This window comes from Mycobacterium pinniadriaticum (assembly GCF_026242045.1).
Lineage (GTDB): Bacteria > Actinomycetota > Actinomycetes > Mycobacteriales > Mycobacteriaceae > Mycobacterium > Mycobacterium pinniadriaticum.
The window spans coordinates 57672-112917 of sequence record NZ_JAPJDO010000001.1; the positions used below are offsets into that span (position 1 = coordinate 57672).

61 protein-coding genes (1 of these 61 running past the window's edge) are annotated in these 55246 nt (G+C 67.1%); 29 read left to right on the forward strand and 32 right to left on the reverse strand.

The genetic code is table 11. The annotated features are described in order from the left end of the window. The first annotated feature begins 240 nt into the window (after positions 1 to 240). The 6 genes from clpC1 to ORI27_RS00300 all read left to right on the forward strand — a co-directional run bounded on the left by clpC1 (position 241) and on the right by ORI27_RS00300 (position 5369). Positions 241 to 2769, forward strand: coding sequence for an ATP-dependent protease ATP-binding subunit ClpC (gene clpC1, locus ORI27_RS00275; RefSeq protein WP_265994787.1), 2529 nt, complete (start codon positions 241 to 243; stop codon positions 2767 to 2769). Between the two features lie 109 nt (positions 2770 to 2878). After that, entirely contained in the window at positions 2879 to 3247 is a 369-nt protein-coding gene (locus ORI27_RS00280) for a YbjQ family protein (RefSeq protein WP_265994786.1), read from the forward strand. A gap of 144 nt (positions 3248 to 3391) precedes the next feature. Continuing rightward, positions 3392 to 3607 carry a CbtB domain-containing protein gene (locus ORI27_RS00285; protein ID WP_265994785.1) on the forward strand — a complete coding sequence of 72 codons (216 nt, stop codon included), beginning with the start codon at positions 3392 to 3394 and terminating at the stop codon, positions 3605 to 3607. A 22-nt stretch (positions 3608 to 3629) separates the two neighbouring features. Next, a complete protein-coding gene (locus ORI27_RS00290) occupies positions 3630 to 4430 on the forward strand; it encodes a CbtA family protein (protein WP_265994784.1) in 801 nt (266 codons plus the stop codon). Beyond that, positions 4427 to 4984 (forward strand): histidine phosphatase family protein, encoded by a 558-nt coding sequence (locus ORI27_RS00295; RefSeq protein WP_265994783.1) that lies wholly within the window; start codon positions 4427 to 4429, stop codon positions 4982 to 4984. Before ORI27_RS00290 ends, ORI27_RS00295 begins: the two co-directional genes overlap by 4 nt. 79 nt (positions 4985 to 5063) lie before the next feature. Next, entirely contained in the window at positions 5064 to 5369 is a 306-nt protein-coding gene (locus ORI27_RS00300) for a DUF2218 domain-containing protein (protein ID WP_265994782.1), read from the forward strand. Here the strand turns inward: ORI27_RS00300 and ORI27_RS00305 are convergent. Then, a complete protein-coding gene (locus tag ORI27_RS00305) occupies positions 5360 to 6736 on the reverse strand; it encodes a serine hydrolase (protein ID WP_407666197.1) in 1377 nt (458 codons plus the stop codon). The genes ORI27_RS00300 and ORI27_RS00305 overlap by 10 nt on opposite strands. Further along, positions 6702 to 7016, reverse strand: a complete 315-nt coding sequence (gene mhuD / locus ORI27_RS00310; RefSeq protein ID WP_265994781.1) for a mycobilin-forming heme oxygenase MhuD — start codon at positions 7014 to 7016, stop codon at positions 6702 to 6704. Before mhuD ends, ORI27_RS00305 begins: the two co-directional genes overlap by 35 nt. Before the next feature lie 55 nt (positions 7017 to 7071). On the opposite strand from mhuD, the gene ORI27_RS00315 reads away from it, so the two are divergent. Continuing rightward, positions 7072 to 7839 (forward strand): alpha/beta fold hydrolase, encoded by a 768-nt coding sequence (locus ORI27_RS00315; protein ID WP_265994780.1) that lies wholly within the window; start codon positions 7072 to 7074, stop codon positions 7837 to 7839. Here the strand turns inward: ORI27_RS00315 and ORI27_RS00320 are convergent. Next, the gene (locus ORI27_RS00320) at positions 7813 to 8010 is read right to left on the reverse strand and encodes a hypothetical protein (RefSeq protein WP_265994779.1); all 198 of its coding nucleotides are present in this window, start codon (positions 8008 to 8010) and stop codon (positions 7813 to 7815) included. The two genes, ORI27_RS00315 and ORI27_RS00320, sit on opposite strands and share 27 nt — an antisense overlap. A 71-nt stretch (positions 8011 to 8081) precedes the next feature. Here ORI27_RS00320 and ORI27_RS00325 point away from each other — a divergent pair, with 71 nt between their 5' ends. Further along, positions 8082 to 9041 (forward strand): helix-turn-helix domain-containing protein, encoded by a 960-nt coding sequence (locus ORI27_RS00325; protein WP_265994778.1) that lies wholly within the window; start codon positions 8082 to 8084, stop codon positions 9039 to 9041. Positions 9042 to 9082: 41 nt separating this feature from the next. Here ORI27_RS00325 and ORI27_RS00330 read toward each other — a convergent pair whose 3' ends face one another. Further along, on the reverse strand, positions 9083 to 10009 hold the full coding sequence (locus ORI27_RS00330; RefSeq protein WP_407666196.1) for an HhH-GPD family protein: 927 nt from the start codon (positions 10007 to 10009) through the stop codon (positions 9083 to 9085). Between ORI27_RS00330 and ORI27_RS00335 the strand changes: the two genes are divergently transcribed. Continuing rightward, positions 10008 to 10625: a carbonic anhydrase gene (locus tag ORI27_RS00335; protein WP_265994776.1), complete on the forward strand. Its 618-nt coding sequence runs from the start codon at positions 10008 to 10010 to the stop codon at positions 10623 to 10625. The genes ORI27_RS00330 and ORI27_RS00335 overlap by 2 nt on opposite strands. Positions 10626 to 10705: 80 nt before the next feature. Beyond that, on the forward strand, positions 10706 to 11491 hold the full coding sequence (locus ORI27_RS00340; RefSeq protein ID WP_265994775.1) for a hypothetical protein: 786 nt from the start codon (positions 10706 to 10708) through the stop codon (positions 11489 to 11491). Positions 11492 to 11611: 120 nt separating this feature from the next. Here ORI27_RS00340 and disA read toward each other — a convergent pair whose 3' ends face one another. Both disA and radA read right to left on the reverse strand, forming a co-directional pair. Beyond that, on the reverse strand, positions 11612 to 12724 hold the full coding sequence (gene disA / locus ORI27_RS00345) for a DNA integrity scanning diadenylate cyclase DisA (RefSeq protein WP_265994774.1): 1113 nt from the start codon (positions 12722 to 12724) through the stop codon (positions 11612 to 11614). Continuing rightward, complete coding sequence (radA, locus tag ORI27_RS00350; RefSeq protein ID WP_265994773.1) at positions 12721 to 14169, reverse strand: DNA repair protein RadA; 1449 nt, start codon at positions 14167 to 14169, stop codon at positions 12721 to 12723. Before radA ends, disA begins: the two co-directional genes overlap by 4 nt. 78 nt (positions 14170 to 14247) lie before the next feature. Here radA and trxA point away from each other — a divergent pair, with 78 nt between their 5' ends. Next, positions 14248 to 14679, forward strand: a complete 432-nt coding sequence (gene trxA, locus ORI27_RS00355) for a thioredoxin (protein ID WP_265994772.1) — start codon at positions 14248 to 14250, stop codon at positions 14677 to 14679. 27 nt (positions 14680 to 14706) lie between these two features. On the opposite strand, the gene ORI27_RS00360 is transcribed toward trxA, so the two are convergent. Beyond that, on the reverse strand, positions 14707 to 15249 hold the full coding sequence (locus tag ORI27_RS00360) for a hypothetical protein (RefSeq protein WP_265994771.1): 543 nt from the start codon (positions 15247 to 15249) through the stop codon (positions 14707 to 14709). Between the two features lie 294 nt (positions 15250 to 15543). Between ORI27_RS00360 and carD the strand changes: the two genes are divergently transcribed. Genes carD through rlmB form a run of 5 tightly spaced genes read left to right on the forward strand, consistent with a single transcriptional unit; the run spans position 15544 to position 19568 of the window. Beyond that, positions 15544 to 16032 carry an RNA polymerase-binding transcription factor CarD gene (gene carD / locus ORI27_RS00365; protein WP_003921720.1) on the forward strand — a complete coding sequence of 163 codons (489 nt, stop codon included), beginning with the start codon at positions 15544 to 15546 and terminating at the stop codon, positions 16030 to 16032. After that, a complete protein-coding gene (ispD, locus tag ORI27_RS00370; RefSeq protein WP_407666203.1) occupies positions 16029 to 16712 on the forward strand; it encodes a 2-C-methyl-D-erythritol 4-phosphate cytidylyltransferase in 684 nt (227 codons plus the stop codon). The genes carD and ispD overlap by 4 nt, the downstream gene beginning before the upstream one ends. After that, a complete protein-coding gene (gene ispF, locus ORI27_RS00375; protein WP_265994769.1) occupies positions 16709 to 17209 on the forward strand; it encodes a 2-C-methyl-D-erythritol 2,4-cyclodiphosphate synthase in 501 nt (166 codons plus the stop codon). The genes ispD and ispF overlap by 4 nt, the downstream gene beginning before the upstream one ends. Before the next feature lie 19 nt (positions 17210 to 17228). Further along, positions 17229 to 18635 (forward strand): cysteine--tRNA ligase, encoded by a 1407-nt coding sequence (gene cysS, locus ORI27_RS00380; protein ID WP_265994768.1) that lies wholly within the window; start codon positions 17229 to 17231, stop codon positions 18633 to 18635. After that, positions 18636 to 19568 (forward strand): 23S rRNA (guanosine(2251)-2'-O)-methyltransferase RlmB, encoded by a 933-nt coding sequence (gene rlmB / locus ORI27_RS00385; protein ID WP_265994767.1) that lies wholly within the window; start codon positions 18636 to 18638, stop codon positions 19566 to 19568. An 18-nt stretch (positions 19569 to 19586) separates the two neighbouring features. Here the strand turns inward: rlmB and ORI27_RS00390 are convergent, their stop codons facing one another. The 5 genes from ORI27_RS00390 to ORI27_RS00410 form a co-directional block, all read right to left on the reverse strand. Next, the gene (locus ORI27_RS00390; protein WP_265994766.1) at positions 19587 to 20507 is read right to left on the reverse strand and encodes an MBL fold metallo-hydrolase; all 921 of its coding nucleotides are present in this window, start codon (positions 20505 to 20507) and stop codon (positions 19587 to 19589) included. Then, positions 20507 to 21265 carry a LamB/YcsF family protein gene (locus tag ORI27_RS00395; RefSeq protein WP_265994765.1) on the reverse strand — a complete coding sequence of 253 codons (759 nt, stop codon included), beginning with the start codon at positions 21263 to 21265 and terminating at the stop codon, positions 20507 to 20509. Before ORI27_RS00395 ends, ORI27_RS00390 begins: the two co-directional genes overlap by 1 nt. A gap of 105 nt (positions 21266 to 21370) precedes the next feature. Then, on the reverse strand, positions 21371 to 22237 hold the full coding sequence (locus ORI27_RS00400; protein WP_265994764.1) for a metal ABC transporter permease: 867 nt from the start codon (positions 22235 to 22237) through the stop codon (positions 21371 to 21373). Further along, on the reverse strand, positions 22230 to 23042 hold the full coding sequence (locus ORI27_RS00405) for a metal ABC transporter ATP-binding protein (RefSeq protein ID WP_265994763.1): 813 nt from the start codon (positions 23040 to 23042) through the stop codon (positions 22230 to 22232). Before ORI27_RS00405 ends, ORI27_RS00400 begins: the two co-directional genes overlap by 8 nt. A gap of 9 nt (positions 23043 to 23051) precedes the next feature. Next, positions 23052 to 23969 (reverse strand): metal ABC transporter solute-binding protein, Zn/Mn family, encoded by a 918-nt coding sequence (locus ORI27_RS00410; protein WP_407666195.1) that lies wholly within the window; start codon positions 23967 to 23969, stop codon positions 23052 to 23054. A gap of 110 nt (positions 23970 to 24079) precedes the next feature. Between ORI27_RS00410 and ORI27_RS00415 the strand changes: the two genes are divergently transcribed. Further along, complete coding sequence (locus ORI27_RS00415) at positions 24080 to 25180, forward strand: LacI family DNA-binding transcriptional regulator (RefSeq protein WP_265994762.1); 1101 nt, start codon at positions 24080 to 24082, stop codon at positions 25178 to 25180. Positions 25181 to 25196: 16 nt separating this feature from the next. On the opposite strand, the gene otsB is transcribed toward ORI27_RS00415, so the two are convergent. Both otsB and kstR read right to left on the reverse strand, forming a co-directional pair. Next, positions 25197 to 25955, reverse strand: coding sequence for a trehalose-phosphatase (otsB, locus tag ORI27_RS00420; RefSeq protein ID WP_265994761.1), 759 nt, complete (start codon positions 25953 to 25955; stop codon positions 25197 to 25199). Positions 25956 to 25961: 6 nt separating this feature from the next. Further along, positions 25962 to 26561, reverse strand: coding sequence for a cholesterol catabolism transcriptional regulator KstR (gene kstR / locus ORI27_RS00425; protein ID WP_265994760.1), 600 nt, complete (start codon positions 26559 to 26561; stop codon positions 25962 to 25964). Positions 26562 to 26838: 277 nt separating this feature from the next. On the opposite strand from kstR, the gene ORI27_RS00430 reads away from it, so the two are divergent. Next, complete coding sequence (locus ORI27_RS00430) at positions 26839 to 28965, forward strand: acyl-CoA dehydrogenase (RefSeq protein WP_265994759.1); 2127 nt, start codon at positions 26839 to 26841, stop codon at positions 28963 to 28965. A gap of 86 nt (positions 28966 to 29051) precedes the next feature. Here ORI27_RS00430 and ORI27_RS00435 read toward each other — a convergent pair whose 3' ends face one another. Beyond that, positions 29052 to 30119 (reverse strand): ferredoxin--NADP reductase, encoded by a 1068-nt coding sequence (locus ORI27_RS00435; protein WP_265994758.1) that lies wholly within the window; start codon positions 30117 to 30119, stop codon positions 29052 to 29054. Positions 30120 to 30265: 146 nt separating this feature from the next. On the opposite strand from ORI27_RS00435, the gene hsaA reads away from it, so the two are divergent. The 4 genes from hsaA to hsaB are packed head-to-tail and all read left to right on the forward strand — an operon-like array spanning position 30266 to position 33818. Continuing rightward, positions 30266 to 31450: a 3-hydroxy-9,10-secoandrosta-1,3,5(10)-triene-9,17-dione monooxygenase oxygenase subunit gene (hsaA, locus tag ORI27_RS00440; RefSeq protein ID WP_265994757.1), complete on the forward strand. Its 1185-nt coding sequence runs from the start codon at positions 30266 to 30268 to the stop codon at positions 31448 to 31450. An 11-nt stretch (positions 31451 to 31461) separates the two neighbouring features. Continuing rightward, the gene (gene hsaD, locus ORI27_RS00445; protein WP_265994756.1) at positions 31462 to 32352 is read left to right on the forward strand and encodes a 4,5:9,10-diseco-3-hydroxy-5,9,17-trioxoandrosta-1(10),2-diene-4-oate hydrolase; all 891 of its coding nucleotides are present in this window, start codon (positions 31462 to 31464) and stop codon (positions 32350 to 32352) included. After that, positions 32349 to 33248: an iron-dependent extradiol dioxygenase HsaC gene (gene hsaC, locus ORI27_RS00450; RefSeq protein WP_265994755.1), complete on the forward strand. Its 900-nt coding sequence runs from the start codon at positions 32349 to 32351 to the stop codon at positions 33246 to 33248. The genes hsaD and hsaC overlap by 4 nt, the downstream gene beginning before the upstream one ends. A 3-nt stretch (positions 33249 to 33251) precedes the next feature. Then, complete coding sequence (gene hsaB / locus ORI27_RS00455) at positions 33252 to 33818, forward strand: 3-hydroxy-9,10-secoandrosta-1,3,5(10)-triene-9,17-dione monooxygenase reductase subunit (protein ID WP_265994754.1); 567 nt, start codon at positions 33252 to 33254, stop codon at positions 33816 to 33818. Here the strand turns inward: hsaB and ORI27_RS00460 are convergent. The 6 genes from ORI27_RS00460 to fadD3 are packed head-to-tail and all read right to left on the reverse strand — an operon-like array spanning position 33815 to position 40392. After that, positions 33815 to 34582, reverse strand: a complete 768-nt coding sequence (locus ORI27_RS00460; RefSeq protein ID WP_265994753.1) for an alpha/beta fold hydrolase — start codon at positions 34580 to 34582, stop codon at positions 33815 to 33817. The two genes, hsaB and ORI27_RS00460, sit on opposite strands and share 4 nt — an antisense overlap. Before the next feature lie 52 nt (positions 34583 to 34634). Beyond that, complete coding sequence (locus tag ORI27_RS00465) at positions 34635 to 35798, reverse strand: pyridoxal phosphate-dependent aminotransferase (RefSeq protein ID WP_265994752.1); 1164 nt, start codon at positions 35796 to 35798, stop codon at positions 34635 to 34637. Positions 35799 to 35808: 10 nt separating this feature from the next. Then, on the reverse strand, positions 35809 to 36756 hold the full coding sequence (gene ipdE2 / locus ORI27_RS00470; protein ID WP_265994751.1) for an acyl-CoA dehydrogenase IpdE2: 948 nt from the start codon (positions 36754 to 36756) through the stop codon (positions 35809 to 35811). Further along, positions 36753 to 37709, reverse strand: a complete 957-nt coding sequence (locus ORI27_RS00475; protein ID WP_265994750.1) for an acyl-CoA dehydrogenase family protein — start codon at positions 37707 to 37709, stop codon at positions 36753 to 36755. Before ORI27_RS00475 ends, ipdE2 begins: the two co-directional genes overlap by 4 nt. Then, the gene (locus tag ORI27_RS00480; RefSeq protein WP_265994749.1) at positions 37706 to 38860 is read right to left on the reverse strand and encodes an acyl-CoA dehydrogenase family protein; all 1155 of its coding nucleotides are present in this window, start codon (positions 38858 to 38860) and stop codon (positions 37706 to 37708) included. Before ORI27_RS00480 ends, ORI27_RS00475 begins: the two co-directional genes overlap by 4 nt. After that, on the reverse strand, positions 38860 to 40392 hold the full coding sequence (gene fadD3, locus ORI27_RS00485) for a 3-((3aS,4S,7aS)-7a-methyl-1,5-dioxo-octahydro-1H-inden-4-yl)propanoate--CoA ligase FadD3 (RefSeq protein ID WP_265994864.1): 1533 nt from the start codon (positions 40390 to 40392) through the stop codon (positions 38860 to 38862). Before fadD3 ends, ORI27_RS00480 begins: the two co-directional genes overlap by 1 nt. A gap of 127 nt (positions 40393 to 40519) precedes the next feature. Here fadD3 and ipdE1 point away from each other — a divergent pair, with 127 nt between their 5' ends. Genes ipdE1 through fadA6 form a run of 4 tightly spaced genes read left to right on the forward strand, consistent with a single transcriptional unit; the run spans position 40520 to position 44277 of the window. Beyond that, positions 40520 to 41728, forward strand: a complete 1209-nt coding sequence (ipdE1, locus tag ORI27_RS00490; protein ID WP_265994748.1) for an acyl-CoA dehydrogenase IpdE1 — start codon at positions 40520 to 40522, stop codon at positions 41726 to 41728. Then, positions 41728 to 42516, forward strand: a complete 789-nt coding sequence (gene ipdF / locus ORI27_RS00495; protein ID WP_265994747.1) for a (5R,7aS)-5-hydroxy-7a-methyl-1-oxo-2,3,5,6,7,7a-hexahydro-1H-indene-carboxyl-CoA reductase — start codon at positions 41728 to 41730, stop codon at positions 42514 to 42516. The genes ipdE1 and ipdF overlap by 1 nt, the downstream gene beginning before the upstream one ends. Continuing rightward, entirely contained in the window at positions 42513 to 43106 is a 594-nt protein-coding gene (gene kstR2, locus ORI27_RS00500) for a TetR family transcriptional regulator KstR2 (RefSeq protein WP_265994746.1), read from the forward strand. Before ipdF ends, kstR2 begins: the two co-directional genes overlap by 4 nt. A 13-nt stretch (positions 43107 to 43119) precedes the next feature. Then, on the forward strand, positions 43120 to 44277 hold the full coding sequence (fadA6, locus tag ORI27_RS00505) for a steroid 3-ketoacyl-CoA thiolase FadA6 (protein ID WP_265994745.1): 1158 nt from the start codon (positions 43120 to 43122) through the stop codon (positions 44275 to 44277). 102 nt (positions 44278 to 44379) lie between these two features. Here fadA6 and ORI27_RS00510 read toward each other — a convergent pair whose 3' ends face one another. The 8 genes from ORI27_RS00510 to echA20 are packed head-to-tail and all read right to left on the reverse strand — an operon-like array spanning position 44380 to position 50453. Beyond that, positions 44380 to 45492 (reverse strand): NDMA-dependent alcohol dehydrogenase, encoded by a 1113-nt coding sequence (locus ORI27_RS00510; RefSeq protein ID WP_265994744.1) that lies wholly within the window; start codon positions 45490 to 45492, stop codon positions 44380 to 44382. Beyond that, on the reverse strand, positions 45489 to 45761 hold the full coding sequence (locus ORI27_RS00515; protein WP_265994743.1) for a hypothetical protein: 273 nt from the start codon (positions 45759 to 45761) through the stop codon (positions 45489 to 45491). The genes ORI27_RS00510 and ORI27_RS00515 overlap by 4 nt, the downstream gene beginning before the upstream one ends. A gap of 31 nt (positions 45762 to 45792) precedes the next feature. Beyond that, the gene (locus tag ORI27_RS00520; RefSeq protein WP_265994742.1) at positions 45793 to 46434 is read right to left on the reverse strand and encodes a SatD family protein; all 642 of its coding nucleotides are present in this window, start codon (positions 46432 to 46434) and stop codon (positions 45793 to 45795) included. 42 nt (positions 46435 to 46476) lie between these two features. Further along, positions 46477 to 46890, reverse strand: coding sequence for a nitroreductase/quinone reductase family protein (locus ORI27_RS00525; protein WP_265994741.1), 414 nt, complete (start codon positions 46888 to 46890; stop codon positions 46477 to 46479). Between the two features lie 43 nt (positions 46891 to 46933). Then, positions 46934 to 47998 (reverse strand): (3aS,4S,5R,7aS)-5-hydroxy-7a-methyl-1-oxo-octahydro-1H-indene-4-carboxyl-CoA dehydrogenase, encoded by a 1065-nt coding sequence (ipdC, locus tag ORI27_RS00530; RefSeq protein ID WP_265994740.1) that lies wholly within the window; start codon positions 47996 to 47998, stop codon positions 46934 to 46936. Positions 47999 to 48002: 4 nt separating this feature from the next. Then, positions 48003 to 48749: a cholesterol ring-cleaving hydrolase subunit IpdB gene (gene ipdB / locus ORI27_RS00535; protein WP_265994739.1), complete on the reverse strand. Its 747-nt coding sequence runs from the start codon at positions 48747 to 48749 to the stop codon at positions 48003 to 48005. Further along, the gene (locus tag ORI27_RS00540) at positions 48746 to 49660 is read right to left on the reverse strand and encodes a CoA transferase subunit A (protein WP_265994738.1); all 915 of its coding nucleotides are present in this window, start codon (positions 49658 to 49660) and stop codon (positions 48746 to 48748) included. Before ORI27_RS00540 ends, ipdB begins: the two co-directional genes overlap by 4 nt. 34 nt (positions 49661 to 49694) lie before the next feature. Then, positions 49695 to 50453: a (7aS)-7a-methyl-1,5-dioxo-2,3,5,6,7,7a-hexahydro-1H-indene-carboxyl-CoA hydrolase gene (gene echA20 / locus ORI27_RS00545; protein ID WP_265994737.1), complete on the reverse strand. Its 759-nt coding sequence runs from the start codon at positions 50451 to 50453 to the stop codon at positions 49695 to 49697. Positions 50454 to 50521: 68 nt separating this feature from the next. Between echA20 and ORI27_RS00550 the strand changes: the two genes are divergently transcribed. Then, on the forward strand, positions 50522 to 51301 hold the full coding sequence (locus ORI27_RS00550) for an SDR family oxidoreductase (RefSeq protein WP_265994736.1): 780 nt from the start codon (positions 50522 to 50524) through the stop codon (positions 51299 to 51301). Between the two features lie 12 nt (positions 51302 to 51313). After that, the gene (locus ORI27_RS00555) at positions 51314 to 52219 is read left to right on the forward strand and encodes an SDR family oxidoreductase (protein ID WP_265994735.1); all 906 of its coding nucleotides are present in this window, start codon (positions 51314 to 51316) and stop codon (positions 52217 to 52219) included. A gap of 199 nt (positions 52220 to 52418) precedes the next feature. Here ORI27_RS00555 and ORI27_RS00560 read toward each other — a convergent pair whose 3' ends face one another. Genes ORI27_RS00560 through ORI27_RS00570 form a run of 3 tightly spaced genes read right to left on the reverse strand, consistent with a single transcriptional unit; the run spans position 52419 to position 54459 of the window. Then, complete coding sequence (locus tag ORI27_RS00560) at positions 52419 to 52877, reverse strand: nitroreductase family deazaflavin-dependent oxidoreductase (protein ID WP_265994734.1); 459 nt, start codon at positions 52875 to 52877, stop codon at positions 52419 to 52421. Positions 52878 to 52903: 26 nt separating this feature from the next. Beyond that, a complete protein-coding gene (locus ORI27_RS00565) occupies positions 52904 to 53296 on the reverse strand; it encodes a hypothetical protein (protein WP_265994733.1) in 393 nt (130 codons plus the stop codon). Then, a complete protein-coding gene (locus tag ORI27_RS00570) occupies positions 53296 to 54459 on the reverse strand; it encodes a steroid 3-ketoacyl-CoA thiolase (RefSeq protein ID WP_265994732.1) in 1164 nt (387 codons plus the stop codon). Before ORI27_RS00570 ends, ORI27_RS00565 begins: the two co-directional genes overlap by 1 nt. Positions 54460 to 54580: 121 nt before the next feature. Between ORI27_RS00570 and ORI27_RS00575 the strand changes: the two genes are divergently transcribed. Then, positions 54581 to 55246, forward strand: partial view of a cytochrome P450 gene (locus ORI27_RS00575; protein WP_265994731.1) — the 5' portion only. It continues 573 nt past the right edge of the window; the window shows 666 of its 1239 coding nt (coding positions 1-666); its start codon is at positions 54581 to 54583; the stop codon falls past the right edge of the window.

A 55246-nucleotide genomic window follows, 5' to 3' on the forward strand; every position in this document is an offset into this window, starting at 1 on the left:
CGGCCATCCAAGCCTCTTCCGTCGCGCGCCGTCAGCCCCTGTTCGCTGGCGGCGAAGCCGCCGCCGGGGATTGCCGGAAACGATTCGCTGGCCTCCCACGTTGGTGTGCTAGGTCCGCACCGACATGGACGCGGTATGGGTGGCAAGGGAGGACGCCTCCCTCGGCCCCCATTAGAGTGGACGACAGGTACGTGGTGACTACCGCTGTACCTAATCGTGATGGAGAGCAGGTAACCGACGATGTTCGAGAGATTTACCGACCGTGCCCGCAGGGTCGTCGTCCTGGCTCAAGAAGAAGCCCGGATGCTCAACCACAACTACATCGGGACCGAGCACATCCTGCTGGGACTTATTCATGAGGGTGAAGGCGTAGCCGCCAAGTCGCTGGAGTCGCTGGGCATCTCGCTCGAGGGTGTCCGCAGCCAGGTCGAGGAGATCATCGGACAGGGCCAGCAGGCGCCGTCCGGGCACATCCCGTTCACCCCACGCGCCAAGAAGGTGCTGGAACTGAGCCTGCGCGAGGCGCTGCAGCTCGGCCACAACTACATCGGCACCGAGCACATCCTGCTCGGCCTGATCCGTGAGGGCGAGGGTGTGGCCGCCCAGGTGCTGGTGAAGCTCGGCGCCGAACTGACACGGGTGCGCCAGCAGGTCATCCAGTTGCTGTCCGGATATCAGGGCAAGGAGACCGCGGAAGCCGGCACCGGCGGTCGCGGCGGGGAGTCCGGCAATCCGTCGACCTCGCTGGTCTTGGACCAGTTCGGCCGCAACCTGACCGCAGCGGCCATGGAGGGCAAACTCGACCCGGTCATCGGCCGCGAGAAGGAAATCGAGCGGGTGATGCAGGTGCTGAGCCGGCGCACCAAGAACAACCCCGTACTGATCGGCGAACCCGGTGTCGGCAAGACCGCCGTGGTGGAGGGGCTGGCGCAGGCGATCGTGCACGGCGAAGTTCCCGAGACGCTGAAGGACAAGCAGCTCTACACCCTGGACCTCGGGTCGCTGGTGGCCGGCAGCCGCTATCGCGGCGACTTCGAGGAACGCCTCAAGAAGGTGCTCAAGGAGATCAACACCCGCGGCGACATCATCCTGTTCATCGACGAGCTGCACACGCTCGTCGGTGCGGGTGCCGCCGAGGGTGCCATCGACGCGGCGTCGATCCTCAAGCCCAAGCTGGCTCGTGGCGAACTGCAGACGATCGGTGCCACCACGCTCGACGAGTACCGCAAGTACATCGAGAAGGACGCCGCGCTGGAGCGCCGGTTCCAGCCGGTGCAGGTCGGCGAGCCGACGGTGGCCCACACCATCGAGATCCTCAAGGGATTGCGCGACCGGTACGAGGCGCACCACCGGGTGTCGATCACCGATGCCGCGATGGTCGCGGCGGCGACCCTGGCCGACCGCTACATCAACGATCGGTTCCTGCCGGACAAGGCGATCGACCTCATCGACGAGGCCGGCGCCCGGATGCGGATCCGCCGGATGACCGCTCCGCCAGACCTGCGTGAATTCGACGAGAAGATCGCCGACGCGCGCCGGGAGAAGGAGTCCGCGATCGACGCCCAGGACTTCGAGAAGGCGGCGTCGTTACGCGACCGTGAGAAGCAACTCGTCGCCCAGCGCGCCGAGCGGGAAAAGCAGTGGCGCTCAGGTGATCTCGACGTCGTTGCCGAGGTTGACGACGAGCAGATCGCCGAGGTTCTGGGCAACTGGACCGGTATCCCGGTGTTCAAGCTGACCGAGGAGGAGACCACTCGGCTGCTGCGTATGGAGGACGAGCTGCACAAGCGGATCATCGGCCAGGAGGACGCCGTCAAGGCGGTCTCCAAGGCCATCCGCCGTACCCGTGCCGGCCTCAAGGATCCCAAGCGGCCGTCGGGCTCCTTCATCTTCGCCGGCCCGTCCGGCGTCGGTAAGACCGAACTGTCCAAGGCGCTGGCCGAGTTCCTGTTCGGCGACGACGACGCACTGATCCAGATCGACATGGGCGAATTCCACGACCGCTTCACCGCGTCGCGGTTGTTCGGCGCGCCGCCCGGATACGTCGGCTACGAGGAGGGCGGCCAGCTCACCGAGAAGGTGCGGCGCAAGCCGTTCTCGGTGGTGCTGTTCGACGAGATCGAGAAGGCCCACCAGGAGATCTACAACACCCTGTTGCAGGTCCTCGAGGACGGTCGTCTCACCGACGGCCAGGGCCGCACGGTCGATTTCAAGAACACCGTGCTGATCTTCACGTCGAACCTGGGCACGTCCGATATCTCCAAGGCGGTCGGCCTGGGCTTCACTCAGGGTGGCGGCGAGAACAACTACGAGCGGATGAAGCAGAAGGTCAACGACGAGCTGAAGAAGCACTTCCGCCCCGAGTTCCTCAACCGCATCGACGACATCATCGTCTTCCATCAGTTGACTCGCGACGAGATCATCCGGATGGTCGATCTGATGGTGAACCGGGTGTCCAAGCAGCTCAAGGGCAAGGACATGGAGATGGAGCTCACCGACAACGCGAAGGCGCTGCTGGCCAAGCGCGGCTTCGACCCGGTGTTGGGTGCCCGGCCGCTGCGGCGGACGATCCAGCGTGAGATCGAGGACGCGTTGAGCGAGAAGATTCTCTTCGACGAGGTCGGTCCCGGTCAGCTGGTCACCGTCGACGTCGACAACTGGGACGGCGAAGGAGCCGGTGAGGACGCGGTGTTCACCTTCACCGGTGGACCCAAGCGCACCGAGTCCGCCGACGCCGACCTGGCCAACGCGGGCACCGCCAGCGAGTAGCGCAACCACGAGAAAGGCCCCCGACTTCGGTCGGGGGCCTTACTCATCCGGCCAGCGAATTGTTTGCGTCCGCATCGATTCCCGCGCATTCGACCGCTACCCTCTGGTCATGCTTGTTGTCACCACCAACGACATCCCGGGCTGGGAGATCCAGCGAGTGTGCGGCGAGGTGTTCGGCCTGACCGTGCGATCACGTAACGCCTTCTCCCAGATGGGTGCGGGCTTCAAGAGCATGTTCGGTGGTGAGCTGCAGGGCATGACGAAGAACCTCGCCGAGAGCCGCAACGAAGCGATGAACCGGTTGATGAACGAGGCCCGCAACCGCGGAGGTAACGCGATCATCGCCATGCGCTTCGACACCACCGAACTCGGCGATGTCTGGACCGAGATCTGCGCCTACGGAACCGCCGTGCAGGCGGTGCCGGTCACCGAGGCCGCCAAGTACACCGCGCAGCAGCTGGGCTACGGTGCCGGCTGACTCCGCGCGGGTATAACATCCTGGCTGTAAGAGACGAGTCGAGGAATCTGGTGAGAATCCAGAACGGTCGCGCCACTGTTGACAGTCAGACCCGGAACTCGTCATGGTTCATCTCGGGACGCGCAGCTCCCTGAAAGGACTCCAATGGCTACTCCGCACACCCGGTCGAGCCGGTCTCGCGCCGTCGACCTCTCGGCCACCAAGGCTGTCGTCTGGCTCTCACTGACCGCGTTCTTCGCGTTGCTGGTCCTGTACTTCGTCGGTGTCGACCAGGGCGCCACCTCGGTGTTCGGCGACAACATGTACATCCATGAATTCGTTCATGATGCCCGCCATCTGCTCGGTTTCCCCTGCCACTGAGTCCGCGGAACCTCTCAATCACATGGAAAAGTCAATAATCTGGCGCGGCATCCTGGCCGGCGCCTTCGCTGGTGTGCTCGGGTTCATCTGGTCGAAGATCTTCATCGAACCGATCGTCGGGCGGGCTATCGATTTCGAGGACGCTACCGCCGTGGCACATGAGGCCATGGAGACGACATCCGGGCACGGGCATACTCACGAAGCGGGCGGCGAGCTCTTCACCCGCGGTGTGCAGTCCAGCATCGGAATGGGACTGGGAGTGCTGGCCTTCAGCGTGGCACTCGGCGCGTTGTTCGCCGTCGTGTTCTGCGTGGCGTACAGCCGGATCAGCAATGTGTCGGCCCGCAAGCTCGCAGTGCTGGTGGCCGGCGCGATGCTCATCGCCCTATGGGTGGTTCCCGCACTCAAGTATCCGCCCAACCCGCCGGCAACAAGCCTCGACGAAACCATCAGGCAACGCGCACTGCTCTACGTGTTGATGGTCGCCCTGTCGGCGCTCTTCATGGTTGCCGCCGTGTATCTCGCTTTCCAGCTCACGCCGAAACTGGGTGCCTGGAACGCGACTCTGGCGGCGGGCGGTGCCTACATCGCGGCGGTCGCGATCGTGATGCTCATCCTGCCGACGATCGACGAGACGCCGGGACCGATGGTCAACGACGCGGGGACGATCGTGTTCGGCGGGTTCCCTGCCGATGACCTGTACGAGTTCCGGTTGTATGCGCTCGGCACCCAGGTGATCGTCTGGACGACGATCGGTCTGCTCGGTGCGATCATGCTGTCCCGGCTGCTCGACAACAAAGTGCAGGAGCCCATCGCTGCGTGAGTGAAGTCGTCCGGCTGACCCTGGTGTCACATGCCATGACCGACGCCATGGCAGTCGGACGATTTCCGGTCGACGAGGAGCTCAACGCGCTGGGTCGCCGGCAGCTCGACGAGCTCGACGTCGGTACCGCAGATATGGCGTTGTGCGGCCCCGAGGTTCGGGCTCGCCAGAGCGCCGAGCTGCTGGGGCTGAGGGCCCGCGTCGACGCCCGGCTGGCCGACCTGGATTGCGGGCGCTGGCGGGGGATGGGTCTCGACATGGTCGAACCCGACCTGCTCACGCTGTGGCTCACCGAACCCGCCCGCGGCCCGCACGGCGGCGAATCGATTGTCGAGATGATCACCCGGGTGCGCGGCTGGCTGGCCGATATCAGCCGGACACCGGGCCGCACAGTCGCCGTCACCCACCCGGCGGTGATCCGCGCGGTGATCCTCAACGCGCTGGACGCACCACCGAAGTCGTTCTGGCGCGTCGATGTTGCGCCGGCCAGCTGTACCACGCTGCATTTCCGCGGAATGGCGTGGACGCTGCGGTCGGGTTCGGATCATCGGTAACGCATCACCCGTCGGTCACGGCATAACAATTGTGAAAATACAATTGGCATGACCGGGGTATCTGCGAGGGGAATCTGATATGAGCACTGAAGTACCCACGGTGGACGCCACCGTCCGTACCGACCGCACCGCGCGGTATGGCAAGCAACTGGTGTCCCATCTGGGACGACGTAACGGTGGGGAATGGTCGGCGGACGCGGGCAGCGGCTGGATCGATCTCGGGGCCGGCCGAGCCACCGTGACAGCCGGGGATGGAGTGCTGGACCTACACCTGCGCGCACCGGCCGACGAGCTGGCCCGGCTTCAAGACGTCATCGCATCGCACCTGACCCGATTCGGCGAGCGGGACGAACTCAGCGTCGAATGGATTGCCGGTCAGCGGTAGCGGGGCAGTAGGCCGAAGACCTGCTTGATGATCGTCATCAGCCAGCCACCCGCGTTCGGGCTGTGGTACCGGGGCCAGTTGAACTGGAAACTGACCACCCACGCCTGGCCGGTACGGTCGACGGCATACCAGCTGAACGTGAAGTCCCCCGGCAGGTTGCCGGCCTTGGCGCCGATATAAGGCCACTCGGTGCGGTCGAGGTCGATTCCTGAGATCTCGGACATGATGTCCTTGACCGGTGCGGCCCGGCCAACGGCGTTGTGCTGGAGGGCGGCGTGCACTCGGCAGATGTCGTCGGCGCTGCCGTACCATTCCGCGCCATAGGCCGACCCGGGTGCGTGAGTTCGTTGCGGGTCGGGGTCATAGGGATGAGAGTCTGTCTGCCGCAACAGCACTGCGCGATCCTGTGGGGTCGCCATCTTCCACTGTTCGCGGACGTCGGGATTACCCCAGCCGATCGAGAAGATCTCCCGCATGGTGGGGAACGGTGTCATGCTGGCCGGGTCGTGGTGGCCGGCGGCGACCAGTGCCTGTTCGATCGCGTGGGTGCCCAGCCGCCCGATCAGCAGATCGGTGGCCATGTTGTCACTCGTCGCGATCATCTTGCCGGCCGCCTGGCGCACCGTGATCTGGGAGCCGGGCGGAAGCTTGTCGAAGCCCGAGGAGCCGAGCTTCTTCGTCTCAGCGGTGATCGTGAGTTTGTCGTCCCAGTTCAATGTTCCTGCCGTTACCGCACTTTCGACGGCAAACAGCACATAGGTCTTGAAAATCGAAGCCAGAGGCAGGGATTCAGCGGTGTTGGTCCCCGCCACCTTCGTGCAGCGGCCGTCGTCGACTTTGGACACCTGCCACGAGTAGCGGGCGCCGGTGCGGCTGAGTGCGGTGTCGACGTCCTGCCACGACTCGATCTTGGGCTTTGCGGTGGTGACGACGAACCGGCTGACGAAGGTGTCGTCACCCGTGCGCAGGTCGATGTCCTGTCGCGCGCCGTATGAGGTCAGCAGGTGCAGGGTGGCGATGTTCGCGCCGATGTCGACCCCGGCGAGGGTGTACGGCCGGTCCCACCACAGCCCGTCCATGGTGGTCGCGACGGCGTTCACCATCTCGGGTCTGGCCAGCGTCTTGACACTGTCGGGCCCGATCGGCCAATCCGAGTTCAGCATGTCCATGACCTGCTTGGCCCGCACCCCCTGCGGGGTGTTGAGGTCGATTCGAACGCCCGCGCCGGCGTTGGCCGGCGGAGCAGGTGCCGGTGCGCAGCTGGTTGCCAGGGCGGCGGCGGAGGCGATCACGGTGGCCAGTGCCACCACGCTCCGGCGCACCCGGCGTGCGCTAGTCCTTGCCGGTCCCGGCAACGTCCAACACAACCTCGAACTCGAGCAGATGGGCGCCCTTGGCCACCGGGTTGGCGCGCTCGCCGGCGTGCGCGTGGATTGCCGGTCCGGTCGCCCACGCCTGGAAGGCCTCCTCGGACTCCCAGGTGGTCACCACGAAGTAGCGGTCCTCACCCTTGACCGGCCGCAGCAGCTGGAATCCGAGGAACCCCGGCTGATTGTCGACGGCGTGGGCGCGGTTGGCGAACCGCTTCTCCAGTTCGGGGCCGGCACCCGGTGGAATCTCGATTGCGTTGATCTTCACCACGGACATGGCGCAAGGCTACCGCGCTCACCGAGAGCGGTGGCCGACCGCGCAAGATGAAGCGGTGAGCAAGCTGACGCATCGGGGAGGCACCGGGCGGCCGCTGGTGTTGGTGCACGGGCTGATGGGCCGCGGCAGCACGTGGTCGCGGCAGGTGCCGTGGCTTTCCCGGTTCGGAGCGGTCTACACCTACGACGCGCCGTGGCATCGGGGCCGTGATGTGGAAGATCCTGCGGCGGTGAGCACCGAGCGGTTCGTCGCGGATCTCGGGGACGCTGTCGCCACACTCGGCCGCGCGGCCGTCCTCATCGGGCATTCGATGGGCGGGTTGCACTCGTGGTGTCTGGCCGCGCAGTGTCCTGATCTGGTCAGCGCGCTGGTGGTGGAGGACATGGCGCCGGATTTCGTGGGCCGGACGACCGGCCCCTGGGAGCCGTGGGTGCACGCGTTGCCGGCCGAATATTCCACTGCCGAACAGGTTTTCGACGAGTTCGGACCGATCGCCGGGCGTTACTTCCTGGAGGCGTTCGACCGGACCGGGACCGGGTGGCGGCTGCACGGTCAACCCGCCCGATGGGTCGAGATCGCCGCACAGTGGGGTACCCGTGACTACTGGCAGCAGTGGCGGTCTGTCCGCGCGCCGGTGCTGCTCATCGAGGCGGGTGACTCGGTGGCGCCGCCCGGGCAGATGAGCCGGATGGCCGAGGTTGCCGGGCCGGCTGCCCGCTATGTCCGCGTGCCCGGTGCGGGCCACCTGGTCCACGACGACGCCCCGGAGCGCTACCGGGAGGTCGTCGAGTCGTTCCTAGCGGCGCTCCCCGAGGGTGCCTGACGACGGCCACGCGGGATGGTGCTCGAACCGGCTGCGGACCGCGTCGAGGTCATGGCTGATCCGGCGCGCGTCGGCGTCGTCGCTGAACAGCGGACCGACCATCGGGGCGCTGGCCCGGAATTGATTGGCATGCAGCCGCAGTTTGTTGAGGAAGGTGATGAAGGCGGTCATGGCGGAAATGCTTCGTCAGGAAAGATCCCGCCAACAGTGGCAGTACTGACCCTATAGGATAAGATCCTGCCATGCCATTGAAGAGTGTCTCGGCTCTGGTCCTCGAGGGCCTCGCGGTGTTCGAGTTCGGAGTCATCTGCGAGGTCTTCGGTATCGATAGATCCGCTGAGGGCGTCCCGAACTTCGATTTCAAGGTGTGCGGTCCGGAGCCGGGCAAGCCGCTGAGAACCAGCGTCGGCGCGCAGTTGGTGCCCGACCACGGCCTCGATGCGCTGCTCGGTGCCGACGTGGTGGCGGTATCAGCGGTCGCGGGTCCAGTCGAGGCGTACCCGCCCGAGGCGCTGGCGGCGCTACGGGCAGCCCACGCCGCCGGGTCGACGATCCTGACGGTGTGTTCGGGGGCATTCGTCGCGGGTGAGGCCGGCCTGCTCGACGGGCGTCGGTGCACGACGCACTGGATGCACGCCGACGAGCTCGCCCAGCGTTATCCGACCGCGGTCGTCGACCGCAATGTGTTGTTCGTCGACGACGGCGATCTGGTCACCAGTGCTGGTACCGCCGCCGGCATCGACGCGAGTCTGCACCTCGTGCGTCGGGAACTCGGCAGCGTGGTCACCAACACCATCGCCCGACGGATGGTCGTACCTCCGCAGCGCGACGGCGGCCAGCGCCAGTACATCGAGCAACCGATACCCGCCCGATGTTCGGAAGGCTTTGCTCCGCAGCTGGATTGGATACTGTCCAATCTCGACAAACCGCACACTGTCGCCAGCCTCGCTCGGCGGGCCAACATGTCGGCACGCACATTCGCCCGGCGCTTCGTCGAGGAGGCCGGTACCACGCCGATGCAGTGGGTCACCGATCAGCGGGTGCTCTACGCACGCCGGATGCTCGAAGAGACGGATCTGGATGTCGACCGGGTCGCCGAGCGGGCCGGTTTTGGCAATGCGACGCTGCTGCGCCACCACTTCCGCCGGATCGTCGGTGTCACACCGACGGACTACCGGCGCCGCTTCGCGCGGTCTGCTTAGCTCTCACCCCCGCTGCTGACTGCTCGGCTCCTCCTCGGTGCCTACGGCCCCGCATCGCCGCCTTCGCCGCTGAGGGCGAACCGGCCGTCGGCCGTCTGCTCCACCAGTCCGTCGACCAACAGTGAATCCAGTGCGCGATCACGCTGTGCGGTGTCGGTCAGCCACACCACATCCAACTGATCGCGTGGCACCGGAACGGTGCTGGCCCGCAACACATCCAACAGCCGTCCCCGCACCTGGCGGTCGGTGCCCGCGTAACGCTGGGCCGGCCGCGGCGGGGTCGTTGCCGGCGGATGGCCGGCGGCCCGCCAGGCGCACACACTGAGCGGGCAGATCCCGCATTTGGGGGATCGGGCGGTGCACACCGTCGCGCCGAGTTCCATCAGCGCGGCCGAAAACACCGGAGCGGTCTCATCGTCGGGAAGCAGCGCGGCCACATGGGTGAGGTCGCGCACAGCCGACGGGTTGCCCGCGTCGGCCAGCCCGTGTACCGCCCGCGCCACCACCCGCCGCACGTTGGTGTCCACCACGGGCACGCCCTGGCGGTACGCGAAACAGCCGACGGCGCGGGCGGTGTAGGCGCCCACGCCGGGCAGGGTCAACAACACCTCGACGTCGTCGGGCACCCGGTCGTCGTGCTCGGCGGCGATCACTGTCGCGCACTCGTGCAGCCGCTTGGCCCGCCGCGGATAGCCCAGCTTGCCCCAGGCTCGAAGCACATCGGCGGCACTGGCGGCCGCGGTCGCCGACGGTGTCGGCCAGCGTGCCACCCACTCCACCCAGATGGGCGCCACCCGCGCAACCGGGGTCTGCTGCAGCATGAATTCGCTGACCAGGATCTGCCAGGCTGTCACGTCCGGACCGCGCCACGGAAGGTCGCGTCGGGAGTGCGCGTACCAGTCGACCAGTTCTACGGAATCGATACTCATCGCGTCCCGGAGCGCTCGACGGTGCAGAATAAGGGCCATGCCGAACACCAGCCCCGTAACAGCTTGGAAGGCACTCAAGGAGGGTAACGAGCGATTCGTCGCCGGCCGGCCTGAGCATCCCAGCCAGAGCATCGAGGACCGGGCGAGGTTGGCCGCCGGGCAAACACCGACCGCGGTCATCTTCGGCTGTGCCGACAGCCGCGTCGCCGCCGAGATCATCTTCGACCAGGGGCTCGGCGACATGTTCGTGGTGCGCACCGCGGGCCACGTCATCGACTCCGCCGTGCTCGGTTCCCTCGAGTACGCGGTCAGTGTGCTCAACGTGCCGCTGATCGCGGTGCTCGGTCACGACAGCTGTGGCGCGGTGCAGGCTACCTTGTCGGCTCTCGATGAGGGTGCGGTACCGGGCGGCTACGTCCGCGATGTCGTCGAGCGCGTCACGCCGTCGATCCTGTTGGGCCGCCGTGACGGGCTGACCCGTGTCGACGAGTTCGAAACGCGCCACGTGATCGAAACCGGCATGCAGTTGTTGGCCCGCTCTACCGCCATCTCCGAGGCGATCGAGGCCGGGAAACTGGCCATCGTGGGGCTGACCTATCACCTCGCCGACGGCAAGGTTGTGCTGCGCGAACACCTCGGCGACATCGGCGAATAACCACTTTTTCAGCTAGCGAACAAGGCGACACGCCGAGCGGGATCGAACAACTCGCGGTGACCTGGGCTTACCGTGAGAAGGTGCTGGATCTGGAACCGCGTGGACCTCTACCCTCGCAAATCTATTGGCGACGCCGTGGCCTTGCGATCGGCATCGTCGCGGTGGTCGCCGCCATCGTCGTCGGAGTGGCCTTCGTGATCTTCAGCGGTAGCTCGGACTCGAAGAGCACCGTCAAGACCACCACCGCGGCGGGGCCGCAGAATCCGCAGCCGGAGAACAGGACTCCCGTCATCGAACCGACGACACCGGCCCCGGCGGCGGGCCCGGTGCCGGTCGCGCCGACGCCCACCGAGGCGGTCGTGCCGCCGCCGGTGCTGCAGGAAGGTGACGACTGCCCGGACTCCAACCTGGCGGTCAAGGGCATCACCAACCAGCCGCAATACGTCATCGGTGATCAGCCGAAGTTCACCATGGTCGTCACCAACATCGGCTTGGTGGCCTGCAAGCGGGATGTGGGCGCGGCCGTGTTGGCCGCATACGTCTACTCACTGGACGGCAACCGGCTGTGGTCCAACCTGGACTGCGCGCCATCCAACGAGACGCTGGTCAAGACATTCAACCCGGGTGAGCAGGTGACCACCGAGGTGACCTGGACCGGCATGGGTTCTGCACCGCAGTGCCCGCTGCCGCGCCAGCCGATCGGTCCCGGCACCTACAACCTGGTCGTCCAGTTGGGCAACCTGCGCTCGGCGTCGGTGCCGTTCATCCTGGCCGACGCGCCGCCACCGGGTGCTGCGCCGGCCGCCGGCGAGCAAGTGCCCGAGGCTGTCCCCGGCGAGGCGCCCGCGCCGGCTCCCGCCGGCTGAGGGCTATCTCAACCGCTCTCTCTAGACCACGGCCTCCCAGGACCATAGAGCTACGGCGTCGCAAGACGACCACCGCCCCATTTTCACCCCGGAACGGGCGCCGCGACAGCGGCAAATTGGCTAGACCAGCCGATCGGCGATCGTCGACTCGGCCAGCTGCGACAAGCCCTCGCGGACGTGCCGCGCCCACATCGCGCCGATGCCCTCGACGGATTGCAGGTCGGTGGCGCTGGCCGCCAACAGGCCCTGTAGCGAGCCGAAGCGCCGCACCAGCAGATCGACGTGGGCGAACTGCAGTCGCGGGATGCCAGCCATCGCTCGATAGCCGCGCGCGCTGAGCGCCGAATCCTGCGCATCGGGCGTCGACGGATAGCCGAACACCCGCGACAGCGCGGTGAAGTCGAGCAGCTCGGTATCCGACAGGGAATCCAATTCGGCCAGCGTCGAGGCCACCTGGGCTTTGGACGGGGGTTCCGGGTTGGCGTGATAGTCGCGCATGATCAGCTCGCGGGCCGTGTCGTTGCCGCCGAGCAGCTCCTCGAGCTGAAGTCGCAGCTGCCGGCCGTCCGTTCCGAGTTCGACTGTGTCATAGTCGATTTCGAGTCCGATACGGCGGACCATCTCCAGGCGCTGCACCACTGTCATGACGTCGCGCAGGGTGACGAAGTCCTCGATCTCGGCTGTGGACAGCTGCCGCGACACCTCATCGAGGCGTGCCTTGTAGCGCTCCAACGTCGCGATCGCCTGGTTGGCCCGCGACAGGATGGTCGCCGAGTCGGCGACGACGTGGCGTTCACCGCCGACGTAGACGGTCACGATGCTCATCGAGTGACTGACCGAGATCACCGGGTAGCCGGTCTGGATCGCGGTGCGTTCGGCCGACCGGTGCCGGGTCCCGGATTCGTCGGTGGGGATCGTCGGGTCGGGCACCAGCTGCACGTTGGCCCGAACGATCCGGTTGCCGTCGGTGGACAGCACGACGGCCCCGTCCATCTTCGACAGCTCACGCAGCCGGGTCGGAGCGAACCGGACGTCCAGCGAGAACCCGCCATCACAGATCGTCTCGACCCGCTCGTCGTAGCCAAGCACGATGAGCGCGCCCGTTCGACCGCGCAGGATGCGCTCCAGGCCGTCGCGAAGGGCGGTGCCGGGCGCCAGCCGCCCGATGGTCTCGCGCAGCGTGGCGGCGGCCGCCGGCTGCGCCGAGCCATTCGTCCGGTTGACGGTGCTCACAGCCACTTATTGTCCACTGTGTCGGACCCGTTACTCGAGCCATCCCGTCGAAGCTGCGTCACGACCTTGTCGTAGGGCCGTTTGGCGATCGACAGCATCGACCGCAACGCATCCCCGATGGTGGCGGATTCGATGGCCTTGAAGCCCTTGGGCACCGCGCCGCAGCCGACGGGCACCAGCGCTTCAGTGAAGCCGAGGCGGGCCGCTTCGGCCAGTCTGCGGTCCATGCCGGTGACCCGCCGCAGATCACCGGCCAGGCCCACCTCGCCGATCACGACGGTCGTGGTGGGCAATGGCAGGTCGGCGTAGGCCGACGCCATGGCCATCGCGACCGCCAGATCCGAAGACGGATCCATCAACCGCATACCGCCGACGGTGGACAGGTAGATGTCAGTCGCGCTGACCTTGAGGTTCGCCCGGCGTTCGAGCACCGCGGCGATCATCGCCGCGCGTGAGCTGTCGACCCCGCTGACCGCACGCCGTTGGGGTGCGTTCTCGGGGCGGTAGGCCAGCAGGGCCTGGACCTCGCCGATGAGCGCGCGCTTACCGTCTAGCGCCACGGTGACCGCTGTTCCCGGAACCGGGTTGGGACGGTCGTCGAGGAACAATCCCGACGGGTCGGAAACTCCTTGAATACCGTTGTCGTGCAATAGGAAACAGCCGACCTCGTCGGAAGCGCCGAAGCGGTTCTTGACCCCGCGGACCATCCGCAGGGTCGAGTTGCGGTCGCCTTCGAAGTGCAACACCACATCCACCAGGTGCTCCAGCGAACGAGGCCCGGCGATCGCGCCGTCCTTGGTGACATGGCCGACCAGCAGCAGCGCCACGCTGCTGGTCTTGGCTGCGGCGGTCAGTGCCGTCGTCACCGCGCGCACCTGGGTAACCCCACCCACGACCCCGTCGTTGTCGCCGGTCGAGATCGTCTGCACGGAGTCGACCACCACGAGACTGGGCTGCACCGCGTCGATGTGTCCCAGCACCGTGTGGACATCGGATTCAGCAGCCAAGAACACTTCGTCGTGGGTGCAGCCGGTGCGCTCGGCGCGCATGCGGATCTGGCCGGCCGACTCCTCACCTGACACGTACAGCGCCCGCCGCCCCGATTGCGCCCATCGGTGCACCACCTCGAGCAGCAGGGTGGACTTGCCGACGCCGGGATCGCCGGCGAGCAGGCTGACCGAGCCGGGCACCACTCCGCCGCCCAGCACCCGGTCGAGCTCGTCCACCCCGGTCGGGAAGTGTCGGGTGCGGTCGGGGTTGATGGAGCTGATCGGCACCGCCGGCGACGACGGCACCACGGCGCGGTGCGGCGCACCGCCGGCACTGCTCGTCGCCGCGACCTCGTCGACGGTGCCCCAGGTACCGCACTCGGGGCAGCGGCCAACCCACTTGGCCGTGACATGCCGGCACTCCGAGCAGCGGAACTGCGAACGCGCCTTGGCCACGCCGTGACGCTATCGGGTGGGTATGACAGATCAGCGGATTAGCCGATCCCGTGTCCGCGACTGCCGGAAAATGGGGGGATGGCAAGTGGGATCGTCGAATGTCCGCAATGCGGCACCCGCAACCGGGTGCCCTCCTCTACCGCCTCGGGCAAGCCGCGGTGCGCACAATGCCGGCAGTGGCTGCCGTGGATAGTCGATGCCGGGGACGCCGACTACACCGCGGTGGTGGAACAGGCCAGCGTGCCGGTGCTGGTCGACTTGTGGGCGCCGTGGTGTGGGCCCTGCCGGACGGTCAGCCCGGCCCTCGAACAGCTGGCCACCGAGCGCGCCGGGCGCCTGAAACTGGTGAAGGTCAACGTCGACAACGCGCCGCAGATCTCGCACCGATTCGAGGTTCAGGCCGTGCCGACGCTGTTGATCACCCAACGCGGCAAGGTGCTTGCGCGGCGGGCCGGGGCGGCACCGGTGGCGGCATTGCGTGCATGGGTGGACGGCACCCTGTCGGACTGAACCCCGCTCGTCGGGGGCTGATGCGGCCTATTGCCGCGGTGCGCCGCCGGCCGAGATCGGTACCGCGACGGTGGTCTGGCCGGCCTTGTCGAAGTCGAACGTGAAGTTGTAGGTCAGCCCGTTGGTGATCGGCTGGCTGAGCGTGACTTCGGCCTTGGCCGTCCGGATCGTGTCCACCGGGGTACCCGCCATGGGCATCACCTCGTCCTGACCGTCGGCGGCGCCGACGATCAGCGAGTTGCCCGCTGGGATGTCAGTCTTGCCGGTCACCTCGACCGATCCCACATCAGAGCTGATGGCGACCAGCTTGTCGTGGGTGTCCGCGGAGGTGTTTGCCGCCACGAAGATGAGCTCGACGGTGCGCCCCGGCTGGAGATAGTCGCTGCTCTGCACCGCTTGCAGGTGAACATTTCGCAAGGCGATGTTGGCGACATTGGCCTCCACGCCGTTGACGGCCGCCACCTGGTCGGCGGTCTGCGAGATCTGACCCGACCCACAGCCCGTCAGAATCAGGCCGCAGGCGGCCAGGCCAGCGGATGCGGCCACGAGGCGATTCGTCAAGCGGTTCACAGCAGCCTCCTGCTCGGCCTGTGTGGACGGCGCCGTCGCGCCGCCGCGGTTCGACTATGCACAGTAGTAGGTGGCGCGGCGCGGCGGTAGCTGAGGGTTCGCCGCGCGGTGGCCGAAGGCGGCGACGGCGGTCTGGGCGGGGTGTGCTGGGGCAACCCGGCGGCCCCCATGTTGCACGGTTTCGTCACCCTGTCAACCCCCACTCTTCACCTATGGTGCCCCTGACCTGCATCGTTGTTCCGCACGCTGTCGGCCCCCGTGCTAGCATTGCAATGTGAAAGGGGCTCGAAACTGATGATTTTCAAGGTCGGAGACACCGTTGTCTATCCACACCACGGTGCTGCATTGATCGAAGCGATCGAAACCCGGACCATCAAAGGCGAACAGAAGGAATATCTCGTCTTGAAGGTCGCCCAGGGAGACCTGACCGTTCGAGTTCCAGCGGAAAACGCCGAATACGTGGGTGTCCGTGACGTTGTGGGACAGGAGGGCCTGGACAAGGTTTTCCAGGTTCTGCGCGCCCCGCACACCGAAGAGCCGACCAACTGGTCGCGGCGGTACAAGGCCAATCTCGAGAAGCTGGCGTCCGGAGACGTCAACAAGGTCGCAGAGGTCGTCCGTGACCTGTGGCGCCGGGATCAGGAACGCGGCTTGTCGGCGGGCGAGAAGCGCATGCTGGCCAAGGCTCGGCAGATCCTCGTGGGCGAGCTCGCCCTGGCTGAGAACACTGATGACGCCAAGGCCGAGACCATTCTCGACGAGGTTCTGGCCGCCGCGTCCTGACTGCCCTGAGGGGTTCGGTGTCGGACACGGTCGCGGTCGTCACGGCCGCCGGATCCGGTGAACGGCTGGGAGCTGGTATCCCGAAGGCGTTCGTGGATCTCGGTGGCCGAACGATGCTCGAACGCTCCGTCGACGGGTTGCTTGCCTCCGGCGTCGTGGACCGGGTGGTGGTCGCCGCGCCGGTCGACCGCGTCGACGAAACCAAGCTTCTGCTCGACGGCCGTGCCACGGTCGTCGCGGGCGGTCCGGAACGTCCCGAAACGGTTCGGCGCGCACTGGATGCGATCGGGGACCCTGAATTCGTCTTGGTGCACGACGCCGCCCGCCCGCTGACGCCGGTCGAACAGATCCAACGGGTGGTCACCGCCCTGCGAGATGGGCTGCGAGCGGTCATTCCGGTGCTGCCGCTCATCGACACTGTCAAGGCCGTCGATGCCAACGGCGTGGTACTCGGCACACCGGAGCGATCCGGACTGCGTGCCGTCCAGACGCCGCAGGGTTTCGATACGGCGCTGCTGCGCCGGGCCTACGAGCGTGGCGGTGGCGCCAGCGTCACCGACGACGCCTCGCTGGTGGAGTACCTGGGCACCCCGGTACACACCGTCGACGGCGACACCCTCGCCTTCAAGATCACCACCCCGCTGGATCTCCAGCTGGCCCGGGCCCTGCTCGGCGCATGACGATTCCCCGTGTCGGGCTGGGCACCGACGTTCATCCGATCGAAGCCGGCCGACCCTGCTGGCTACTGGGCCTGTTGTTCGACGGATCCGACGGCTGCTCCGGGCACTCCGACGGTGATGTGGCCGTGCACGCGTTGTGCGATGCCCTGCTCTCCGCCGCTGGCCTCGGCGATCTGGGGACGGTGTTCGGAGTGGATCAACCGCAGTGGCGCGGTGTGACCGGCGCGCAGATGCTGGTCCACGTCCGCGATCTGCTCGCCGCCGCGGACTGGACCGTCGGCAACGCCACCGTCCAGGTCATCGCCAACCGCCCCAAGGTGGGCCCGCGCCGGGAAGAGGCCCAGCGGGTGCTCTCCGGGCTGCTGGGCGCGCCGGTGTCGGTCTCGGCGACAACCACCGACGGTCTCGGGCTGACCGGTCGCGGCGAAGGTATGGCCGCTGTCGCCACCGCATTGGTGGTCGCCGGACCCGCCTCGATGCCGAACAACCCCGATTAGGCCGGTAAGCTGGCGCGTCGTGACCTCAAGCGGCCTGCGGCTCCATGACACCTTTACCGGTGTCGTGCGGGAATTCGTGCCGCTACGCGCCGGCCACGCCTCGATCTATCTGTGCGGTGCCACCGTGCAGGGGCTGCCGCACATCGGCCACGTCCGCAGCGGGGTGGCCTTCGATGTGCTGCGCCGATGGCTGATGGCCAAGGGTTTCGACGTGGCGTTCATCCGCAACGTCACCGACATCGACGACAAGATCCTCAACAAGGCCGCCGACGCCGGCCGGCCGTGGTGGGAGTGGGCGGCGACCCACGAGCGGGAGTTCAGCGCGGCCTACGACGCGCTCGGTGTGCTGCCGCCGTCAGCCGAGCCCAGGGCTACCGGGCACATCACCCAGATCGTCGAGCTCATCGAGCGACTCGTGGACACCGGCCACGCCTACACCGGGGCCGGTGACGTCTATTTCGATGTGCTGAGCTTTCCCGAATACGGTCTGCTCTCCGGGCACAAGATCGACGACGTGCACCAGGGCGAGGGTGCCGGCACCGGCAAGCGTGACCAGCGTGATTTCACGTTGTGGAAGGGCGCCAAGCCGGGTGAGCCGTCCTGGCCGACCCCGTGGGGGCGCGGTCGTCCGGGCTGGCATTCCGAATGCGTGGCGATGGCGCACGAGTACCTCGGTGCCGAGTTTGACATCCACTGCGGCGGAATGGATTTGGTGTTCCCGCACCACGAGAACGAGATCGCCCAGGCGCGCGCCGCGGGCGACGGCTTCGCCCGGTACTGGCTACACAACGGCTGGGTCACCATGGGCGGGGAGAAGATGAGCAAATCGCTGGGCAACGTCCTGGCGATACCCGCTGTGCTGCAACGGGTTCGGCCCGCCGAGCTGCGCTACTACCTGGGTAGCGCACACTATCGGTCGATGCTGGAATTCTCCGAGACGGCGCTGCAGGACGCGGTGAAGGCCTACACGGGAATCGAGGAATTCCTGCACCGGGTGCGAATCCGGGTGGGCGCCGTGGCGCCGGGCACCTGGACCGACAAGTTCGGCGCCGCGCTCGACGACGACTTGGCGGTACCCGCCGCGCTGGCCGAGGTGCATGCCGCCCGCGCCGACGGAAACCGGGCCCTGGAGTCCGGGGATCACGAGACCGCGTTGGCCAAGGCCCGCGACATCCGTTCGATGATGGGCATTCTTGGCTGCGACCCGCTTGACGAGCGCTGGGAGACCCGCGATGAGACATCGGCCGCGCTGGGCGCGGTGGACGTATTGGTGCGAGCGGAACTCAACCGCCGCGATGAGGCTCGCCAGACCCGGGACTGGGCTCTGGCCGACGAGATCCGGGATCGACTGAAGGAAGCCGGTATCGAGGTCACGGACACCTCAGACGGACCGCAGTGGGCGCTACGCGACGAAGGCGGCAAGTAGATGGCCGGAAACTCCAAGCGCCGTGGTGCCATCCGCAAAGAGGGCACCAAGAAGGGTCCGACCGTCGGCTCGGGCGGGCAGCGCAGGCGGGGGCTCGAAGGGCGCGGTGCCACCCCGCCCGCACACATGCGTCCCGGTCATCCTGCTGCCAGACGGGCCGCCAAGCAGACGCGCAAACCCGCGAAGCCCACCGATGAGACCGAAATGGTGCTGGGCCGTAATCCCGTGCTGGAGTGCCTGCGTGCGCACGCACCGGCAACGGCGTTGTACGTGGCGTTGGGCGCCGAAGCCGACGAGCGGATGACCGAGTCGGTCACGCTGGCCGCCGATCGCGGTATCGCGATCCTCGAGGTCCCGCGCGGTGATCTGGACAGGCTGAGCGCCAACGGTTTACATCAGGGCATCGCCCTGCAGGTGCCGCCGTACGACTACGCTCACCCGGACGATCTGCTGGCCTCGGCCACGTCCGATCTCGAGCCGGCCCTGCTGGTCGCGTTGGACAACATCTCCGACCCACGCAATCTGGGCGCGATCATCCGGTCGGTCGCGGCGTTCGCCGGCCACGGCGTGCTGATTCCGCAGCGGCGTTCGGCCTCGGTGACCGCCGTCGCGTGGCGCACCAGCGCGGGTGCGGCCGCGCGGGTGCGGGTCGCGCGCGCGACCAACCTCAACCGCACGCTCAAGGAATGGGGTGACGCGGGCCTGCAGGTGGTCGGGCTCGACGCCGAGGGTGACACCACCATCGATGAGTTCGACGCGTCCGGTCCTTTGGTGGTCGTCGTCGGGTCGGAGGGCAAGGGGCTGTCCAGATTGGTGCGACAGAACTGCGATGCGGTGCTGTCGATCCCGATGGCCGGGCCGACGGAGTCGCTGAACGCGTCGGTGGCCGCGGGGGTCGTGTTGGCTGAGATCGCCCGTCAGCGGCGCCGCTGACCGGTCCCGCCGGCGTGGTCAGGACCACGGGTCGGCGCGTTGCCACACCGTCGGCAGGTGCAGGGCGACACCGTCGCGCTGCGCCAGCCTCGACAGCACGCGCATCGACACGTCGAGGTCGTCGCCCGCATACGGTAGAGCCCGCATCGGTTCGGTGAGCGGTCGGAAGAAGTCGTCCCAGTGGATGAGCACCGCCCGGCGGGCGCCGACCGCAAGCACCGTCTGTTCCCAGTACTGCTCGATGTAGGCCTGGGGTTGCACGCCGAGCTGGCCGACGCCGAGGTAGGCGATCTCGGCCCGGCGACCGTCGAGGGCGCCGGTTAGAAAGCCCGCACTGCCCTGGATGAGCAGCCGGCGGTCGCTGGGTGCGTGGTGGATCAGGGTCGACCAGGCCTCGCCGCAGCGGAAGGCCGACGCTTTCGCCGGTGGCACGACCGGGGCGGTGATCGGGCCGGGGAAGCGGTCCGGAGGGCAGTGGTGCGACTCGATCAGCGTCACGCTGAACGGACCCAGAGTCAGCACTTGTCCCGAACTCGCCACAACGATCTGTTCGGAGGAGAGTCCATGTCCACGAGCGATATTGGCGGCCGACTCGCCCCCGACCAGCCTGGCCCCGGTGCGGCCCGCCACGTATGCGGAATCCATCGCATGGTCGTAGTGGGTGTGCACGGGTAGTACCGCGGCCAGTCGGTTGATCTTGGCCCGATTGAGGCAGTAGTCGATGCGCGACACCGACGGCGTGAGCCGGCGCAATCCGACGTCCAGCAGTGTCGGGCGGGAGAAGAACCCGTCGGTCAGTAGCGCCGAGGTGCCGTCGTCAACCAGTAGCGTTGACACCCCGAGCCAGGTGACCGAAAGCGCGGCGTCCGGGTCGGCGTCGGGCATGCCGAAACGGTCACGGTAGTCGGAGATATCTGGCCTGCCGAGCTTCAGCCGCATCAGACGAATGCCTTCAGTTCAATGCTGTCACGCAGCAGACGCTCGCGTACCGCGGCGGCGATATTCACCGCACCACGCGAATCCCCGTGTACACAAACCGATTCCACCCGCACATCGACCGCCGTTCCATCGACGGCCAGCACCCGGCCACTGTGCACCATCCCGGCCACCCGTTCGGCGATCTGATCGGGATCGTGCAGCACCGCCCCTTCTTCGCGACGGGAAACCAGTGTCCCGTCCGCATGGTAGGCGCGGTCGGCGAACGCCTCGGCGACGGTGCGCAACCCCAGTCGCTGTGCCTCGTCGAAGAACACCGACCCGGCTAGGCTCAGTACTGGCAGGTCGGGGTCGACAGCATGGACCGCCTCGGCGACCGCGCGGGCCTGCTCACGGTGATTGACGATCGTGTTGTACAGCGCGCCATGAGGTTTCACGTAACCGACTTCGGATCCGGCGACGCGCGCCAGCGCCTGTAGGGCGCCGATCTGGTAGATCACCTCGGCGGTCAGCTCGGCAGGCGCGACATCGATGAACCGGCGTCCGAATCCGGCGAGGTCGCGGTAGCTGACCTGGGCGCCGATGCGCACGCCGCGCTCGGCGGCGGCCCGGGAGGTTCGGGCCAGCCCGGCCGGATCTCCGGCATGGAAACCGCAAGCGAGATTGGCGCTGGTGACGATGTCGAGCATGGCGGCGTCGTCGCCGAGTTCCCACACCCCGAACCCTTCGCCGAGGTCTGCGTTCAAGTCGACCGACGCCACGAACCCCAGCCTAGGCGAGTCGACGATGCCGCCGAGGGACGAGGCGGAGGAGGAGTGAGCGATGGTGCCGAGGCGAGTCGACGATGCCGCCGAGGGAACCCGAGCCTAGGCGGCAGCGGGGTCGTGATGGCGCCTGCTGATCGCCCAGCACACCAGGTAGATGACGAACGAGATCGTCGTGACGAACACCGACACCGGGACGCCGGGTGCCAGTGACAGCACGATTCCGAGGACTGCGGACAGCTCGGCGAAGAGAACCGACGCGGCGATCACCGCGGGCGGCGAGCTGAACACCCGGGCCGCCGCTGCGGCCGGCGTGATGAGCAGCGACATCACCAACAGCGCGCCGACGATCTGCACGCCCTGCGCGGCGACCACGCCGACCAGTGCCGCGAACACGATGCCCAGCACGCGTACCGGGACACCACGGGCCGCTGCCACCTCCGGGTCGGCGGTGGCGAACAGCAACGGCCGATAGCTGACCGTCAGCACGCCGACCACCAAGACCGTCACCGCCACCAGCAGCGCCAGCCCCGAGTAGCCGACGCCGACGATCTGACCGGTCAGCAGGGCGAAGCTGGTGCCGGCCCGGCCGGGATAGAGGTGGATGAACAGCACCGCCAGGCCCAGGCCGAACGCCAGTACGACGCCGATCGCAGAATCGCGTTCGCGGGCCCGCTGGCCGAGGATGCCGAACAGGACGGCCGCCAACGCGCTGCCCACCAACGCGCCGAGCCCGACGTTTAAGCCGGCCAGCAGCGCGAACGCCGCGCCGGTCAGCGACAGCTCGCTGGACCCGTGGACGGCGAACGACATCTGGCGCATCACGATGAACGGCCCGATCAGCCCGGCCACCAGTGCCAGCAGTGCCGCCGCGACCAGGGCCTGCTGCACGAAGTCCCGGCCCAGCAGGTCGGCGGTGATGTGGAACGAGAACAGGTTCTCCAGCAGGTGGGTGAGCCGGTCATTCATCGGCGTGCCCGTGGGGGTGTCCGGAGTGGTCGAGATGCTCGCCCACCACGACATAGCGGTTGCCGACCTGGACTACCTGGATGTCGGCCTGATAGAGCTCCGAGAGGGTCTCCGAGGTCATCACCTCAGCCACGGTGCCGATCCGGAATCTGCCGTTGACCAGGTAGAGCACCCGGTCCACGTAGGGCACCACCGGGTTGATCTCGTGCGTCACGAACATCACCGCGGTGCCGGACTGGCGGCGACGGTCGATCAGCCGGGCCACCAGCCGGGCACTGGCCGGATCGAGGTTGAGCAGCGGTTCGTCGCAGAGCAGCAACACCGGGTCGCTGGCCAGCGCCTGGGCGATGCGCACGCGCTGCAATTCGCCGCCCGACATCACCCCGACCGGAACCTTGGCCAGCTTGAGTGCGTGCACCTGCGCCAGCGCGCGTTCCACGACGTCTCGGCGGTGTTGCCGCTCTTTTCGCGTTGGCGGCGCGATGCCCCAGTGGTGGCCGTCGACGCCGAGCCGCACCAAGTCGCGTCCGCGCAGGCTCAGCCCGCGGTCGACCGACCGGTGTTGGGGCACATAGCCGATCCGTTCGCTGCCGGTTTCGATCGGCCGGCCCTCGATGGTCGCCGTGCCCGCACTCAGCGGGAGTTGGCCCAACAGCACTTTGAACAAAGATGTCTTACCGGTGCCGTTGGGGCCGAGGATGGCGATGAATTCGCCGGCTGCGACCTTCAGGTCGAGGTGGTCCCACAACACCCGGTCCCCGAAGGCCAGCCGAGCACCCGACAAGCAGACGATCTCGGCACCCACAAGCAGTGATTATCGGTTCTGCTGCAATGCGGCGCTCAACCGGTCGGCCGTATCGCGCTGCCAGGTCAGATAGTCACTACCTTCGGGCAGTGTCTCGGTGACGCCGACGATGGGGATTCCGGCGCTCTGGGCCGCGGCCCGGACCTGCTTGGTCACCTCGGTCTCGGTCTGCTCGTTGAACACCACCGCGGCAACCTGGCGGGACGTGATGAGGTCAAGCATGGCGGCCACGTCGACCGGGGCGGGGTCGGTGTCCTGCTCGACCGCGCTGGCGAACCCAGCCGGCGTCTTGTCGGTCAGTCCCGTGGCCACCAGCAGGTAGTGGGCGACGGGTTCGGTGGCGACGACGGCCGCTCCCGGATGGGTGAGGCGGATCGCTCGCTCGGTTTGGGCGATGGCGTCGACGCCGCGGTTGAACGTCTCGGCGTTCGATTTGTAGTCGGCGGCGTGCTGCGGATCGTCCTGGGCGAGTTTGTCGGCGATCTTGGCCGCCACCGCCCGGGCGGTGCCCAGGTCGTAGAAGACGTGCTCGTTGGCCGGCTGTGGTTCCCCCGGGGGCACCTGAAGCAGTGAGTAGGCGTCGACGGAGGGCACGGCGGGGCGGCTGGCCAGGATGTCGTCCACCCACTGGTCATAGCCGCCCCCGTTGTAGACGACCAGCGACGCGTCGGCGATGGCCGCCGCGTTCGCCGGGCTGGCCTCGAACGAGTGCGGATCGGCCGAAGCGCTGGTGATGATCGAGGTCACCTTGGCGTGGTCACCGGCCACCGCTTGCGCGACGCTGCCCCAGACGTCGGTGGACGCCACGACGTTCGGCGATTGCGGCGGGCCGCCGCCCGGGGACTTGTCTCCGCCGCATGCGGTGATTCCCGCCGTCAGCGCCAGCACCGACACACCGATGACCGTCCGGACCGCAACACCGCGCACGATCGCTCCTCTCCACTGGAGAAATACTAATACAAATGAAAACCGTTTCCAATAAACTCTAGGCCATTACTACCGGTCGAATGCAAGTCGATGCGATAACCTCACCGAGCATGTCCCGAAGTCCCGCGCCGCGGCGGCGGGCGACTCTGGCCTCGTTGGCCGCTGAACTCAAGGTTTCGCGGACCACGATCTCCAACGCCTACAACCGCCCCGACCAGCTGTCGGCCGATTTGCGGGAACGGGTGCTCGCCACCGCCAAGCGGCTGGGATACGCGGGTCCGGATCCCGTGGCACGCTCGCTGCGCACCCGAAAAGCGGGGGCGGTCGGCCTGGTGATCGCCGAGCCGCTGACATACGTCTTCAGTGATCCCGCCGCACTGAATTTCGTTGCCGGACTTGCTGAGTCATGCGAAGAAGTCGGCCAGGGCCTGCTGCTGGTCGCGGTCGGCCCGGAGCGGAGCCTGACGGACGGCACGAATGCGGTCTTGGCCGCTGGGGTGGACGGTTTCGTCGTGTACGCCGCTTCGGACGACGATCCCTATCTCCAGTCGGTGTTACAGCGACACATACCGGCTGTCGTCGTCGACGAACCCAAGGACGTGCCCGGTGCATCACGGGTGGGTATCGACGACCGTGCCGCGATGCGGGATCTGGCCGACTACGTCATCGGCCTGGGGCACCACGAGATCGGCCTGCTGGCGATGCGCCTGGGCACCGAACGGCGCGTCGGTGACCAGGCCGCCGGAGTAGTGAGCGCGGAGCGCTTGCAGAGCTCGCACTTCCATGTCCAGAGCGAACGGATCGGCGGTGTGCGCGACGCGATGGCCGGGGCCGGGCTGGATCCGGAGACGCTCACCGTCATCGAGAGTTACGAACACCTGCCGGCCTCCGGGGCGGCGGCCGCCGAACTGGCGATGCAGACCAACCCGCACATCACCGCGCTGATGTGCACTACCGATGTGCTCGCTATCTCTGCGATGGATTACCTTCGCGCACACGGTATTTACGTGCCCGGTCAGATGACGGTGACCGGATTCGACGGGATCCCCGATGCGTTGAGCCGGGGTCTGACGACAGTGTCGCAGCCCAGTCTGGACAAGGGGAAGCGAGCCGGTCGGCTGCTGCACCACCCGCCGCGCGACGGGCTGCCGGTCATCGACGTGTTGTCCACCGAACTGATACGCGGGCGGACGGCGGGTCCGCCGGCCTGACCGCGCGCGACCGCTGCTAGCGCTGACGGGCGTGGGCCAGAACCGCCAGCGCCGCGGCGACGTCGTCGGGGGAGTCCACCCGATAGCGGGCCAGGGTCTGTCCCGGTCCGACCTTGACCCCCACGTCGCCGTCGGTCAGGCTGCGGAACGCCTTCTCATCGGTCACGTCGTCACCGAAGAACACCACCGCGTTCGCGTCGTTCAGTCCGCGCAGCTGCGCGAGTGCGGCGCCCTTGTCGGTGTCGATGACCGCGAACTCACGGACCGCTTTGCCTTCGGTGATGTGAATATCCCAGTCCCGCACCGCATCCAACGCATCATCGAGTGCCTGCTGGGCCAGCGCGGGAGCGGCGTTGCGGACGTGGAAGGCCACGCTGACGGGTTTGATCTCCACCGTGGCTCCGGGGTACCGCTGCGCCAGCGCGGTCATGGTCCGCTCGAGCTCGGCCAGCAGGGCCTTGCGCGCTTCGTCGACGGCTTCGGCGAAGCCGGCGTCGAACTCCGAGCCGTGGCTGCCCACCAGATGCACATCGGCCGGCGCGCCGGACAGTGTTCGCAGGTCGCGCAGTGCCCGCCCGGAGATCAGGGCTGTCACCGTGGATTCCAGTGCCGCAAGCGCGGCCAGGGCGTCGGCGGCCGCCGGTAGGGGACGCGCGTCGCCCGGGTTGGACACGATCGGCGCGACGGTGCCGTCGAAATCGGATGCCACCAGCAACCGGGGGACCCCGGCGACGTCGATCAACGCGCGGTGCAGATCCTCGGGAAGTACGGACACGTCGCCCTAGGACTCGCCGTCGTCGCCGATCAGCAGTCGCACCGCCAGATCGAGACGTTTGCTGACATCGGTCGCCGAGGCCCGGCGGGTCAGCCAGGCCAGCAGGTTCGACAGCCACACATCCGAGATCACGCGGGCGATGTGGTACTGGTCTTCGGTCGGTTCACCGTCGCTCATGGCGCGGGCGAACATGCTGTCGATGATCTTCTCCACGTGATCAACCTCACCGGCTGCCGAGGCGTCGGCGAACACGTAGGCGCGGGTCATCGCCTCGGTCAACAGCGGGTTGCGCTGCATGGCCCGGTTCAGCTTGCTGACCATGAAGTTCAGTCGCTGGAACGGTGAACCCCCGGCAACCACCGACCGGTCGGTCTTGGAATCGATGCGTTCGAATTCCCGCGCCAGCGCCGAGACCAGCAGGTGGACCTTCGATGGGAAGTAGCGGTACAGCGTGCCGACGGCCACGTCGGCACGATCGGCCACCGCGCGCATCTGGACGGCCTCGTAGCCGCCTTTGGAGGCGATGGCCATGGTTGCGTCGAGGATGCGTTTGCGGCGCTCACGCTGTGCTTCAGAACCGAGCTCTGATTCTGCGAGAACTGACACCGGCAACACCTCACGTGGCTGCAAACCCGCACCGCCGGGCGACGACTTCTGCGCTGGCGATGACATGGGTTCGTTCCGCTCCTTCCAAGGGTCGTTACTAGAGGAAACGATACGCATCGCTACACTGCGTCGCGTACCTCTGCGTCCCCCGGGACGACCGCGTGTCCTGCTGCGATGCCGGTCGACTTGACTGGTGATCGCTGGCACTATTAGAACACGTTCTAGTGGGCCAAGAAGATTTTCAGCGCCCGTTCTTTGTGACCTCTAGGAGCCGACGGTGTCTGCGACCATCACCGACGAACAGTTTGCCGCCCGTGAGTTGGTCCGCAGCTGGGCGGCCTCTTCCGGCGCCCTTGCCGCGGTGCGCGACGTCGAACACGGCACTCCCGAGGCATGGCGTCCGGTTTATCGCGCCCTGGCCGACTTGGGTTTGTTCGGAGTCGCCGTCGCCGAGGATGCCGGGGGTGCTGGAGGTTCCATCCAGGATCTGTGCGCCATGGTCGAGGAGGCGGCGCGGGCGCTGATCCCCGGCCCGGTCGCGACGACGGCGGTGGCCACACTGGTCATCACTGATGCCGAGCTGCTCGAAGCACTCGCCGCGGGGGAGTCCACCGCCGGTTTGGCGCTGGCGGCCGATTTGCGGCAGGACGGTGGCCGGGTATCCGGGACCGCCGACCATGTGCTCGGCGCGGATACCTCGGGTGTGCTGCTGTTGCCGGTGGGTGATGAGGTCGTCGTCGTCGACGCCGCCGCCGACGGGGTGACGGTCGAGTCACTGGCCGCCACCGATTTCTCCCGCCCCCTGGCCCGGGTAACGCTGAATTCGGTGCCCGCCACCAAGGCCGCAGCGTCGCGGCGCCGATTCGAGGACCTGACCGCCACGGTGCTGGCCGCCGAAACCGCCGGTCTGGCCCGTTGGACGCTGGACACCGCGGTCGAGTATGCGAAGGTGCGCGAGCAGTTCGGCAAGCCGATCGGCAGCTTCCAGGCCATCAAACACATGTGTGCCGAGATGCTGCTGCGCTCGCAGCAGGCCGCGGTGGCGGCCGCTGACGCCGCCGGTGCCGCCTCGTCTGATGTCGCCGGCCCAGCGGCTCCGGCTGAGCAACAACTGGCCATCGCCGCCGCCATCGCCGCCGCGATCGGCATCGAGTCGGCCAAGGCCAACGCCAAGGATTGCATCCAGGTGCTCGGCGGTATCGGGATCACCTGGGAACACGACGCGCATCTCTACCTGCGTCGGGCCTACAGCATCGGCCAGATCCTCGGTGGTCGGCCGGCCTGGCTGCGCCGGGTGTGCGCGTTGACCCTCGACGGTGTGCGCCGCGAGCTGCACATCGACCTGGACTCCGTCGCGCACCTGCAACCGGAGATCGCCGCCGCGGTGGCCGAAGTCGCGGCCCTACCCGCCGACGACCGCCAGCCCGCACTGGCCGCCACCGGGTTGCTCGCCCCGCATTGGCCCAAGCCCTACGGCCGGGAGGCCTCGCCGGCCGAACAGCTGCTCATCGATTCCGAACTGGCCAAGTCCGGAGTGCAGCGCCCCGATCTGGTGATCGGCTGGTGGGCGGTGCCGACGATTCTGGAGGGCGGCACGCCCGAGCAGATCGACCGGTTCGTGCCGGCCACCCTGCGCGGCGAGATCATCTGGTGCCAGCTCTTTTCCGAGCCGGGCGCCGGGTCGGATCTGGCCGCTCTGCGCACCAAAGCCGTTCGGGCCGAAGGCGGTTGGAAGCTCACCGGCCAGAAGGTGTGGACCTCGGCCGCGCAGAAGGCGCATTGGGGTGTGTGCCTGGCCCGCACCGACGCGGACGCGCCGAAACACAAAGGCATCACCTACTTCCTGGTCGACATGCGCTCGCCGGGCATCGTGGTCCGCCCGCTGCGGGAGATCACCGGCGACGAACTGTTCAACGAGGTGTTCTTCGACGACGTGTTCGTGCCCGACGACATGGTGGTGGGCACGGTCAACGACGGCTGGCGGCTGGCCCGCACCACACTGGCCAACGAACGGGTCGCGATGGCGCAGGGGACCGCGTTGGGCAATCCGGTGGAGGAGATGCTGCGCACGGTCGCCGAGCGTGAACTCGACACCGCGCTACAGGACCAGACGGCCAAGCTGATCCTGTCCGCGCAGGCGGGTTCACTGCTCGATCAGCGGATCGCGCAGCTGGCGGTCGGCGGGCATGACACCAGCGCGGAGGCCAGTGCCCGCAAGCTCATCGGCGTTCGGCACCGGCAGGCGCTGGCCGAGTTCCGGCTGGAACTCTCGGACTCCGGCGGCCTCGTCATCGACGGGTTCGTGCACGACTTCCTCAACACCCGGTGCCTGACCATCGCCGGCGGCACCGAGCAGATCCTGCTCACCCTCGCCGGGGAACGCCTGCTCGGCCTGCCGCGCTAGGGATTCCTCCCCGCGAACAGACACAAGATGCCCTGACACGCCGGCGATTTGGAGAGGTTTATGCCTGCTCGCGCTGAGGCGCCGGCCTACTCGTCGTAGGTGACTTCCACCGAATCGGAATTCGGCCGCGCCTGGCAGGCCAGGATCAGCCCCTCGGCGATGTCGTCGGGTTCCAGGACATCGTTGATGTCCATCGCGACCTCGCCGCTGCGTTTGACCACCGCGCACGCGCCGCAGTGCCCCTCTCGGCAGGAGAACGGCACATCGAGCCCCTTGTCGAGGAGGACGTCGAGCAGTTTGGCGCTGCGCGGCCACGCCACGGTGTGGGTCTGCCCGTCGAGCTCGACGATGGCGGTGGCCGGCGGCTCGTCACCCTCGTCGGTGATCGTCACCGCGGCGAACGGATCGGTCTCCAGCGAGCGGAATACCTCGATATGCACCTGCTTGGCCGGGACCTGCAGCGACTCGAGGGCCTGTTCGGCGGCCTGCATGAACGGGCCCGGACCGCAGATGAACGCCTGCCGGTCGGTGTAGGGCACCATCAGCTTGCTCAGTGCCGGGGTGCTCGGCAGACCCTGCACGGACTCCAGCCAGTGCACGACCGTCAAGCGATCGGGGTACTTCGCGGCCAGATCGCGCAGCGCGCTGCCGAAGATGACCGACCGCTCGTCTCTGTTGGCGTAGATCAACGTGATCTGACCACTGCCCTGCGAGAGGGCTGACTTACAGATGGCCATCATCGGCGTGATCCCGCTACCGGCGGCGATGAGCAGGAAGTCGGCGTCGAGGGTCTTGGGCACGAAGGTTCCCGACGGCGCCAGCACGTGCATCTTCATGCCCCGGTGCGCGTGATCGCACAGCCAGTTGGATGCATAACCGTCGACCGTGCGCTTGACGGTGACGGTCAAGGCGTCATCGGTGAACGGTGAACTGGAAAGCGAGTAGCAGCGCGCCACCGAACCCGTGCGGTCGCTGGGAATGCGCAGGGTCAGGAACTGGCCGGGCGCGTAGCGCAGGCGATCGGCGGGGATGTCCGCGCCGGCGGGCACGCCGAACACGAGTGATCGCGAGTCGTCGGTCTCCTCGACCACGTCGGTCACTTCCAACTCGAGCACGTGGCTGCCCAAGGGCTCGTCCGGTGGCACCTGCGTCACGTTGCTTAGCCTTCCCTCCAGTTCAACTAGAACAGGTTACAGAAATCGGTTTGTATATCGCTACCAGCCGCAGGCTCGCGCTGCTCGACACAAATCGTAACGTGTTCTAGTCTTGGTCGGAGTAACGCACTTCTGGGAGGCATGCAGTGACGTCCATTCAACAGCGTGACGCGGAGTCGGTTCTCACCGGCATCGATGAGCTGCTGCCGAAATTGCGCGAGCGGGCGCAGGAGACCGAGGATCTGCGCCGCATCCCCGACGCCTCGATCGCCGAGCTCGACGAGGTCGGCTTCTTCAAGCTGCTGCAGCCCGAGCAGTGGGGTGGCCTGCAGACCGACCCGACGGTGTTCTACGAGGCGGTTCGCCGGCTGGCCAGCGCCTGCGGCTCGACCGGCTGGGTGGCCGGCATTCTGGGTGTCCACAACTGGCATCTGGCGCATTTCGATCAGCAGGCCCAGGAGGACGTCTGGAGCGCGGATCCGACGGTGCGGATCTCGTCGTCGTATGCCCCGATGGGCGCCGGTGTGGTCACCGACGGCGGTTACCTGGTCAACGGGTCCTGGCACTGGTCCTCGGGATGCGACCACGCCACCTGGACGTTCGTCGGCGGGCCGGTCATCAAGGACGGCAGGCCGGTGGACTTCGGCAGCTTCCTCGTCCCGATCAGCGACTACCGCATCGAGGACGACTGGCACGTGGTCGGCCTCAAGGGGACCGGCAGCAACACCCTGGTGATGAAGGACGTGTTCGTGCCGCGGCACCGGTTCACCTCCTTCAAGGCGATGGGCGATCTGGCTTCACCGGGGCTGCAGAACAACACCGCACCGGTGTACAAGATGCCCTGGGGCACCATGCACCCCACCACCATCTCGAGCCCGATCGTCGGGATGGCCTACGGCGCCTACGACGCTCACGTCGAGCATCAGGGCAAGCGGGTGCGCGCCGCCTACGCCGGCGAGAAAGCCAAGGACGATCCGTTCGCCAAGGTTCGGATCGCCGAGGCGGCCAGCGACATCGACGCGGCCTGGGCCCAGCTGTCGGGCAATCTGGCGGCCGAGTACAAGCTGCTGTTGGCCGGTGCGGACATCCCGCTGGAGTTGCGTGCCAAGGCCCGTCGAGACCAGGTTCGGGCGACCCAGCGCGCCATCGCGTCCATCGACCGGCTCTTCGAAAGCGCCGGCGCCACCGCGCTTGGCATCGACACGCCGCTGCAACGGTTCTGGCGTGACGCACACGCCGGGCGGGTGCACGCCGCCAACGACGCCGAGCGCGCCTACGTGATGTTCGGTAACCAGGAATTCGGGCTGCCGCTCGGCGACACGATGGTGTAGCCGGTCGGCCGATGACGTCCTTCATCCAGGAAGTCGAGTCCCAGCGGGAGCCGACCTTCGAGTCCACCAGCCGCTATGCGCAAGTCCGTGACGACATGCGTCTGCACTTTCACGAGGCGGGTGTCGGCAACCCGCAGACCCTGGTGCTGTTGCACGGCGGCGGCCCGGGGGCGTCGAGCTGGTCGAACTTTTCCCGGAACATCGGGGTGCTCGCCCAACACTTCGATGTGCTCGCCGTGGACCAGCCCGGTTACGGCCACTCCGACAAGCACACCGAGCACGAGCAGTACAACCGTTACAGCGCGCGGGCTCTGCTCGACTTGTTCGATCATCTCAAGATCGAACGTGCGGCTCTGGTGGGCAACTCGCTGGGCGGTGGAACCGCTGTGCGCTTTGCGTTGGACAACCCCGAACGTGCCGGCCGGCTGGTCCTGATGGGACCGGGTGGGCTGTCGGTCAACCTGTTCGCGCCCGACCCCACCGAAGGGGTGAAACTGCTGGGGCGGTTCACCGCCGACCCGACGCGGGAGAACATGGAGAAGTTCCTGCGCGTCATGGTCTACGACCAGAAGCTGATCACTCCCGAGCTGGTCGAGGAACGCTTTGCGATCGCCAGCACGCCCGAGTCGCTGGCTGCGGCACGAGCGATGGGAAAGTCGTTCGCGGGAGCTGATTTCGAGCTCGGGATGATGTGGCGTGACGTGTACAAGCTGCGCCAGCGCGTGCTGCTGATCTGGGGCCGCGAGGACCGGGTCAATCCGCTCGACGGTGCGCTGGTCGCGCTGAAACAGATTCCACGTGTCCAGCTGCACGTTTTCGGGCAATGTGGACATTGGGCTCAGTTGGAGAAGTTCGACGAGTTCAACAGGTTGACCGTCGATTTCCTCGGAGGTGGGGCATGACGCTAAAGGCGCTCGGCTACATGCGAATTGAGGCCACCGATGTGGCAGCGTGGCGAGAATTCGGACTCAAGGTGCTTGGCATGGTGGAGGGTGACGGGGCCATCCCGGATGCGCTCTACCTGCGCATGGATGATTTCGCCGCCCGGCTGGTGATCGTGCCCGGCGACCGGGACCGACTGCTGGTCTCCGGCTGGGAGGTCGCCGACGCGGCTGCGCTGCAGGGCCTGCGCGAGAACCTGGCCAAGGCGGGCGTCGACTTCGTCGAAGGGACCCGCGAGGAGAAGTCCGAACGGCGGGTTGAGGGGCTGATCCGATTCTCCGATCCCGCCGGCAACGTTCTCGAAGCGTTCCACGGCGCGCAGTACCTGGGCCGCCGCTTCGTCAGCCCCTACGGCCACAAGTTCGTCACCGCCGAACAGGGTCTTGGACACGTCGTGCTCACCTGCGACGACGACGCTGCCGCACAGGCGTTCTACCAGGATGTGCTGGGGTTCCGGTTACGGGATTCGATGAGCCTGCCGCCGCAGATCGCGGGCCGCCCGGCCGACGGGGATCCGGTCTGGCTGCGGTTCTACGGCTGCAACCCGCGCCATCATGCGCTGGCCTTCATGCCGATGCCCAATCCCAGCGGCATCGTGCACCTGATGGTCGAGGTGGAGAACTCCGATGACGTGGGTCTGTGCCTGGACCGCGCCTACCGCCGCAAGGTGAAGATGTCAGCGACGCTCGGCCGGCACACCAACGACAAGATGCTGTCCTTCTACATGAAGACCCCCGGCGGTTTCGACGTCGAATTCGGCTGTGAGGGTTTACAGGTCTCCGACGAGGACTGGATCGCCAGGGAGAGCACCGCAGTCAGTCTGTGGGGGCACGACTTCTCCGTCGGGTTCAAGTAGCCGATGTCCGCACCCATGATCGATCCCCGCACGTTTCGTCATGTGCTGGGCCAGTTCTGCACCGGCATCACCATCGTCACGACGGTCCACGACGACGTTCCGGTCGGGTTTGCCTGCCAATCGTTCGCGGCCTTGTCGCTGGAGCCGCCGTTGGTGCTGTTCTGCCCCACCAAACTCTCGCGGTCCTGGGCGGCCATCGAGGCCAGCGGAAAGTTCTGCGTCAACATCCTGCATGAGAAGCAGAAGGATGTGTCGGCCCGGTTCGGATCGAGGGAGCCGGACAAGTTCGCTGGAATCGACTGGAGCCCAAGCAAGCTCGGCTCCCCCGTGATCGATGGCACGCTGGCTCATATCGACTGCACGGTGCACTCGGTGCATGACGGCGGCGACCATTTCGTGGTGTTCGGGGCGGTTCAGTCGCTGTCGGAGGTGCCGAAGAAGAAGCCGCGGCCGCTGCTGTTCTACCGCGGCGAGTACACGGGTATCGAGCCGGACAAGAACACCCCGGCGCAGTGGCGTGACGACCTCGACGCGTTCCTGACCGCCACCACCACCGACACCTGGCTCTAACTGTTCTGATCGATGAACTCGATGATCGCCGCGGCGACCTCACGGTGCACCGTCTCGTTGAGGATGTCGTGGTGCGCGCCGGGAAACTCCCGCAGCCGTAGTGGTTGGATCTGTTCGGCGTAGGCGCGTACCGCGCTGACGGGTCCGATCGGGTCGAGCTCACCGTGGATGGCCAACGTGGGCACGCTCAGGCTCGGCAGTTCGTCACCGAATCGGTCCCAGGCCCTGGCCAGCTCGCGGGCCAGGGGAACGCTGTCGGCTTCGACGAACGCCAGCGGATCGTTCTCCATCGCGTCGAGGTAGAACGGGTCCCCCGACAGCCAGAGCGGGTCGAGGTCGAGTGCGGTGTCGGTGTCGAGTAACTCCGGCACAGGGACCAGCGGCGCACCGGAGATGATCCCGGCGCGGTAGCGCTGCGGCTGGTCGAGGAGCCGGAACAGGGTCACCACCGCACCATAGGAATGTCCCTGCGCGACAAGCGGAATACCTGGCGTCGCTTGTTCGGCCAGTGCGGTGAGGCTGTCAGCCAGCGCGGAGCTGTCCTCGATCCTGCCGAAGTCCCCGCGCGCCCCGGGGGAGAGGCCATGGCCGAACTGGTCGACAGCCCACAGGTCGATCCCGGCGGCGTTGAGGGCGAATCCCAGCCGGTGGTAGACGCCGGTGTGTTCGCCGAACCCGTGCAGGAAGATGACTGCCGCACGCGGCTCGAGTGCGGCCCAGTGCCGGTAGTAAGCGCGGCCGAGCTCATGGTCGATGAAAGGCATGCCTCGACCCCATCAGTTGCGGCGGCGTCCCGCAATATCTGCGCTCAACGCATCAGCGGACCAGCCACGACCCGAGTCGGCGAAGCGCCTCCTCGATGTCGGAAGCAGGCCCGGCGAACGACAGCCGCACGAACGAGCCGCCCTGCACGGTGTCGAAGTCGATCCCGGGGGCGATCGCCAACCCGGTATCGGCCAGCAGCTTCTCGCAGAATGTCAGCGAGTCCGAGGTGAAATCCGAGACGTCGGCGTAGACGTAGAACGCGCCGTCGGCGGGCGCCAGCCGGGTGATGCCGATCTGGCGTAGACCGGCCAGCAGTGTCTCCCGGTTGGCCGCATAGTGGTGCAGATGGACTTCCGCCTCGGCGATCGCCTCGGGCGTGAACGCCTCAACCGCCGCGAACTGCGGCAACACCGGTGGGCAGATGGTGAAGTTTCCGGTCAGACAGTCCACCGCGCGACGCAATTCCTCGGGCACCAGCAGCCAGCCCAGCCGCCAGCCCGTCATCGCGAAGTATTTCGAAAAGCTGTTCGCCACCACGGCATTACGTGACGTCTGCCAGGCGCATGCGGTGTCCGGTGCACCCGGATACACCAGCCCGTGGTAGACCTCATCGCTGATGAGCCGGGCGCCGGTCGCATCGCACCAGGACGCGATCGCCGCGAGCTCCTCCGGGGGAATCACCGTGCCGGTCGGGTTGGCCGGGCTGGCCACGATCACGCCCTGAACCGGTGGATCCAGTTCGGCCAGCATCTGCGCGGTCGGCTGGAACCGGGTCTGCGGCCCGCATGGGATCTCCACCACCTCACAGCCCAGCGCGGACAGGATGTTGCGGTAGCAGGGATAGCCCGGGCTGGCGATCGCCACCCGGTCACCGACGTCGAAGCAGGCCAGGAAGGCCAGCAGGAAGCCCCCCGACGACCCGGTGGTCACCACCACGTCGTCCGCGCTGACGTCCAACCCGTAACGGCCCGCGTACGACCCGGCGATCGCTTCGCGCAGCTCAGGAATGCCGAGAGCGACGGTGTAGCCCAGCTGATTGGCCTCCAGCGCAGCCGCCGCGGCGGCGCGCACCGGTTCCGGGGCGCCGGCACTCGGTTGTCCTGCCGAGAGGTTCACCAGGTCACCATGGGTGCGCTGTCGCTCCGCGGCGGCCAGCCACACGTCCATCACATAGAACGGCGGGATGCCGGCTCGCAGCGCAACGCGATTGTTCACCTCAGTCAGGCTAGAGCACCTCGGATTCGAGCCGGCGGAGTTGGTCGGACACCGAACCGAGCAGCTGGGCGCTGCCGTGAGCGCGTTTGAAGTACAGCTGGATGTCGTGTTCCCAGGTGATCGCGATGCCGCCATGCATCTGGATCGCCTCGCCGGCGACCTTCGTGAACGCCTCGCTGGCGGCCAGGCGCGCCAGCGCCGCGGACACCGGTGTGGGCGCCGTAATCGCATCGCCGACGACGGCGCGCGCCGACTGCACGGCGACGTACAGGTCGGCCATCCGGTGCTTGAGGGCCTGGAAGCTACCGATCGCCCGGCCGAACTGCACGCGTTCCTTGGTGTAGTCGACGGTGAGCTCTAGGCAGCGGGTGGCCGCACCGACCTGTTCGGCCGCCAGCAGGATCGCCGCGGTATCGGCCAGCCCGGGGTCGGTCCCGATCACCGCGGTCGCGCCGGGGGCGAGCCGGGCCAGCCGGCGGGTCGGGTCCATCGTCGGTATCGACTCGGCGGTGACGTCGCTCCACCGGGCCAATGTCGCGTCCTGGACGGCGACGACCACGTCGGCGATGTCACCGTTGACCACGTAGCCGGGGTCGAACACCACCGCGCCGATGGCCGCGCCGGCGGCCAGTTCCTCGAGGGTGTCGGTATCGGGTTCGTCAGCGGCCAGCAGTGCCAGCTCGGCGAGTGTGGTGCCGAGCAGCGGTGTCGGGACCAGACCGCGCCCCAGCTCCTCGAGAACGGCTGCGGCATCGGCCAGTTCACCACCGGCGCCGCCGAGATCCTCGGGCACCACGAGAGCGGCGACCCCGACCTGCTCGCACAGCATGGTCCACAACGCCTCGTCGTAACCGCGCGGGGACTCCATCGCCTCCCGGACCGCGCCCGGCGATGCGTGTTTCTCGACGAGTGCGGCGACGGTGTCGCGCAGCATCTGCCGTTCTTCGGTTGTGGTCATGCCAGTGCCTCCAGCACGCGTCGTCGATGGCTGGTCGGATCACCCCATGCCGAGTGCAGCGCCTGCACCCGCAACAACCACAGCGACAAGTCATGTTCGGAGGTGAAGCCGATGGCGCCGTGGGTCTGCAGCGAGGAGCGTGCCGCCAGCAGCGCGGCATCCGAGGCGGCGGCCTTGGCGGCGCTGACATCACGTGCGGTGTCCGAAGATCCGTCGGCCAGGGACAGCGCCGCGCCGTAGACGAGGGGACGGGCCAGCTCCACCGCGATGTGGACGTCGGCCAGTTTGTGCTTGATCGCCTGATAGCTGCCGATGACGCGGCCGAACTGGCTGCGCTGTTTGGCGTATTCGACCGACATGTCCAGCATCGCCTGGCCGGCGCCGACTAGCTGGGCGGCAGTTGCCAGTGCCCCGAATTCGTAGGCTCGCGCCACGTCGGCGTCCTTGGCGTTGCCGGCGGCGGCGACATCGAACAGGCAGCGGGTGGGGTCGACGGACTCATGGGCATCGCCGGCGGTGGCATCGCTCACCTGCCCGTCCCGCGCCAGCAGCGTGAGCCCGGCGAAGTCGGCGTTGACGGCGCGCGGCACCCGCGGTGGCAGCGCCACCGTCGCGATCAGCTCACCGGCGGCCAGGGCAGCCGACCTTTCGTCGTCTGCGAGCAGAACCGGTGCCACCGCAATCGATTCGGCGACCGGTCCCGGTACGCACCAGCGGCCGAGACTTTCCAGTGCGACCACCAGGTCGACGGGGTGAGCCTCGATGCCGTCGTACTTCTCGGGCACCGCCAGCGCGGTGACACCCAGATCGGTCAGCACCGACCACACCTTGCGAGCGGGTGTGGTGTCACCGTCGGCCCAGGCCCGGACGGTCGCGGGCACATCGGCGGCACCCAGTGCGGCGTCGATACTGGCGGCGAAATCTCGCTGCTGTTCGTCGAGTGCGAATTTCATTTCTTCGCTCCTGCGCTCGCTGAGCCTTCTCGGGGCAGCCCGAGCAGCCGCTCGGCGATGATGTTGCGCTGAATCTCGTTGGTGCCGGCGTAGATCGGGCCGCCGAGCGCGAACAGCAGACCGTCGGTCCAGGAATCGGTCAGTTCGGCGTCGGCGCCGCGAAGTTCGAGCGCGCTCTGGTGCAGCGCGACGTCGAGGTCCGACCAGAACACCTTGGTCACCGACGACTCGGCACCCAGTTCCCCGCCGCCGGCCACCCGGGTCACGGTGCCGAAGGTGTGCAGCCGGTAGGCCTGGGCCTTGATCCAGGCGTCGGCCACCCGGTCGGCGAATGCCGGGTCGGAACCCCGGTCTCGCCACTGCGCCACCAGGCGTTCGGCCGGTGCCAGGAATCGGGCCGGGCTACGCAGTGACATGCCGCGCTCGTTGCTCGACGTGCTCATCGCGGCACGCCACCCGTCGTGCACGCCGCCGATGACGTCGGCATCCGGCACGAACACGTCGTCGAAGAAGACCTCGCCGAACCCGGTGTCCCCGCCGAGCTGGGCGATCGGGCGCACCGTCACACCGTCGGCCTTGAGGTCGAACATGAAGTAGGTCAAGCCCTTATGGCGCTCAGCGGCCGGGTCGGACCGGAACAATCCGAATCCCCTGTCCCCGAAGACCGCTCGCGAGCTCCAGATCTTCTGGCCGTTGAGCAGCCAGCCGCCGTCAGTCTGGGTGGCCGTCGACCGCAGCGACGCCAGGTCGCTGCCGGACTCCGGCTCCGACCAGGCCTGGGCCCAGATCTCTTCGCCGCTAGCCATTTTCGGCAGTACCCGGTCCATTTGCTCTTCCGTACCGTGCGCGAACAGCGTCGGCGCCAACATCGAGGTGCCGTTGGCGCTGGCCCGACCCGGCGCCCCGGCGCGGAAGTATTCCTCCTCGTAGACCACCCACTGCAGCAGGGTGGCGTCGCGGCCGCCGTACTTCTCCGGCCAGGTGATCACCGACAGGCCGGCGTCGAACAGGACGCGGTCCCAGACCCGGTGCTGCTCGAACCCCTCGGCGGTGTCATAGGACTTCGTCGGGAACGCGGCCTTGTTGGCCGACAGGAACGTGCGCACCTCATCGCGGAACTCTTCGGTGGCATCGTCGTAGCTGAGATCCATCAAACCATCTCTCGCAGTGTGGGTTTGACCACTTTGCCGCCGGGGTTTCGTGGCAGGGCCGCCACGAAGACCACCGAGCGCGGGGTCTTGAAATTGGCCAGGTGTTTCTTGGTGTAGTCGATGACGGCCTGCTCGTCGAGGTCGCTGTCCGGGCGGCGCACGATGAACGCCCGGCCGACCTCGCCGAGGCGCTCGTCGGGCACGCCGATGACGGCGGCGTCGGCCACTCCCTCGAGGCGGGCCAGCACCTGCTCCACCTCGGCGGGGTAGACGTTGAAGCCCCCGCAGATGTACATGTCCTTGAGCCGGTCGGTGATCCGGAGATTGCCCGCCTCGTCGACGGTGCCGACATCGCCGGTGTGCAGCCAGCCGTCGGCGTCGATCGCCGCCGCGGTGGCGGCCGGGTCGTCGAGATACCCGAGCATCACGTTGGGTCCGCGCAACAGGACCTCGCCGGCTCCCGTGTCGTCCGGGGCATCGATGCGCAGTTCGAAGTCGGCGATCGGGCGCCCGCAGGTGGTGGCCACCGTGACGGCGTCGTCGTCGGCGCGGCACATGGTGCCGAAGCCGTTGGCCTCGGTCAGCCCATAGGCGGTCAGCACGATGTCGAAGTCGAGCTCGGCCTGCATGCGTTCGATCAGCACGACCGGCACCGTCGCCGCGCCGGTCACCGCGAAGCGCAGGGAGCTCAGGTCGTACTGCTTGCGGTTCGGGTGGTCCAGCAGGGTCTGGAAGATCGTCGGCGGGCCGGGCAATACGGTGATGCGCTGCTCGGCGACCACCCGCATCGCCTGTTCGGGGTCGAAGGTGAGCTGGGGGATCAGGGTGGCGCCGGTCTGCAGGCACGCCAGGATGCCGGCCTTGTAGCCGAAGTTGTGAAAGAACGGGTTGATGCATAGGTAGCGGTCGGCGCTGGTGAGCTGGCCGCATGCGGCCCACGCCGCCGGGGCGGCCAGGGACTGGCGGTGCGCGCACAGGACACCTTTGCTGCGCCCGGTCGTCCCCGAGGTGAACAGGACATCGGAGGGATCGTCGGGACGCACCGCCGCCGCGCGGGAGTCCACCTCGGACAGCGGTGGCTGCGGCCCGGCGAGGAACGCGTCCCAGGTGCCGTCGTCGTCCTCGATCGGGATGCGCACGATGTGCCGCAGTGCCGGCAGCGCGGCGCGATCCAGGTCGCCGACCCGATCGGCGCCGAGGAATCGGCCCATCCCGAACAGCAGCGGCGCCTCGGTGCGGGCCAGGATGTCGGTCGCTTCGTCGGCGGTGTAGCGGGTATTCAACGGCACCATCACCGCACCGGCGTAGTGGATGGCCAGGCAGGCGATCACCCAGTGCCAGGTGTTGGGCGACCAGATCGCGACCCGATCTCCGGGTGCGACACCCGCGCCGACGATCGCTGCCGCCGCGCGGCGAACCTCGTCGCGCAGTTCTGAGAAGGTGAGGGTGCGTTCGGCGGTGACCAGGGCGTCATGGTCGGCGAAGTCGAGTGCCATCCGGTCCAACACCGCGGGTGTGGTGCGCTGCGACATCCCCGTGTCACTGCGCTCCTGCCCGCCGGGTCTCGTCATCGAGGCTCCTCTGAATCTGATCGCCGGCCACTGGCGCCGTCCAGGCCCGGCCTAACAAAGCAAGTGCTTGGTAGGTTAGCCTACTAGGGTGATCACGGTCGAGGAGTTCCGGGCGGAGGTCCGCCAGTGGCTGGCCGACAACCTCGTCGGCGAATATGCCGCACTCAAGGGCCTCGGTGGTCCGGGTCGCGAGCATGAAGCCTACGAAGAGCGGCTGGCCTGGAACCGCCACCTCGCCGCGGCCGGCCTGACCTGCCTGGGCTGGCCCGTCGAGCACGGTGGTCGCGGCCTGTCTGTTGCTCACCGGGTGGCCTTCTACGAGGAGTACGCGAAGGCCGACGCACCCGACAAGGTCAATCACTTCGGCGAGGAACTGCTCGGGCCCACCCTGATCGCGTTCGGCACTCCCGAACAGCAGCAGCGGTTCCTGCCGCGGATCCTCGACGTGACCGAGCTGTGGTCGCAGGGCTACTCCGAGCCCGGCGCCGGCAGCGACCTGGCCAACGTCGCGACGTCAGCGGTGCTCGTAGGCGATCCCCAGGCGAGCGGAGCGACGGAGAAGCAGCACTGGGTCATCAACGGTCAGAAGGTGTGGACGTCCCTGGCGCACTGGGCGCAGTGGTGCTTCGTGGTGGCCCGCACCGAGAAGGGCTCCAAGCGGCACGCCGGGTTGTCCTATCTCCTGGTGCCCCTGGATCAGCCAGGGGTGGAGATCCGTCCGATCATCCAGCTCACCGGCGACTCGGAATTCAACGAGGTGTTCTTCACCGACGCCCGCACCGATGCCGATCTGGTTGTCGGCGCGCCCGGTGATGGCTGGCGGGTGGCGATGGGAACACTCACCTTCGAGCGTGGGGTATCCACCCTGGGGCAGCAGATTCGTTATGCCCGTGAACTTTCCGGAATCGCCGAACTGGCCAAGACCACCGGCGCGATCGACGATCCACTGATCAGGGAGCGGCTCGCGCGGTCCTGGGCGGGTTTGCAGACCATGCGGTCCTACGCCATGGCCACCATGGACGTCGAGGAGCCCGGGAGCCGCTGGGCCGGCGACATTGGCGGAGGCCAGGACAACGTGTCGAAGCTGTTGTGGGCCAACTGGCATCGCGATCTCGGCGAGCTGGCGATGGATATCAAAGGCAAGTCCGGCCTGCTGATCACCGACGGCGATTTCGACGAATGGCAGCGGCTGTTCCTGTTCTCGCGGGCCGACACCATCTACGGCGGCTCCAACGAGATCCAGCGCAACATCATCGCCGAGCGGGTGCTCGGCCTACCTCGTGAGGTGAAGGGCTAGTGGGGCTTGAAACCGCGCCCGAGGAGATCGCGGGCCACGGCCTGCTCGAGGGCAAGGTCGTGCTCGTCACCGCGGCCGCCGGCACCGGCATCGGGTCCACGACCGCGCGACGGGCCCTGCTCGAAGGCGCCGACGTCGTCGTCTCCGACTATCACGAACGCCGCCTGGGCGAGACCCGCGACGAACTGGCTGGCCTCGGCCTCGGAAGGGTCGACGCGGTCGTCTGCGATGTGACCTCCACCGAGGCCGTCGACGCGTTGATCACGTCGACTGTCGAAAAGGCCGGCCATCTGGATGTTTTGGTGAACAACGCCGGGCTCGGCGGCCAGACGCCGGTGATCGACATGACCGACGACGAGTGGGATCGCGTGCTCAACGTGACCCTGTCGTCGGTGATGCGGGCGACCCGCGCCGCGCTGCGGTACTTCCGCGACGCCGGCCACGGCGGCGTGATCGTCAACAACGCCAGCGTTCTGGGATGGCGGGCTCAGCATTCCCAATCGCACTACGCCGCAGCCAAGGCTGGCGTGATGGCGCTGACCCGATGCAGCGCCATCGAAGCCGTCGAATACGGCGTGCGCATCAACGCGGTGTCGCCGAGCATCGCGCGGCACAAGTTCCTCGAGAAGACCAGCTCGGCCGACCTGCTGGACCGGCTCTCCGAAGGTGAGGCGTTCGGCCGTGCCGCCGAGCCGTGGGAGGTCGCCGCCACCATCGCCTTCCTGGCCAGCGACTACTCGAGTTATCTGACCGGCGAAGTCATTTCGGTATCGAGCCAACACCCATGACGGAGCAGCCGGCCAGCCGTCGCGACGAGCTCCTGGTGCTCGCCGCGACGATGTTCGCCGAGCGCGGTCTGCGGGCAACGACCGTGCGTGACATCGCCGACTCGGCGGGCATTCTGTCCGGCAGCCTGTATCACCACTTCAAGAGCAAGGAGCAGATGGTCGAGGAGGTCCTGCGTGACTTCCTGGACTGGCTGTTCGACCGTTACCAAGAGGTCATCGCCACCGAGCCCAATCCGCTCGAGCGACTGAAGGGCCTCTTCATGGCGTCGTTCGACGCGATCGAGAACCGGCACGCCCAGGTGGTCATCTACCAGGACGAGGCCAAGCGGCTGTCGTCACTGCCGCAGTTCGACTTCGTCGAGGCTCGTAACAAAGAACAACGCAAGATGTGGCTCGACCTCCTCAACGAGGGTGTCGAGCAGGGATACTTCCGCCCGGACATCGACGTCGACGTGGTGTACCGGTTCATCCGGGACACCACGTGGGTGTCCGTGCGTTGGTACCAACCAGGTGGACCCCTGACGGCCGAGGAAGTCGGCCGCCAATACCTCGCCATCGTCCTGGGCGGCATAGCCGCGCCCAACAACTAGCAAGGAGAACGACATGGCCCCCGCATCACAGGCATACGTCATCGACGCCGTACGCACCGCGGTCGGCAAGCGCAATGGATCGCTGGCCCCCGTCCACCCCATCGACCTCGGTGTGGTGGCCTACCGCGGCATCTTTGATCGGGTCGACGTCGACCCGGGCGCTGTCGATGACGTGGTGGCCGGCTGCCTGGACACCATCGGCCCGCAGGCCGGCAACATCGCCCGCAACACCTGGCTGGCCGCCGGCTACCCCGAAGAGGTGCCCGGCGTCACCGTCGACCGGCAGTGCGGCTCGAGCCAGCAGGCCATTTCCTTTGGCGCACAGGCCATCATGGCCGGTACCGCCGACCTGATCCTGGCCGCCGGCATGCAGAACATGAGCCGTATCCCGATCTCGTCGGCGATGACCGTCGCCGAGCAGTTCGGCTTCACCTCCCCGACCAACGAGTCCGAGAACTGGCTGCACCGATACGGCGATCAGGAGATCTCGCAGTTCCGCGGGGCGGAGATGATCGCCGAGAAGTGGGGACTGTCTCGTGAGGAGATGGAGGAGTTCGCCAAGGGCAGCCACGACAAGGCATTCGCCGCCATCCGCCACGGCAACTTCGAGAACGAGATCGTCCCGGTCGGCGACTTCCGCACCGACGAGGGTCCGCGCGAGTCCAGCCTGGAGAAGCTGGCCGGGCTCAAGACGCTGCGGGAGGGTGGCCGGCTGACTGCGGCGATGGCCAGCCAGATCTCCGACGGTGCCAGTGCGGTGCTGCTGGCCAGTGAAGAGGCCGTCAAGACGCACAAGCTGACCCCGCGGGCCCGCATCCACCACATCAGCGCCCGCGGCGCCGATCCGGTGTTCATGCTTACCGGCCCGATTCCGGCGACCAAGTACGCGCTGGATAAGGCGGGGCTGACGATCGAGGACATCGACGTCGTCGAGATCAACGAGGCGTTTGCGCCGGTGGTGATGGCTTGGCTCAAGGAGACCAAGATCGACCCGGAGAAGGTCAACCCCAACGGCGGCGCGATCGCGCTGGGCCACCCGCTCGGTGCCACGGGTGCCAAGCTGTTCGCCACGATGCTCAACGAACTGGAGCGCCGCGGCGGCCGCTACGGCCTGCAGACGATGTGTGAGGGCGGCGGCACCGCCAACGTCACCATCATCGAACGGCTCTAGTCCTGCCCGCGAGCAGACACGAAAGCTCCGCGACACGCCAGTTTTCGGAACCTTTTGTGTCTGCTCGTCTTAGCGGCAGCTCCCCTGCTCGCCGCAGAAGGCTCACAGGTCGTGGACGACCACGCCTCGGATGTTGCGGCCGGCGAGCATGTCGGCGTAGGCATCGTTGATCTCAGCCAGCTTGTATTCATGGGTGACGGTCTCGTCGAGTAGCAGTTTGCCCTCGCGGTAGAGACTGAGCAGCTTCGGGATGTCTGCGCGGGGGTTGGCCTGTCCATAGAGACTGCCGAGCAGGCGCTTCTGAAACAGCGTGAACATCGTCATCGGCAGTACCGGTGTCACGTCGGTCATCGCGGCTAACGCGGTGAGCACCACGGTGCCACCCTTGCTGACGAGTTCGAGCGCGTCGTTGATCATCTCGCCTTTGACCAAGCCGACCGTCAGTAGTGCGGAGTCGGCCATCACGCCTTTGGTCAGTTCGCGGACCAGTTCGGTCCCCTCGGCGATCGAGGTGGCGAAGTGCGTGGCGCCGAACAGAAACGCCTTGTCCCGCTTGCTTTCCACGATGTCGATTACGATGATCTTCTCCGCACCGGCCAACCGGGCGCCCTGGATGGCGCCGCTGCCGATGCCACCGCAGCCGATCACCACCACGGTGTCGCCGGGCCGTACGTCGGCGGTGTTGACCGCCGAGCCCCAGCCGGTGGTGACACCGCAGCCGAGCAGGCAGGCCCGGGTCAGCGGGATGTCGTCGTCGATCTTGACAAGCGACGCCTCGGGCACCGTCCCGTAGGGGGCGAAGGTTCCCAAACCGATTGCGGCGTAGATGTCTTGGCCGCGAGCGTGGCGGCGGAATGTGCCGTCGGGTTGCAGGCCCATGAGGATTTCCGCGCCCATATCGCACAGGTTCGATTTGCCGGTCGCGCACCAGCGGCAGCGTCCGCAGGCGGGCAGGAACGCGGCCACGATGTGGTCGCCGACTTTGAGGTCGCGAACCCCCGGTCCGACTTCGCGCACGATGCCGGCACCCTCGTGGCCGCCGATCAGCGGGATCGGTGCCACCAGGTCGCCGTCGCGAATGTGGTGATCGGAATGGCATAGGCCAGTGGCCTCGAAGGAGACGAGAACTTCACCGTCCTTCGGTGGATCGAGCTCGACTTCCTCGACGCTCCAGTCTTGCCCGTACTCCCACAGAATCGCGGCATTCATTTTCATGATGGACAAGCTATGACGCCGGCGAAGTCCACCGGCGGCGAATCGGGAACCTCGGCGGTCGCTGTCAGCGCCAGCCCGCCGAGCGCGACGATCCAGCTCGCGAAGCTGCCCACCAGACGCAGATCGCCGGGATGCCACAGCCCGCACAGCGCCGCGGTGGCGACCGCCACCACCGGCCCGGTGATCACACCCGGCCAACTCCGGGTTGCCAGCCGCCGAACGATGTCGGCGCAGCCGACGGCGATCAGCAGTACGGCGACGCCGCTCATCGCGTGATCCCGACTGTCCCCTTCGCTCCGCTCATCGGATGTCCCGCAGGTGTTCGGATGCCAGCACCAGCAGGTCCAGCCCGTCGCGCGTGGTGCGTTGGGAGACCGCCGAAGCGCTGATGCCTTCCATTGCCGCCAATTCCTTCTTCGTCTTGTGGTCGAGTAGCCCCCGCAACAGCCGCAGAGACCGGGCATCCACCGATCCAAGCAGGTGGTCCCGACACAACAGGGCGGCGTTGACCGCGTCGGGATCCGGCCCGGTGTCGCCGTGGCGGCGGTATGCGGTGCGCACCGACGCCAGCGCCGGTTGCTGTTGGGCGGTCGCGGTCCATTCGATCGCGTCGCGCGCCGACCACCAGCCGGGGCCGTCTTGGATACCGGTCTCTGCGTCGAGAACAGTCACGCCACCCCATCCGATGCCGAATCGAACGTCGACGTCGGGTGCCAGCGCCAGCCGAATCGTGAGGGCCGCGTCGATGGCTGCACCGACGGTCGTATAGTTGCCCTGGAACTCGTCGCCGACGGTGAACACCGGCGAAGTTCCGGCAACCTCGGCCAGCGCCTCGTCCACGCGGCGATGCAGCTCAGCGCGGTTCGAAGCGTGCCGCGACCCGACGACGTCGCCGATCAGGGTGGCCCGCACTGATGAAGTGTTATCCTTCACCTTAGTCATGTGAAGACTATAGCTTCATTTTGTGAAAATGAAGCAGATTACTTACTCCGTGATACTCATGCGCAGGAAGTGCGCGATTCCGGTGCGCTCGAAGGTTCGCCGCCGATCTTCGGACAGCAGGGGAAGAGCTTCGGTCGCGGCCACGATCGCGGGTGAGGTGACCTCGTAAGGCCGCCCCTTGCTGGTGATCCGTGCGCGCTTCGCAGCGAGGATGTTTCGGAGCCAGTCGACCTGTGTGCCATAAGGCAGCGGGATCAGGAAGTGGTCGCCTACCCGGTCGGCGACCACCGGGGTGGCGTACTCCTTACCCGATCGGCGCCCGACGTGGTGCACCACCGAGGCGTACCAGTACCGGCTTCCGGCCAGTCGCAACATCACCGGATTGAGCAGATACTTGTTGGATACCCGAATCAGATCGCGGAACTGCCGCGGCCACGTCTCCGGTGCAAGAGCCATTGCGTCCTCCGAAATCGTGGTTGTGCACCGCCCAAACTACGCCCTAATCGATGAACGCGGCGGCCGCCTGAAGGTGTTTGACGGCATCGGCGACGATGGTGTCGACGAGTTCGGCGCAGGACGGGAGACTGTCGATGATCCCGGCAACCTGTCCGGAAGCCAGCACGCCCGCTTCGGTATTGCCCTCGACCAGGCCGGCCTTCAGCAGCATCGGGGTGTTGGCGGCCATCAGCACCTGTGACCAGGTGAGGTCCTTGCCGTGGCGCATGGCAAGGCCGTCGCGGATCATCCCGGCCCACGTCATCTGCGACATCTTCTTGAACTTGGCCGCGTTGCGCACCGCAGCGGTGAAGCCGCGGAGCGGCGAACCGCTTTCCAGCTTCTCGACGAGTTCGGTGCGCAACACCCGGTGCGGCATGCCGTCGACACGGGTCGAAACCACGGTGCCGTCGAGCGCGGCCTGCAGATAGCGCTGCTTGATCTCTTCGGGCACGGTCGAATCCGAGGTCAGGAGGAACCGTGTGCCCATCGCCACCCCAGCGGCGCCGTACGACAGCGCCGCGGCCAGGCCGCGCCCGTCGAAGAAGCCACCGGCGGCGACGACCGGGATGTCCACCGCGTCGAGAACCGAGGGCAACAGCAGCGTAGTGGCCACCGGGCCGGTGTGGCCGCCGCCCTCGCCGCCCTGCACGATGACGGCGTCGGCACCCCAGCCGGCCACTTTCTTCGCATGCTTGGCGGCCCCGACTGACGGAATCACCACGGAACCGGCTTCTTTGAGCTTCGCGATCAATTCCTGCTTGGGGGCCAGTGCGAAGGAGGCGACCTTGACGCCTTCGCGGATCATCAGGTCGACCCGATCGCCGGCGTCGGCGGCGTCGGCGCGGATGTTGACCCCGAACGGGCGGTCGGTCGCGGCCTTCACCTTCTTGATCGCGGTGGTCAGCTCGTCGATGGTCATCGTCGCCGAGGCGAGGATGCCGAGGCCGCCGGCGTTGGAGGTGGCCGACACCAACCGGGCACCCGCGACCCACCCCATTCCGGTCTGAACGACGGGATGTTCGATGCCGATCAGCTCGGTCAGCGGGGTCTTCAACGAAGCGGACATCTCGCTACTTCACCTCTCGGTCCCTGAGGCCCTTCGGATCGATGACCTCGTGCAGAAGCCTCTGCTCTTCGGCGGACGGCAGGCGGCTGGTCTCGGCCTCGCCCAAGCCGTGCACCTCGAACGACGTGTTGTCGATGACCTGTTCGGGACCCACGCCCGGGTGCAGCGACACCGCTCGCATCTGGTGGTCGGGTCCGTTGAAGTCGAACACCCCGAGATTGGTGACCACGCGGTAGACGTTGACGAAGCGGTAGGCCGGATTGTTCGGATCGACCTTGTCCCAGCCGATCCCGGAGACGATGTCGACGGACTCGCCGAACACCCGCTTGGAATGATTGCCCACCCAGTAGCTCGTGGCGTGGTTGATGGTGTTGCCCGGTGCGCCGCGCACGCCGAACATCTGACGAGTCGGGTGCTGTAACGGCCCGAACGCCGACAGGTTCTGGTTCCCGTAACGGTCGATCTGGTTGGCGCCCATCACCACATGGCGCCGACCCCACGCGAGGGTCTCGAAGACGCGGCCGAATGGCATCCAGCCCTCGATGGCGCCTGTCGCGCCCATCGCCGGGGTATCGGCCAGGATGCGGGCCTCACCGTCGGTGAGCAGGATGTCGGGGGAGAAGGTCAGCCGGGCCAGCCGGGCGCCGATGGACACCATGTTGGCCATCGGGCTGACCATGATCTCGCCGGCGTCGCGGAACAATTCGGCGCACGCGACGGCGCACACCTCGGCGCGGGTTGCGGAGATCATGCGAGTTCCTCCTTGAACTTCCGCACGGCGGCTTGGTAATCCGCTTCGCTGCCGGACAGGTAGGTCGAGACGAACTCGGCCCAGGTCTCGTCGGACGCCGCGGCTTCCGCGTAGTGACGCTGGAACTTCTCGTCGCGGCGGTAGTCGGGCTCGGCGGTGGTGAAGTGCGCACCGTTCGGCGCCTCGACGACGCTGTCGACCATCATCCGGTTGACCAGCAACGCTTGCACTGGAACGGATTTCACCAGCTCTTCGGTGGACACCACTTTCTCCACCGACAGCAGGCGCTTGCGCGCCGACATCAGGAACAGGTCGTCGAAGTACGGGTCGATGCCGGTGTAGGCGGCATTGCCCTGTGCATCACCGAGATTCAGGTGCACCAGTGCGACGTCGAGGTTCAGGGCGGGCATCGCGACGAGTTCTTCGTAGCCCGCGCCTTCCGGCGGGCAGGAGCGAAGCGACCCGGGAGTTCGGACGGGGTAGGGCGACTTGACGGTCTTGAGCTCGTCACCCCAGAACGCCCTGACGTCACTGCCCAGGCCGGCGCGGGTCGGCAGGAACGGCAGCCGCTGCGCGGCGGCCTGTAGCCCGCAGCGCAGCATGCCCTCGTCCATTTCGCGCGATTCGATCGCGCCCGTCGTGCGGGCCTTGGCGAACCATGGGTCGTAGAACGGCGGCGAGTCCAGCGACACGAAGCCGTAGTAGACGCGCTTGACCTTGCCCGCCGAGCACAACAGGCCGAGATCGGGGCCGCCGTAGGTGACCACGGTCAGATCGGTGACGTCGGTGCGCAGCAGCGCCCGGACGAAGGCCATCGGCTTGCGTCGGGAACCCCAGCCGCCGATGCCGATCGTCATACCGCTTTCGATGACCGAGACGGCCTCGTCCAGTGTTGTTCTCTTATCCGCCATTATTTCCCCGCTCGCGTCGCTCGTGCCCGCCGAATCATGCCTTTTCACCCTTCGACGTCCCCGCGAACGCATCGCGGTGCTCGTCGGACACGCCGGCCAGGTTGAGTTCGAACGTGAAGCCCTGCTCCATGCGGTATCTGGCGTTGACCGGCTGGATGTCGATGAAATTCAGCGCCTCCTTGGCGGCCCGGATCACCCGGGTGTCCTTGGACGCGATATCGCGCGCGACGCGCAGCGCGGCCTCGTCGAGATCGGCGCGCGGTACCACCTCGTGCACCGACCCGAAGTGGTGCAGCGTCTCGGCGCTCACGGTCGCGGCGGTGAAGAACAGCCGGCGCATCATGTGCTGGGGCACCAAGCGGGACAGGTGGGTGGCCGCCCCCAGTGCGCCGCGCTCCACCTCGGGAAGCCCGAACTTCGCGTCGTCGGAAGCGACGATCACGTCGGCGTTGCCGACCAGGCCGATGCCGCCGCCGACGCAGAAGCCGTTGACGGCCGCGACCACCGGGACCGCGCATTCGTAGACGGCCCTGAAGGCTTCGAAGCACCCGCGGTTGGCGTCGATGAGCGCGGTGAAGCCCTCGGTGTTCTGCATCTCCTTGATGTCGACGCCGGCGTTGAACCCGCGACCCTCCGCACGCAGGATCACCACGTGGGTGCTCATATCGCGGCCCGCGGCGGTGATGGCGTCGGCGAGCTCGAACCAGCCGGCCGACGGGATCGCGTTGACGGGGGGATAGTTCACCGTGACGGCGACGATGCCGGGTTCGACGGTGCTGGTGGTGATGGTCATGGGAGTTCCTGGGCCACTTCCTGACGGGGTGAATACCTAAGCAAGCACTTGCTTGGTACGCTAGCACAGTGACCGACGCGGCTGACACTGGCATCAATCTGCAACTGAGCGGTCGAGTCGTCCTCGTGACCGGTGGCGTGCGAGGTGTCGGCGCCGGAATCAGCGCCGTCTTCGCTGCGCAGGGCGCGACCGTCATCACCTGCGCCCGCAGGCCGGTCGACGGTTCGCCGTACGAGTTCCGTGCCTGCGATATCCGCGATGACGAGGCCGTGGCCGCGCTCATCGACGGTATCGTTGCCGACCACGGTCGCCTGGATGTCGTCGTGAACAACGCGGGCGGCTCACCATACGTGCTGGCGGCTGACGCCTCGGCAAAATTCAGCACAAGGATTGTGGAGCTCAATCTGCTTGGTGCCCTCTCGGTTTCGCAACATGCGAACGCGGTGATGCAGAAGCAGGACTCCGGTGGGTCGATCATCAACATCACCAGCGTGAGCGGCCGGCGGCCGACTCCGGGCACTGTCGCTTACGGGGCGGCCAAGGCCGGCATGGAGAGTATGACCACCACGCTCGCCGTGGAATGGGCCCCGAAGGTCCGGGTCAACTCCGTCGTGGTCGGCATGGTCGAGACGGAGCAGTCCGAACTCTTCTACGGCGACGCCGACTCGATCGCTGCGATATCCAAGAACGTGCCGCTGGGCAGGTTGGCCAAGCCCGAGGACATCGGTTGGGCCACAGCATTTCTCGCCTCTCCCGCGGCCTCCTACATCAGTGGTGCGTCGTTGGAGGTACACGGCGGCGGGGAACCGCCGCATTACCTGTCGACCACCACTGCCGACATCAAGTAAGGAGCTTGCAGAATGGGATTGCTCGACGGACGGGTGGTCATCGTCACCGGCGCCGGTGGCGGCATCGGGCGTGCGCACGCACTGGCGTTCGCCGCAGAGGGTGCCCGCGTGGTGGTCAACGACATCGGGGTCGGCCTCGACGGGTCACCAGCCGGCGGCGGCAGCGCCGCCCAGGGTGTGGTCGATGAGATCACCGCGGCCGGCGGCGAGGCTGTCGCCAACGGCTCCAATGTCGCCGACTGGGCGCAGGCCGAGGCGCTGGTCCAGACCGCCATTGAAAACTTCGGCAGCTTGGACGTTTTGGTCAACAACGCCGGTATCGTGCGGGACCGGATGTTCGTGAACGCCACCGAAGACGAATTCGACGCCGTCACCGCCGTGCACCTCAAGGGACACTTCGCCACCATGAAGCACGCCGGGGCGTACTGGCGCGCGCAGTCGAAGGCCGGCAATGCCGTTGACGCCCGCATCATCAACACCAGCTCGGGCGCCGGTCTGCAGGGCAGTGTCGGGCAGGCCACCTACAGTGCCGCGAAGGCGGGTATCGCCGCCCTGACCTTGGTCGCCGCCGCTGAGATGGGCCGCTTCGGCGTCACCGTCAACGCGATCGCGCCGTCGGCTCGCACCAGGATGACCGAGACCGTGTTCGCCGACATGATGGCCACGCAGGACAACGATTTCGACGCCATGGCGCCGGAGAACATCTCGCCGCTGGTGGTGTGGCTCGGCAGCGTCGAGTCCAAGGACGTCACCGGTCGGGTGTTCGAGGTCGAAGGCGGCATCATCCGGGTCGCCGAGGGCTGGAACCGCGGCGCGGATATCGACAAGGGTGCCCGATGGGACCCCGCCGAGCTGGGCCCGGTCGTCGCGGATCTGCTGGCCAAGTCGCGCACCCCGCTGCCGGTCTTCGGCGCCTGACTCACCGCTGTTCGCAGACCACCAGCGGGATCCGCCGGTCCGCGGCGTCTTGATAGCTCTTGTACGGCAGACAGATTCGGGTGAGCTGACGCGGGCAACACGATGCGCTCGTCGTCGCTCGATACAACGCTGCGGTCGTGCGTGGCCCGATTTGCGGATGCGGTGCGACGGTTCGCTCACGTCCCTAACGTGCCCCGCTTTACGGATCGCAAATCACGATGGGGATCACCCGGTCGGTCCAGGCCTGGTAATCCTCGAAGCTGGAATACATCTCGACCAGCTTCGGCCAGTACTCGGCGCGCTCCTGCTCGGTCGCATCGCGAGCCGTCAACTGCAGCACGTCGTCCTTGATCTGGACTGACACCTTCGGGTTGGCCTTGAGGTTGAGGTACCACATCGGATGCTTGGCGGCCCCGCCCTGGGAGGCCACCAGCACCACCCGGTTGCCTTCCCGCAGGAACAGCAACGGGCTCACGCGGGGCTCGCCGGTTTTTCGGCCGGTGGTGGTCAACAACGCCACCGGTGCGCCCTGCAGGAAACTACCGGCCACCTTGCCGCCGGACTTCTTGTACAAGAAGGTCTGGATCCGCGACATCCATTTGATGATGAGTTTCGTCGACGGCGAGTTCAGCGACTTGGGGGCAGGCTTGGCGGACATGTCGGCACTCCTGGTGCGGGCGGGAGCTACTTGATGAACGGGCGGACGGTCGCGTGGATGTGATGGATCTTGCCATCGGCGACCGGGATCAGGAACGTCTCGTCGATGCGCGCGGCGACGCGTCGTCCGGCCAGCTTCGGTTTGGTGACCAGTTCGAACTTGGCGCGGATCTCGTCGCCGTTCACGGTGAACTCCGGTTCGGTGATCTCCTTGATGACCCTGTATTGCGGTCCGCGATTGAGGTCACGGCGCATCTGCTCTCCGGAGAATCCGGTCTTGATCCCGAATTCGATGCGGGTGCAGTCCGGCGCGAACGGCACGTCGTCGGCCTTGTGGCTGGCGAGCGCCTCGATGTAGGCCCGCGCCGCCGCGATCCGCACGTCGTCCGACCCCGGGTCACCGGTGTCCGACGCTGCCATTAGATCCGCTCGATGATGGTGCCGGTCGACAGCGCACCACCGGCGCACATGGTGATCAGGGCGGTGCTCTGGTCCGTGCGCTCCAGCTCGTGCAGCGCGGTGGTGATCAACCGGCTGCCGGTGCTTCCGACAGGGTGGCCCAGCGCGATGGCGCCGCCGTTGACGTTGACCTTGTCCATGTCGGCGTCGTGCACCTGGGCCCAGCTCAGGACGACCGACGCGAACGCCTCGTTGATCTCGACCAGGTCGATGTCACCCAGCTTCATCCCGGCTTTCTCCAGCACGCGGGCGGTGGACTGCACCGGGCCGTCGAGGTGGTAATAGGTTTCGGCACCGACCAGGGCCTGGCTGATGATGCGTGCCCGGGGCTTGAGCCCCAGCGCCCGCGCCTTGTCTTCGTCCATCCACAGCACCGCCGCGGCACCGTCGGAGATCTGCGACGAGGTGCCTGCCGTGTGCATGGCGCCTTCCATCACCGGCTTGAGTCCGGCGAGGCCTTCCATCGTGGTGTCGCGCAGGCCCTGGTCGCGGCTGACCATGTGGCGCTCTTCGGTGGGCCGCTTGTTCTCGTCGATGATCGGCGCCTCGACCGGCGAGATCTCCCGGTCGAAACGGTGCTCGTCCCAGGCCCGCTTGGCCCGTTGCTGGGACAGGAACCCGAGGTGGTCGAGGTCCTCGCGGGTGATGCCGCGGCGCTGCGCGATTCGTTCGGCTGCGGTGAACTGATCAGGCATGTCGATATCCCAGGACGCGGCGCGGATCAGCGAGCGGTCCGGGCCGGCGTTGGCGCCCAGACCGACTCGGCTCATCGCCTCGATACCGCAGGCGATGCCGACGTCGATGGCGCCGGTGGCGATCAGTCCCGCGATCAGGTGGTTGGCCTGCTGGGCGCTGCCGCACTGGCAGTCCACAGTGGTGGCACCGATCTGCTCGGGCAATCCCGCAGTCAGCCAGGCCACCCGGGTGATGTTGTTGGACTGCTCGCCGTATTGGGTGACGCAACCGCCGATGACCTGCTCGACCTCGGCGGGGTCGATACCGGCCTTCTCGACCACGGCCTTTTGCACGGCCCCTAACAATTCGGTCGCATGCAGGCCGGATAGCCAGCCATTGCGCTTTCCGATCGGGCTGCGGGTGGCTTCGACGATGACAGGATTACCCATGAGGTCAGGCTAGAACACGTTTCATTACTCTGACAAGCGAGGATGCCTCGGTGCCTTTTGTCTGCGGTGAAGCCATGTTTTACTGGCACTAGAACACGTCATATTTGAGGAGCGCATGATCATGCCAACCCCCAACCTCCCGGCCGGCTTCGACTTCCTGGATCCGGACCTGATCGTGAAGCGGCTGCCGGTCGAGGAACTCGCCGAGCTGCGCCGAGTCGCCCCGATCTGGTGGTGCGAACAGGCTATCGGCAAGGGTGGATTCAACGACGGCGGCTACTGGGTCGTCACCAAACACAAGGATGTCAAAGAGGTCTCGCGCCGCAACGACATCTTCCTCAGTGCGCCCAACACCGCGATCCCGCAGTTCCCCGACGAGATGGCGCGCGAGGACATCGACCTGCAGAAGGTCGTCATGCTCAACATGGACGGCGAATACCACGACCGGCTGCGCCGGATCATTTCCAAGGGTTTCACGCCGCGGGCCATCGGGGCCCTGCGCGACGAACTCAACCGGCGGGCCCAGATCATCGCGAAGGAGGCGGCCGCGCAAGGCAGCGGCGACTTTGTCGAGCAGGTCGCCTGCGAGCTGCCGCTGCAGGCGATCGCCGATTTGCTGGGTGTGCCGCAGGAGGATCGCGCCAAGCTGTTCCGCTGGTCGAACGAGATGACCGGTAACGGCGACGAGGAGTTCGACGTCGACCCCAAGCAGTCGTCGATGGAGGTGCTGGCCTACGCCATGCACATGGCCGAGGTGAAGGGTAAGAACCCCGGCGATGACATCGTC

Coding starts and splice junctions, on each gene's coding strand:
- clpC1 (WP_265994787.1), top strand. CDS start 241: ATGTTCGAGAGATTTACCGACCGTGCCCGCAGGGTCGTCGTCCTGGCT.
- ORI27_RS00280 (WP_265994786.1), top strand. CDS start 2,879: ATGCTTGTTGTCACCACCAACGACATCCCGGGCTGGGAGATCCAGCGA.
- ORI27_RS00285 (WP_265994785.1), top strand. CDS start 3,392: ATGGCTACTCCGCACACCCGGTCGAGCCGGTCTCGCGCCGTCGACCTC.
- ORI27_RS00290 (WP_265994784.1), top strand. CDS start 3,630: ATGGAAAAGTCAATAATCTGGCGCGGCATCCTGGCCGGCGCCTTCGCT.
- ORI27_RS00300 (WP_265994782.1), top strand. CDS start 5,064: ATGAGCACTGAAGTACCCACGGTGGACGCCACCGTCCGTACCGACCGC.
- mhuD (WP_265994781.1), bottom strand. CDS start 7,016: ATGTCCGTGGTGAAGATCAACGCAATCGAGATTCCACCGGGTGCCGGC.
- ORI27_RS00320 (WP_265994779.1), bottom strand. CDS start 8,010: ATGACCGCCTTCATCACCTTCCTCAACAAACTGCGGCTGCATGCCAAT.
- ORI27_RS00325 (WP_265994778.1), top strand. CDS start 8,082: ATGCCATTGAAGAGTGTCTCGGCTCTGGTCCTCGAGGGCCTCGCGGTG.
- ORI27_RS00335 (WP_265994776.1), top strand. CDS start 10,008: ATGCCGAACACCAGCCCCGTAACAGCTTGGAAGGCACTCAAGGAGGGT.
- ORI27_RS00330 (WP_407666196.1), bottom strand. CDS start 10,009: ATGGCCCTTATTCTGCACCGTCGAGCGCTCCGGGACGCGATGAGTATC.
- trxA (WP_265994772.1), top strand. CDS start 14,248: ATGGCAAGTGGGATCGTCGAATGTCCGCAATGCGGCACCCGCAACCGG.
- carD (WP_003921720.1), top strand. CDS start 15,544: ATGATTTTCAAGGTCGGAGACACCGTTGTCTATCCACACCACGGTGCT.
- ispF (WP_265994769.1), top strand. CDS start 16,709: ATGACGATTCCCCGTGTCGGGCTGGGCACCGACGTTCATCCGATCGAA.
- rlmB (WP_265994767.1), top strand. CDS start 18,636: ATGGCCGGAAACTCCAAGCGCCGTGGTGCCATCCGCAAAGAGGGCACC.
- ORI27_RS00390 (WP_265994766.1), bottom strand. CDS start 20,507: ATGCGGCTGAAGCTCGGCAGGCCAGATATCTCCGACTACCGTGACCGT.
- ORI27_RS00400 (WP_265994764.1), bottom strand. CDS start 22,237: ATGAATGACCGGCTCACCCACCTGCTGGAGAACCTGTTCTCGTTCCAC.
- ORI27_RS00415 (WP_265994762.1), top strand. CDS start 24,080: ATGTCCCGAAGTCCCGCGCCGCGGCGGCGGGCGACTCTGGCCTCGTTG.
- hsaD (WP_265994756.1), top strand. CDS start 31,462: ATGACGTCCTTCATCCAGGAAGTCGAGTCCCAGCGGGAGCCGACCTTC.
- hsaC (WP_265994755.1), top strand. CDS start 32,349: ATGACGCTAAAGGCGCTCGGCTACATGCGAATTGAGGCCACCGATGTG.
- hsaB (WP_265994754.1), top strand. CDS start 33,252: ATGTCCGCACCCATGATCGATCCCCGCACGTTTCGTCATGTGCTGGGC.
- ORI27_RS00460 (WP_265994753.1), bottom strand. CDS start 34,582: ATGCCTTTCATCGACCATGAGCTCGGCCGCGCTTACTACCGGCACTGG.
- ipdE2 (WP_265994751.1), bottom strand. CDS start 36,756: ATGACCACAACCGAAGAACGGCAGATGCTGCGCGACACCGTCGCCGCA.
- ORI27_RS00475 (WP_265994750.1), bottom strand. CDS start 37,709: ATGAAATTCGCACTCGACGAACAGCAGCGAGATTTCGCCGCCAGTATC.
- ORI27_RS00480 (WP_265994749.1), bottom strand. CDS start 38,860: ATGGATCTCAGCTACGACGATGCCACCGAAGAGTTCCGCGATGAGGTG.
- fadD3 (WP_265994864.1), bottom strand. CDS start 40,392: ATGTCGCAGCGCACCACACCCGCGGTGTTGGACCGGATGGCACTCGAC.
- kstR2 (WP_265994746.1), top strand. CDS start 42,513: ATGACGGAGCAGCCGGCCAGCCGTCGCGACGAGCTCCTGGTGCTCGCC.
- fadA6 (WP_265994745.1), top strand. CDS start 43,120: ATGGCCCCCGCATCACAGGCATACGTCATCGACGCCGTACGCACCGCG.
- ORI27_RS00510 (WP_265994744.1), bottom strand. CDS start 45,492: ATGAAAATGAATGCCGCGATTCTGTGGGAGTACGGGCAAGACTGGAGC.
- ORI27_RS00515 (WP_265994743.1), bottom strand. CDS start 45,761: ATGAGCGGCGTCGCCGTACTGCTGATCGCCGTCGGCTGCGCCGACATC.
- ORI27_RS00520 (WP_265994742.1), bottom strand. CDS start 46,434: ATGACTAAGGTGAAGGATAACACTTCATCAGTGCGGGCCACCCTGATC.
- ORI27_RS00525 (WP_265994741.1), bottom strand. CDS start 46,890: ATGGCTCTTGCACCGGAGACGTGGCCGCGGCAGTTCCGCGATCTGATT.
- ipdC (WP_265994740.1), bottom strand. CDS start 47,998: ATGTCCGCTTCGTTGAAGACCCCGCTGACCGAGCTGATCGGCATCGAA.
- ipdB (WP_265994739.1), bottom strand. CDS start 48,749: ATGATCTCCGCAACCCGCGCCGAGGTGTGCGCCGTCGCGTGCGCCGAA.
- ORI27_RS00540 (WP_265994738.1), bottom strand. CDS start 49,660: ATGGCGGATAAGAGAACAACACTGGACGAGGCCGTCTCGGTCATCGAA.
- echA20 (WP_265994737.1), bottom strand. CDS start 50,453: ATGACCATCACCACCAGCACCGTCGAACCCGGCATCGTCGCCGTCACG.
- ORI27_RS00555 (WP_265994735.1), top strand. CDS start 51,314: ATGGGATTGCTCGACGGACGGGTGGTCATCGTCACCGGCGCCGGTGGC.
- ORI27_RS00560 (WP_265994734.1), bottom strand. CDS start 52,877: ATGTCCGCCAAGCCTGCCCCCAAGTCGCTGAACTCGCCGTCGACGAAA.
- ORI27_RS00565 (WP_265994733.1), bottom strand. CDS start 53,296: ATGGCAGCGTCGGACACCGGTGACCCGGGGTCGGACGACGTGCGGATC.
- ORI27_RS00570 (WP_265994732.1), bottom strand. CDS start 54,459: ATGGGTAATCCTGTCATCGTCGAAGCCACCCGCAGCCCGATCGGAAAG.